The organism is Streptomyces sp. NPDC059002 (genome assembly GCF_042740435.1).
GTDB lineage: Bacteria > Actinomycetota > Actinomycetes > Streptomycetales > Streptomycetaceae > Streptomyces.
In genome coordinates, this window is record NZ_JBHYJI010000011.1 from 1 (window position 1) to 43,885 (window position 43,885).

A 43,885-nucleotide genomic window follows, 5' to 3' on the forward strand; every position below is an offset into this window, starting at 1 on the left:
CGCGCCCGCGAGGGCCACGGTCAGCGGGCCGAGGAACTCCAGCGTGACGGCGAGGCCGAGGCCGATCCGGTCGATCGCCGTGTACAGGGACAAGTTCATCGCGGCGAACACCAGCGCGAGGCCGAGCACCGGACGCCACTGCGCCGCGGTGAACCTCCGCACCCGCGGTCGACCGGCCGCCCCGAGCACGGCGGCGGCCACCCACTGACGCACCGCCACCACACCGACGGGCCCGAGCACGGGGAAGGCGAACGTCGCGACCGCGGCCCCGCTCTGGTTCGACAGACCACTGCCCAGCATCAGCGCCATCCCGCCCCAGCGACCCGAACGCCGACCGGGACCCCGCACCTCCGCGGCCCGCGAACTCATGGGCGTACGAAAGGAAGTGGTGGTTCCGGGTACGGGAGAGGACGCGGGCTGCATGCCTTCACGAGGCGCTGGCTTCATACGCTCACGATGAGACGCCGTTCGGCATGCGCAAAATGCATGCGCGACCCCGTCTATACGCTGAGCGCATGGATGACTTGGGGCACAAGACCGGCGCGCTGGAACTGAAACACCTGCGGTGCCTGGTCGCCATCATCGACACCGGGAGCTTCACCGACGCCGCCCATGAACTCGGCATCTCCCAGGCCGCCGTCTCGCGGACCCTCACCGCGCTCGAAGGCGTCCTCGGCGTACGACTGCTGCACCGCACCAGCCGCTCCGTCGCCCCCACCCCCGAGGGCGTACAGGTGCTGGCCCGCGCGCGCATCCTGCTGGCGGGTGCCGACGAACTCGTCAGGGAGGCCACCATCGGCCACACCCGCCTCCACATCGGCCACGCCTGGTCCGCCTTCGGCCGCCACACCACCGAGTTCCAGCGCCGCTGGCACGAACACCACCCCGAGACCGAGCTGCGCCTGATCCGCTACAACAGCCCCACCGGAGGCCTCGCGGAAGGACGGTGCGACCTCGCCGTCGTCCGGGCCCCACGCGACCTCACCGCCTGGTCCCACGCACTGATCGGCCACGAGACCCGGCACGTCGCGCTGGCCTCCGACGACCCCTGGGCCCGGCGCCGCAGCATCCGCCTGGACGAAGTCCTCGGCCGCACCCTGGCGATCGACCGCCGCACAGGGACCACCACCCTCGACCTGTGGCCCGCACACGAGCGGCCCGCCGTCGAGTACATCCACGACATCGACGACTGGCTCGCCGCCATTGCCACGGGCCGCTGCATCGGCCTCACACCCCAGGCGACCGCCGCCCAGTACCGGCGCGACGGCATCATCTACCGCCCACTGCGCGACGCCGCCCCGGTCCCCGTCCACCTCATCTGGCGCACCCACGAAACCCACCCGGCCACGCACACCGCGATCGCCCTCGCCACCGATCTCTACCGACGGGGGAGCCGGTCACTCCGGGCGGCGGTGCCATAGGAGTTCCCTATGGCACGTACTGGAATTACGTCTTTGCTCCTCGTTCTTCCCGAGATCTACCGTGAATTCTCGTCGAGCGGAACAATCACGCGATCGAGAGGGCGAATGACATGAACGCCATCGGGAACTATGCAGGAACGGGCGAATTCGCGGGGAAGCGCGCCCTGGTCACGGGCGGCACGCGCGGCATTGGAGCGGCGGTCGTACGTCAACTCCTCGCCGCGGGCGCCGAGGTGCTCACGACCGCCAGGTCGGCGACCGGCACGGCGCCGCAGGGGGCCTCCTTCGTGGCGGCCGACGTGCGGACACGAGCGGGCGCGGACGCGATCGCCGCGGCCGCGCAGGAGACGCTCGGCGGGGTGGACATCCTGGTCCACAACGCGGGCGGTGCGGGACCGCACGCGGGCATTGCGGCCATCTCCGACGAGGAGTGGCAGGACGCGCTGGACCTGAACTTCCTCGCGTCGGTGCGGCTCGACTCGCTGCTGGTGCCTGGCATGCGGGAGCGGCGTTCCGGGGCGATCGTGCACATCTCGTCGGCGGCGGTCCTCACTCCGGTGGCGCCGTTCCTGCACTACGTGGCGGCGAAGGCGGCGTTGGAGGCCTACAGCAAGGGACTGGCCCTGGAGCAGGCGCCGTTCGGCATCCGGGTCAACACCGTGTCTCCCGGCCGGGTCGCAACCCCCGGCGGCGAAGCGACGCGCGAGGAGTGGGCGCGCCTGAACCCGGCGCAGGGCCAGAACGACATCCCCGCCGTGCCGCTGGGGCGCGAAGGAAGGCCCGACGACATCGCCGACGCCGTGCTGTTCCTCGTCTCCGGCCGGGCGAGCTGGCTGACCGAGAGCAATCTCATCGTGGACGGCGGGGAATTCCCCAGGGGCTGACACCGCCAGCATTTCGAAGCGCCTTTTCCACGACTATTGAGCGACATCATGAAGGAATCTTGGTATGGGCAAGTACAGCGACAAGAATGCAGTGATCACCGGGGGCGGCAGCGGCATAGGGTTCGCGACGGCCGAGCTCCTTGCGGACGGCGGAGCGCGGGTGATGATCACCGGTCGTTCCGAGGCCACGCTCGACGCCGCGCGGGAGCGGCTCGGCAGGAACGCGCTGGCGGTCCGGGGCGATGTGTCCTCACTGTCCGACCTGGACGCGCTTGCCGAGCGGGTGAAGGGCGAACTCGGCACGGTCGACGCCCTGTTCGTCAACGCCGGCATCGCGACCCTCACGCCCTTCGGGTCGACGACCGAGGAGACGTACGACGAGCTGTTCGCGACCAACGTCAAGGGCGCCTACTTCACCGTGCAGAAGCTCGCCCCGCTGCTCGGCGAGGGCGCCGGTGTCGTCCTCACCACCTCGGTCGCGAACGTCATGGGCCTGCTGGACTCCAGCGTCTATGCGGCGGGCAAGGCGGCGCTGCGCTCGATGGCGCGCAGCTTCTCCCGTGAGCTGCTGCCGCGCGGCATCCGTGTCAACGCGGTCAGCCCGGGCCCCGTCGACACGGGAGCGCTGGACAGGACGATGACAGCAGAGGCCGCCGAGCGGTTCAAGGCGGAGCGGGTCGCGGACAATCCCATGCGGCGCTTCGGCACCCCCGAGGAGATCGCACGGGCGGCCGCGTTCCTCGCCTTCGACGCCACGTACACCACCGGCGCCGAGTTCGCCGTGGACGGTGGCGCCACGCAGCTCTGACCCCGCCGGGAAGGACGCGGCGGCGCACGCCTTCTTGGTCGTCAGGTCACCGGCGAGAAGGGCGCGGACGCGGACCAGGTCTCCTTGCCCAGGAGGTCGAGCAGGGCCGCACCCGCCGGGCCGGGGCCGGACCGGAGCACGGCGATGACGGGCTGGGACACGGCGGGGGACACCGGGCGTACGAGGTGCTCGTGACCGTCCGGCACCGCGGAGGCCGGGACGAGCGTCACGCCGAGCCCTTGGGCGGCCCAGCGCACGGCCGTCGCCGTCTGGGACACGCGGGCGGCCGTGACCGGGGCCAGATCGTTGCGCCGCAGCACGTCGAGCAGTACGGCGTCTAGCGCGCTGTCGCGGTCGAACCGCACCCACGGCTCGCCCGCGAGATCCCGCAGCTGGACCCGGTCCGCGGCGAGCAGCGGGTGCCCGGCGGCAAGGACCACGACGAACTCCTCGCCGCCGAGGAGGTGGGCGTCGGCGGGGCTCCGCTCGCACGCCGCCATCAGGGCGAGGTCGAGGACACCCCGGCGGCACAGCCGCTCCAGCTCGGCGGAGCTGGGCTCCTCGAAGACGCTGACCTCAAGGCGCGGGAAGCGGCGGCGCAACGCTCCGAGGGCGCCCGGCAGTTGCCGTGTGCCGAAGCCCATCTGGGCCGCCACCACCACCTCGCCCACCAGCTCGTCGGCACCGGCCCGCGCCGTCGCCCTCGCCCGCCGCGACGCGCTCACCGCGACCTCCGCCTCCCGCAGGAACGCGCGGCCGACCAGCGTGGGCACGAGTCCGGTCGGCGTACGGGCGAACAGCTCCACGCCGAGTTCCCGCTCCAGGCCGCGGATCTGCTGGGACACCGAAGGCTGAGCCACGTGCAGCAGCTCCGCCGCCGCCGTCACCGAGCCTTCCTCGGCAACGGCCAGGGCGTACTCGAACTGACGAAGGCTCATCGGCTCCCGTCCCTCCCTGCTTCCTGGGGCGGACATCGGTCCACCCCGCTGAACTCGTCGTGATCGTAAGCAACTCCGTTCCGCCGACAGGGATTCCCGCGATCCGGGGTGCGAGAGGCTGTTCTTCGACACCCGCACCGTCCGCACCGTCAGCACCGCCCCCACCGTCGGCCCGCCGAAGCCCTTCACCCCAGCCCACGCGAAAGAAGCCATGAGCCCCGAGACCCCCACGGCACCGCCGCGCCATGAACTGCACTGTCACCTCGACGGTTCCGTACGCCCCGGCACCATCCGCGACCTCGCGCAGGAACAGGGCATCGCCCTGGACCGCCCCGTCGAGGAGCTGGCCGTCGCCCCCGCCACCTGCGGCAGCCTGACGAAGTTCCTCGGCTATATCGATCTGCCGCTCCAGGTCCTGCAGACGCCGCACGCCCTCCGCCGCGCCGCCCGGGAACTCGTCGAGGACTGGCACCACGACGGAGTCGTCCACGGAGAGGTCCGTTTCGCCCCGCAGCTCCATGGTCGGCACGGCATGAGCCAGGACGAGGCCGTCCGGGCCGTCGCCGAGGGGCTCGCCGTCGGCCGCGCGGCGACCGGAGTACGCACCGGAATCCTGCTGTGCTGCCTGCGCCAGCAGAACCCCGACGAGAGTCTCGCGGTCGCCGAGACCGCGCTGCGCCACCCGGCCGACGTCGTCGGTCTCGACCTGGCGGGGGACGAGGCGCTCCACCCCGCCTGGCGCCACCGCGAGGCGTTCGAGCTCGCCCACGCCGCCGGTCTGCCCTGCACGGTGCACGCGGGTGAGGCCGCCGGTTCCGAGAGCATGTGGGAAGCCATCGACGTCCTCGGCGCGCGGCGCATCGGCCACGGCGTCCGCTGCACCGACGACCCCGCCCTGCTCGACCGGCTGCGGCGGGACCGCATCGCCCTGGAGATGTGCCCCACGAGCAACGTCCAGACCGGCGCCGTGCCCAGCCTCCTCGAACACCCCGCGACGGCCCTCCTGCGGCAGGACCTGCCGGTCACCATCAGCACCGACACCCGCACCACGTCCGCGACCACGCTGGAGCGCGAATTCGCGGCGCTCCAGGACATCGCACACTGGACCGCCGACGACCAGCTCCGCGCCCAGCACCACGCGGCCGCAGCGCGGTTCATCCCCTCCGGGGGCGGCGGGTCGCGCCGCTGACGCCGTACGCCGGGGTCACTCGCGGGCGCGTGCGAACAGAGGCGTGGTGTCCGCGTCGTACGGCAGGGTGGAGAGCACGTCGGCGTAACCCCGGTCGATGGCCTGCCGCTGGCGCGCGGTGTGCGGGCCCGCGGGGTGTGCGGCCAGCCGCGCCACCCGCTGCTCGTGCGCCTCGGTGACCTCGGCGGCGGTGGCCCGCCAGGCGGCGTCGTCCGGTACGCGGACCAGCTCCACGCAAGGCGGCTGCAGGCCCTCCGACAGCGCGGCCGCGGCCCGGTCGTGGCCGTCGAGGAGCACCCAGCCGTCCAGGAAGGACACCCACCACAACAGGACGGGGGCGAGGGTGCCCTCGCGGGCGTGCTTGCGGTACGCCTTGACGCGCGGGGCGTCCGGTTCCGGGAGCGGGCGCAGCGGCAGGACGCCGTGCCAGCCGCCCCCGCAGAGCAGTTCGAGGGTCGCGTCCGGCCAGTCCCTGATGAGGTCGCAGCTCCAGATGCCCGGGGCGAAGGCGGTGCGTTCGGTCAGGCGCCAGCGCCCGGGGTGCAGCGGGCCGTGCCCCGTTTCCGTCAGCCATCGCGCGTACTGGTGTGGCCAGTTCGGCCCGGACCGCAGTGTCGCGGCGGACAGGGGCGGCAGCGGGGAGCGGTGGCCGGGCAGGCGGTGCAGACGAAGGTCGCGGCAGCAGCCGTCACCCTCCGACCTGGCCTGGATCAGCGGCAGTTCGTCCTGCCGGAGGACCCACTCGCGGTCCGTCGACCGCTCGAAGCGCAGGGCGGGCACGGGCGGAACGCCCTCGGGCACGGCGAGGACGAGTCCGCCGCCCGGCAGTGGTTCCCGTATTGCCCTGATCATGGGATCAGTGTCGGCACGGGCGCCCTCTACGGCAAGCGCGTGTCTGCCCGGGGCCCTCCTCGGCAGGCGCCTGTCCCGTCCGGATGCTCAAGCGCGGCAGCGCAGCATCTCCATCGGGGGATTGGCGCGGAAGTCCGCCCAGTAGTCCGCGCCGAACTCGCGCAGACCGGCGTCGGACACGTCCACCGGGAGCCAGGTCAGCTCGCTGAAGCCGGCCGCCCGCAGACTCGACTCGTAGACCTCGCGGCGCGGGCGCGTGGTGACGAATCCGACCGGCGGGTCGAACAGCGCCGTGACGCGCACGCGCGGCCCGACCTCGGCCTCCTCGCCGGTCAGCTCGCAGGTGAAGCCGTACTTGCCCATGGACGGACCGTCGAAGCGGTAGTCGGGGGACTGGTTGAGGATGAAGAACTCGGCACCGGGCGCCAGGCTGCGGTGCACGGTGCGGCACATCCGCTCCATGGTCGCGGCGTCCTCCGCGTAGTTGAGCAGCTGGACGCCGATGGCGATGTCGAAGCGCCGCTTGGCGGAAGGCAGTTCGGCCACGTCACCCACCTCGTAGCGCACGCCGAGCGGGTCGCTCTCCTCCAACCGCCTTGCCACGGCCACCATTTCACCGGAGATCTCGACGCCGAGCACGTCCGTGGCGCCGCGGCGCTTGAACTCCCTGCTGTAGAAGCCCGTGCCGGAGGCCAGGTCGAGGACCGACTTGCCGCGCACGTCCCCGACCATGCCGAGGAAGCCCGGCACCACGGCGTACTGCTCCAGCGGCTGGGCCTTGAACCCCTCGTACGCCTCACCGATCTCGTCATACTGCTGAACGCCCACCGTGCTGTCCTCCCGTGCGTTTCGTCAGGTCAAGGGCCGCGGCCCCCGTCCGTAAGGGGAGCCGCGGCCTCTGGCGGGCAGTCTTCCCGCACCCCGGCCGACCGTCGTACTGGCAGAAGCCACAAAGATCCACGCACGGTCCCGGCGCCGGGTACAAGCGGGCGCCCCGGCCCTGACGCAACGGGGCGGAACAGGGGCGGAACAGGGACGCAACAGGGTGCCTAACGCGCAAAGGGCGGCGAGAATGATCGGGGGAGGGCGGTCTGCCGGGGTCGCCCCCGGCGCTCTCGCCCCGCACTCGGCCAACTGACCTGGAGCCGCACATGACCACCGCACAGGACCTCGCGATCGTCGCCCTGGGCGCGACACCCGACCGCTCCGTGGAGCAGGGCGAGCTGTCGCTCGCGCTCGCGGGAGCCGAGGTGCTCGACCTCATCGGGGCCAAGGCCCTGGCCGTCGAGGACGACCGCATCGTGCCCGGTGCCCAAGTCCCCACCGGCGACCGCCTGTTGGACGAGGCGGTCGCGGCGCTCGTACGGGAGGAGCCGTACGAGTCGGTCGAGGAGTGGCTGTGGCGTCGGGGCCGCGGGCTGTCCTCGGCGTACGTCGACGACCTGGAGCGGGTGGGAGTGACGGAACGGCCACGGGGGCGTCGGACCGGGCTGCGGGCCGGGCGGACGGAGCCGGTCGACGGGGCGGCCGGGCGCCGGGCGGAGGAACGCTGGGCGGCGGGCGAACCCGTGCTCGCCGCGCTGGCGGCCGCCGCCGGAATCGGTGCGGAGCAGCCGGACGAGGACGCTCCGGAACTCGCCGGTGACGCGGTCACGTCGGTGCTGGCCGCGGTCGGGGACGCCGTGCAGGAGCTGCAGGGCGTACGGCAGCGCAGGGTGGTCGAGGACGCGGCGTTCGACAACATCTGGCGCGGGTTCTGAGCGGTCCTACCGGGCGGGTCCGCCAAGAACCCGCCCGGAAGCGGTAGTTGACGTCGTCCCGACGCACGTCACGCGCCCCGCCGTCAGGAGAAGTCGAGCACCAACCGGCCCCGCAGACCACCGGCCTCCAGCATGCGGTGGGCCTTGGCCGCCTTCTCGGCGGGCAGCACCTCGGCGACGTGCAGCGTCAGGGTGCCGTCCTCGGCCTGGCGGCGCAGCGTGTCCAGGCGCTCGGTGTCGGTGATGCCGTCCGTGACCATCACCGGTTCCACGCGGATGCCGCGCTCGGCCGGGCCCGACCAGGCCCGCAGTTCGACCAGCGTCCCGCCGTCGGCGATGGCGGGCAGGGTCTCGGTGGTCTGCATCGAGCCGTCGACGAGGGCGGGAACACCGTCGGGGACCAGTGCGCGTATGCGGGCCGCGACAGCGGTACCGCGCTCGACGATGTGGTCGGCGCCGAATCCGCGCACCCGGTCGACGTCGTGCGGGGCGGCGTCCGCGACGACGGTGAGGCCGTCGGCCTTGGCCAGCTGGACCGCGTACCCGCCGACGGCACCGGCCGCACCGGTCACGGCGACGGTCCCGCCGGGCGGCACGGCCGCCGTGTCCAGGGCGATGCGTGCGGTCATGGCGTTCATGAGCAGGGTCGACGCGGCGGGGAAGTCCGCCCCTTCGGGCGCGGGTACCACCGAGGCGGCGGGCACCACGATCCGCTCGGCGTACGCTCCGCCGCGCGGTCCGGTGAACAGCACGATGGCGACCACCCGTTGGCCCACGGCGAGCCGGTCGTCGACCCCGGGGCCGAGCTGGTCGATCACACCGGCGGCGTCCATGCCGGGCACGAACGGGGGCCGGCGGTCGGGCATGCGGACGGCGTGACCGCCGGTTCGCAGCAGCACGTCGGTCGGATTCACCGCGGCCGCGTGCACGCGGATGCGGACCTCGCCGGGGCCCGCCTCCGGTTCGGGCAGCTCCACGGCCCGCAGCACGTCAGGACCGCCGAAATCAAGGACACCCATGGCTTTCATGCCGGATGCAACCTGCCGCACCCGCACCGCATTCCGGGCCCGGCCGACGATGGCCGGAGAGGCCACAGCAGTTCGTTCGGCGGTGCGGGTGCGGGTGCGGGTGCGGGTGCGGGTGCCGGTTCCGGTTCGGTTCCGGTTCCGGCGTCGGGGGAGTCGGCACCGCCTCGGCCCCGCTGCCCGTCCTGTCCGGCCCATCCGCACACAACAGCGCGTCCGGATCCAGCCAAAACCGCACACCATCCGCCTTATCTCCGCTACTGGCGCAAACGACACCTTTCGGGGCGTCAGGCATGACGTTTGAATGCGCTTGTCCCTGCGCCAACCCCGAGCGTCCGTCGGCGCCTTCGGCGGACCGAGAGGAAGACCAAAGCCATGAGCATGATCCAAACTGGCAGGCTGGAACTGTCCTCGCAGCAACCGGTCGAAACGAAGAGCGGCAACACCAGCACCTTCACGCAGGTCGACTACCCCACCCCGTTCCCGGCCGGCTCGACCGTCATCGTGCAGACCACGGTGCAGACCTTCAACGGCTCCGACACGCCGGGCATCCGGCTGGCCGACGTGAACGAGACCGGCTTCCTCATTCGCATCAACGAGCTCTACAGCACGGGCAACAACGGCGTCCAAAGCGATGGCACGCACACCACGGAGACCGTCGGCTGGACCGCCTACACGGTCTGAGACGCAGCGCGGGTGGCCCCGGGAGTCGCCTCCCGGGGCCACCCGCCGCGGTTCAGGCGGTGGCACCCCTGAGGCGGACGGGCAGGGCCTGGTGGCCGTTGCTGAGCAGGGAGCCGAGCGGCTGCAACTCCTCGGCGGGTACGGCGAGTTCGAGTCGCGGGAACCGGTCGAAGAGCAGTCGCAGGGCGGTGGCGACCTCGAGCCGGGCGAGCGGGGCGCCGAGGCAGAAGTGGACGCCGTGGCCGAACGCCAGGTGGTCCTTGACGGTGCGGGTGACGTCGAAGGTGTCGGCGCTCTCGCCGTGCCAGTCGGGGTGACGGTTGGCGGCCGCGTAGGAGGCGAGGATCGCCTCGCCCCGGGGGATGGTCCTGCCGTCGGGGAGTTCGATGTCGGTCACCGCGAACCGCATGGGCAGATGCCTGACCGCCGGTTCGAGGCGCAGGGTCTCCTCGACGGCGTCGGCCCAGTCGGCCCGGCCGTCCCGGAGCAGCGCGAGCTGGTCGGGGTGGCTGAGCAGCTGGGTGATCGCCTGGTCGATGACGTTGACGGTGGTCTCGTACCCGGCGCTGATCATCAGCAGCAGGGTGTCGCGCAGTTCGTCCTCCGACAGGCCGCCCTCCTCGTCCCCGTCGCGCGAGGTGATCAGGAGGGAGGTCATGTCGTCGCCGGGCTCGGTGCGCTTGGCGGCGATGAGCGCCTGGAGCGCCTCGTACAGCGCCTTGGTGTTGGCCTCGGACTGCTCGGCGGTCAGCGTGGTGTCGAAGACGCCGTCGACGACCTGGCGGAAGCCGTCCCGCTGTTCGGCGGGTACGCCCATGAGCCGGCTGACGACGGCGATCGGCAGCGGGTAGGCGAGGTGCTCGCGCAGGTCGACGGTCTCGCCGTGCGGCAGGGCATCGAGGCCGTCGAGGATGTCGGCGACCACGGTGTCGATGTCCTGCTGCAGCGCGGCGATGCGGCGGTGGCTGAAGGCGGGGGCGACCATGCGCCGAAGGCGCCGGTGGTCCGCCCCGTAGGCGGTGAACATGTTCTCCACCGCGACCCACAGGGCCAGCGGCCAGCGCTGGATCGCGTCGTCGTACTCCGGCCAGTGGGCGCGCGCGTCCTTGGAGACGCTCGGGCTGGTCAGCAGCTCCTTGAGGAGAGCGGGGTCGGAGACGGACCAGGCGGTCACGCCGAGGATGTCGACGCGGACGGCGCAGCCGTGGCCGCGCAACTGCCGGTGCTCGTCGTGTGCGTGGGCCCCGGTGGGGTCGAGGGTGATCGCCTGCGTGGTCTGGACCATGGGGGACGTCCCTTCAGAGGGATACGGCGGAGGGGAACTTGACGGGCAGTGCGGTCAGTGCCCGGTGGAACGGTCCGGGGCGCCAGACCAGCTCGTCGGGGGCCGCGGCGAGGTCCATCTCGGGCAGCGCGTCGAGCAGGTGGGTGATGGCCGTCTCGGCGATGAGGTAGGCGTGCGGTCGTGCGGGGCAGGCGTGCGGGCCCGTGCTCCACGACAGGTGGGCGCGGTTGCTCGCGGTGTGCTGGTCGCCGAGGGCGGGGTCGTTGTTGCAGGCGGTCATCGAGATGAGGACCGGCTGGTGCGCGGGCAGCAGGAATCCGTCGACGTCGACGGGGTGCGGCGGATAGCTGATGCAGTAGTTGGCCAGGGGCGGGTCGGTGTAGAGCACCGTGTCGAGCGCCTCACGGATCGAGGAGCCTCCCGCGTGCAGGTCTCCGGAGAACTGGTCGTCGGTGAGGACCCTGAGGACGGTGTTGGCGATGAGGTTGGTCAGCGGTTCGATGCCCGCGCCGTACAGGGTGACGAGCTGGTGGGCCATCTCGATGTCGTCGAGGGCCGCGTCGTGCGCGAGGAGCCGGGAGGTGATGTCGTCGCCGGGCTGGCGCCGGCGCAGGGCCACCAGGTCCGCGACGGCCTGGGAGAGGATCTGGTTGCCGCTCGCGGCGTCCACTCCCTCGAAGATCTTGGCCATGCCGTCGGCGATGCGGCGGCCCATCTCGTCGGGGCAGCCGAGCAGGGCGCTGAGCACGCGGAAGGCGATGGGCCAGGCGTACTGGGTCAGCAGATCGGCGCCGTCGGCGTCCCGGAACTCGGCGATGGTGGCGTCGGCGACCTGCTCGACGAGGGCGCGCAGCTCGTGCTGGTCGACGCCGTTGATCGCCGAGGTGTTCGCCGAGCGGTAGCGGGTGTGCGCGGGGCCGGTCGAACGCAGCGCGTTGGGGCGGCTCTCCATCATCGGCCGGACCGGGCAGCTCTCGGGGACGGACTGCTCCCACACCCGCGGGTCGGCGGGGAAGCGCAGGGGGTCGTTGAGTATGCGCCGGGCCTGGGCGTAACCGATGACGAGGGTCGCGGGCACCCCGGGGATGAGGTCCACTGGGACGAAGGGACCGAACTCGGCCCGCATCCGCGCGTAGGCGGCGTGCGGGTCGGACGCGAACTCGGCTTCGTGCAGGGCGATCCGGCGCTCCGGGGTCGCGTCGGTCGTGGTGGGGCTGGTCACGGTCGGGGCTCCAAAGCAGGTGCGTTCAGGTCGGACAGGTGCTCGCAGAGGGTGATCAGGGCCAGCACGCTGGAGGTGCGTTCCCGCGCGTCGCACGTCGTCAGCGGCGTGTGCGGGTCCAGGTCGAGGGCCTGGCGGATCTCGTCCAGGTGGTAGTGCGGGGCACCGTCGAACAGGTTGATCGCCACGGCGTACGGCGTGCCCTGCTCCTCGTGCAGCGCGAGGATCTCGAAGCAGGCCTCCAGATTGCGGGTGTCGACCAGGACGAGGGCTCCCAGGGCACCCTCGGTCAGGCCCGCCCACATGGGCCGGAAGCGGTCCTGGCCCGGGGTGCCGAACAGGTACAGGACGAGGGCGTCGCTGAGGTGCAGGCGCCCGAAGTCCATGCCGACGGTCGTGGTCGTCTTGCGCGGTGTCCGTGCCAGGTCGTCCACCCCGGCGCTGGCCTGGGTGATCCGCTCCTCCATGCGCAGCGGCGGCACCTGGGAGACGCTGCCCACGAACGTCGTCTTGCCGACGCCGAAACTCCCCGAGATCACGATCTTCGCGGACCGGGTCACGCCGGGGGGCACATAGATGAGGCCGTCAGACGAGGGCGCGGAGACCACGCAGTACCTCCTGGAGCAGATCGGTTTCGGGTTGGTCGTCGCTGGCCGCGACGGGGCGGGTCAGCATGCCTTCGTCGATGAGGGTGGAGACGAGGATGCGCACCGTGGAGGGCGGGAACTCCAGGGCGGCCGCGATGTCCGCGACCGCCAGGCCACCGCCCTCCGCGCGGGCGAACAGGCCCATCACCTGCCGGGCGTCCGCACCCAGGCCCTCGGTCGAGCCGCTCGCGGCGAGCACCACGGTCTCCAGGCGCACATCCGGGTTGGCGCGAACACGCCCGTCCGTACGGACGTAGGGTCTGACCAGGTCCGGGTCTCGCCGCGGCCCGCTCACGTCGTCGGCAGGCCTTCGCCGGAAGGCGCCCGCGGGGCGACCTTCATCTCGTGCCCCACGCGCTGGGCCAGCTCCAGCATGTGATGGGTGATCAGGCCGATGTCGGCGTCGGGGCCGCTCGTCTGCACCGACAGCATGGTGTTGCCCCCGGCCTGGGTGATCAGGCCCACGTGGTTGGTGAGTTCGATCAGGGCCTGCCGGGTGCCCCCGCCGCCGGTCTCCTCGTCGTACGCGAGCGCGGCGGCGCGGACGGCCGCGGTGATCGCTGCGAACTTCTCCGCGTCGTCCTGCCCGATGCCTGCCGTCCGGGAGTGCAGCAGACCGTCGGAGCTCATCAGGACCGCGTGCTGGACGCCGTCGAGGGATCCGAGCGATCGGTCCAGCAGCCAGCCAAGTTCGTTGCCGGTCGTCACGGTCAGGCTCCTTCGTGCGTGGTGGTCGGGTCTTCGGTGCGCGCGCTGCGCGTGCCCTTCGCCCAGGCGGCGGCGATGGCGGGCCGGCCCGGCGCCGCCTGGCCCTCCGACGTGGGCGTCGCGGGTCGTGCGGTCGCGGGAGCGGTCTTGCGCGACCGGACGGTCAGCCCGCTTGCGGTGGTGCGCTTGGGGGCGGCCTGCTCGGCCTGCGGCGCGGGCGCAGGCGGGGGAGCGGCGGCCGTGGTCAGCAGGCTCTTGGGGAGGAACATGTACACGCGGGTGCCGCCGAACGGGTTCGGGGCCTCCAGGTCGATCCGGAAGCCGTAGTCGGCGGCGAGGGCCGCGGCCGCCCGCAGGCCGGTCTGCGGATGCGCGCCGAGCTGGTTGATGTCGTCGCGCCGCGTGCCGGTCAGGATTTCCCTGGCCCAGGTGAGCTGTTCCTCGTTCATGCGCAGACCGGCGTCGTCGACGATGACCGAGACCCCGTGGTGGCCCTCCTGGAAGCCCACGTGCACGCGGGCGGAGGAGGGGGAGTAGCGGACCGCGTTGTCCAGGAGCACCGCGAGCGCGTGCACGACGGGCCCGACCGCCCGGCTGGTCACCGCGACCCCGAGTTCCTGGTGCTCGACCCGCTCGTACTCCTCGATGCTGCCCATGGCGGCCCGCACCACATCGGTCATCGGGGTGGCGGGCCAGCGCCGCGACAGCTTGCCGCCGGACAGGACCACGTAGTTCTGGGCGACGAGCAGCATCTGCTGGGTGGGGTGGTCGATGCCGACCAGCGTCTCGTACGCCTCGTCGCCCTCGTGCCGCCGCACACCGTGGCTGACCCGCTGGCTCAGCTTCGATGCCATGCCCACCATCGCGGAGGAGACGGCGCGCACCGCCGCCCGGCTGGAGTGCTCGGCGGACTCGCGGGCGCGGGCCACCTCGTCCTGCGCGTTCTTCTGCGCTTCGGCGATCTGCACGCTGGTGCTGGTCTGGGCGTCGTACTGCACCTTGCGCACGGTATGCGCGGCGGAGTTGGCCAGTTCCGTGAGGCGCTGCGCGAGCACCGTGCGCACCAGCGGCTCGGGCAGTTCGAAGTCGACGCCGTGGCCGGTGCCAAGACGCTCGGCCTCGGCCCCCACCCGGGGAATCACACCGTTGGCGAGCTGCACCAGCACGTCCTCGGTGGCGCGTTGGCGCCCGGCGATCTCCTCGACCTCGGCACGGAGGCGGCCGCTCGTCGCGCGCTCGCCTCGGTACTGGTCCCAGAATCGCCAGGCCGCGCCGCCGGCGGCCAGGGCCAGAACTGAGGGCACCACAGTGGTGGCCTGTATCAGGTCTGTCATCACGTCCTCTACGGGGGTTAAAGGGGGTGAGGCAGCCGAGTGCCGCGGAGCGGACGGGGGTGACTGCGGCGGGAGCGGGAGGGGCCCCGGCCGGTGGTCCGTCCGGTGTGCGGCGGTACTCGTTGCACGCGATCGGCCATGACGCGCATGGCCCGCCGACGGCCGGCCGGACACCCGGGTCGCCCTGCCCGGCGGAGGTTGCGGGTGCGGGCCGATCACGGGTGTCCTTGAGCTGTCGGGGCCCGGCACGGCCCGAGGGGGAACGGTCGCGCCGGGAGGATCGCCGGGGGTGGCGGGGTGCCAACTACGGAAGGAGCCGCACGGGTTGACGGGCGGCCGGGGGAGCAGGCGTGGCGGGGGAGCCGAGCCAGTGGGCGCATCGGGGCCGCCTTGTGGGCCCGACCTGTCTCACCGTACTCATCTGCACTTCCTGGCTTCCCTTCGGCTGCGGCAGGCTTCATGGCACGCTTTTCGGCCAACTGGTAGCTGAAAAGCACCAGTTGGTCGCCGCTCGTAAACGATATCTTGTCGTGTCCACCGTCCGCTGGGCCAGGTGCCCTGATGATCGGGCGTTCGGCGGCCGCGAAGTGGCGTGATCTGGCGTGATCCAGACCCCTCGGCCAGGCACGGCACGCCTAGTAGGGATCCCGTGGTCCACGCAATGCGGCGCACCGGCTGTGGCGGTCGTCTCATCCGGGGTTCGTTCCGGGGCACAGGAACGGTCGCGTAATCTCGTTCGCACGTACGACCGCGCAGGGTCGGACCGGTCCTAACCTGCGGAGATGATCAGGCACATGGCGACGCGCCCCGCCCGCAGTCTGAGCCGGGTGCTCGAGGACTTCGGCCCCGCCCTCCTCGACCTGCTGCACGGCGACCCCGAGGCCGCCGGAGAACTCGGCGGCGTCGGCATCCACGACCCGCACGACGAGCAGCACCATCCGGAGCGGGCCATCGTGCTCGGGGTCGGGGTGCACGGAGCCGAGCAGACCGCGCGGCTGTTGCGCGAACTCGCCGGTGCGGGCGCCGCGGCCCTGGTCGTACGCGGTCCCGTCGAGAACGGCGGCGCCCTGGAAGCGGTGGCCGCCGAGACGGGCGTCGCGGTGCTCGCGCTCACCCGAGGGGCCTCCTGGGCCCAGCTCGCGGCGATGCTGCGGACCCTGCTGTCCGAGGGGGACGTGGGGGAGAGCGGCGAGCAGACCCTGGGCGGCCTGCCGTCCGGTGACCTCTTCGCGCTGGCGAACGCGGTCGCGACCCTGCTGGACGCGCCGATCACCATCGAGGACCGCCGCTCGCGCATCCTGGCGTTCTCCGGGCGCCAGGACGAGGCGGACCCGCCGCGGGTGGCGAGCATCCTGGCCCGCCGGGTGCCCGAGCGCTATCTGCGTCTCCACGAGGAGCAGGGCGTCTTCCAGGAGCTGTACCGCAGCGAGCAGCCGGTGCACATCCCGCCGCCCACCCTGGGCGACGAGGTCGCGCTGCCGCGCGTAGCGATCGCCGTACGGGCCGGCGACGAGATCCTCGGCTCGGTGTGGGCGACGCTCCGCAAACCCCTCACCCCGGAGCGGGAGGCGGCCTTCAAGGAGGCCGCCAAGCTGGTCGCCCTGCACATGCTGCGCTTTCGCGCGGGCACCGACGCCGAGCACCGGCTGCGGGCCGACCTGGTGACGAGCGCGCTGGAGGGCGGTCCGGGAGCGGTCGAGGCGCTGGGCCGCCTCGGACTCGCCGACGCACCCCTCCTCGTCCTCGCCCTGGGCCTCGCACCCGCCGCGAGCACCGACCACGCCCAGGCCGCAGCCGAACGCCAGCGCCTGACCAGTGCGCTGGCCGTGCATCTGACGGCCGTGCAGCCGCGCTCGGCGGTGGCGCTCCTCGGCGATGTGGCCTACGTCCTCCTGCCCGTCCCGGACGACTCGGCGCCCGCGCGGGAACGGGCCGTGCAGGTGGCGGCGAACTTCCTGGAGCGCACCGGAGAACGCACGGGCGCCGTCATCGGGATCGGCTCGGTGGCCTCCGAGCCCGCGGCCCTCGCCCGGTCACGGGCGAACGCGGACCGGGCGCTGCGCGTGCTGTGCGGCGGCCACGGAGCGCGGCGGGTCGCCGCGATCGGCGACGTCTACATCGACGCGCTGCTGATCGAGATGAAGGACCTCGCGGCCACCCACCGCGATGAACTGTCCGGCCCCCTCGCCCGGTTGGTGGCCTACGACCGTCGGCACAACGCCCATCTCGTCGAGACGCTGCGGGCGTGGCTCGACGCGTTCGGCGACGTGATCGCGGCATCGGCCGGCGTCTTCGTCCACCACAACACTTTCCGCTACCGCATACGCCGGGTCGCCGAAGTGGGACAGATCGACCTGCGGGACCCCTCCGTACGCTTCGCCGCGATGCTGGAACTGCGCCTGATGGGCCTGTACGACGACGGAGGGGAGACCGCACCCGACGGCCGCACGACGACGGCCCGATGAGTGTGCGTTCGTCGCTCCGTACGAAAACGTCCCCGAGGTTGTGATCCACCTACCAACTCCGCCCTCCGGGGCCTGCATAGCGTGGCGTCATCCCACCCTCTGGAGGACCCACCCGTGCAGGTCAACGACGTATCCCAGCCCGCGCCGCCGCCCCTGGAGGCCATGCTCGCCGACCTCGAAGAGCTGGTGTCCCGCGAGTCGTACTCCGCCGACCACGCGGCCGTGGCCGCCAGCGCCGACGTCGTCGCCGAGCAGGGCCGCCGACTGCTCGGCGGCAGGGCGGAGACGATCACGATCGGCGGAGTGACCCATGTGCGGTGGAGCTTCGGCACCCCGCGCATCCTGCTCCTCGGCCACCACGACACCGTCTGGCCCCTCGGCACCCTCAAGACCCACCCGTTCTCGGTCGAGCAGGGCATCGCCCGCGGCCCCGGCGTCTTCGACATGAAGGCGGGCCTGGTCCAGATGTTCCACGCACTGGCCCTGCTGCCCTCGCTCGACGGACTCTGCGTCCTGGTCACCGGCGACGAGGAGGTCGGCTCGGACACCTCCCGCGCCCTGATCGAGGACACGGCACGCGCCTGCCGGGCCGCCCTCGTCCTCGAACCGTCCGCGACCGGCGGCGCCCTGAAGACCAGCCGCAAGGGCGTCTCCCACTACGACCTCACCGTCCACGGCCGCGCCGCCCACTCCGGTCTCGACCCCGAGAAGGGCATCAACGCCGCCACCGAAATCGCCCACCACCTCCTCGCCCTCCGGCCCATCACCGATGCCGTCACCGCCCGCACCGGGCCGGGAACCACCATCACGCCCACGGTGATGTCGGCGGGCACCACCACCAACACCGTCCCGGCCCGCGCCCGGCTGAGCATCGACGTCCGCGTCCCCAGCACGGCGGCCCAGCACGCGGCCGACGAACTCATCAACGCCCTCGCACCGCACCACCCCGGCGCCCGCCTGCACGTCGACGGCGGCCCCAACCGCCCGCCCCTGGACGCCGACGCCGCGCGGCAGCTGTTCACGCTGGCCCGCGACGTGGCCACCCGCCTCGGCCTCGGCCCCCTCCAGCAGGCGGCGGTCGGCGGCGCGTCCGACGGCAACTACACGGCGGGCGTCGGCTGCCCCACCCTCGACGGCCTCGGCGCCGTCGGCGACGGCGCCCACGCCGACCACGAGCACGTCGTCACCGCCACCATGCCGCCCCGCGCCCAGCTCCTCGCCCACCTCGTCGGAGCGATGCTGTGAACCACCTCGACATCCGCGCACTGCACACCATGGAGGAGTTCGACTCCGTCTGCCGTCTCTTCGCCGACATCTGGGGCACGCAGCCGGGCGGCGCCCCGGTCTCCGCCGAGGTCATGTGCGCCCTTGCCCACGCGGGCAACTACGTGGCCGGGGCGTACGCGGACGGCCGACTGACCGGCGCGTCCGTCGCGTTCTACGGCGAACCCGCGGGCACGACCCTGCACTCCCACATCACCGGCGCCACCCCGGGCCACGGCGCCGGTCTCGCCCTCAAACAGCACCAGCGTCAATGGGCCCTTGACCGCGGCCTGAAGCGCATCACCTGGACCTACGACCCCCTCATCCGCCGCAACGCCCACTTCAACCTGACGAAGCTCGGCGCCCGCCCTGAGGAGTATCTGCGGTCCTTCTACGGCGCGATGGACGACGCCATCAACGGCGGCGACGAATCCGACCGGCTCCTCGCCGCGTGGGACCTGTGCGCCCCGCAGCCCGCGCCCGGCCACGCAGGCATCACGCTGCCCGCAGGGACGGCCCACGCGGTCGTCGACCGTGGGGGCCACCCCGAACTCCGTTCCACCGACGCCGAGTTCGTCCTCGTCGACCTGCCGGACGACATCGAGGCACTGCGCCGTACCGACCCCGCGGCCGCCCACGCCTGGCGGCTCGCCGTACGGCACACCCTGGGCGAGCTGCTCGACGGCGGAGCCCGCGTGCTCGGCTGCCACGACCGGCGCGGCTACCTCGTCCACCGCGCCCCCACCCCCTCCGCACCCCAGCCCTTCGGGAGCAACCAGTGACCAAGATCAGGATCTCCGGCATCGAACTGCGCCGGATCGCGATGCCGCTCGTCGCGCCGTTCCGCACGTCGTTCGGCGTCGAGACCAGCCGCGACGTCCTCCTCGTCCGCGTCGTCACCTCCGAGGGGGAGGGCTGGGCCGAGTGCGCCGCCATGTCCGAGCCCCGCTACTGCGGCGAATACGTCGACGGCGCCCAGGACGTCCTGCGCCGGTTCCTCGTCCCCGCCCTGCCCAAGGGCGGTGTCGACGCCGCCGCCGTGGGCCGCGCCCTGGAACACTTCACCGGCCACCACATGGCCAAGTCGGCACTCGAAACGGCCGTCCTGGATGCCCAACTCCGCGTCGGCGGCGAATCGTTCGGCGCCTATCTCGGTGCCGCCCGCGACCGCGTCCCGTGCGGAGTCTCCGTCGGCATCATGGACTCGATACCTCAACTCCTCGACGCTGTGGAGCAGTACGTCGCCGAAGGCTACGTACGCATCAAGCTGAAGATCGAACCCGGCTGGGACGTCGAACCCGTCCGCGCCGTCCGCGAACGCTTCGGGGACGACCTGCTGTTGCAGGTCGACGCCAACGCCGCGTACACCCTCGTCGACGCCCAACACCTCGCCGCGCTCGACGCGTTCGGCCTGCTCCTGATCGAACAGCCCCTCGCCAACGACGACATGGTCCAGCACGCCCGGCTCGCCGAGCTCCTGCGCACCCCGATCTGCCTGGACGAGTCCATCGAGTCCGCCGCCCACGCGGCCGCGGCGATCTCCCTGGGCGCCTGCTCCGTCATCAACGTCAAACCGGCCCGGGTCGGCGGCTATCTGGAGGCCCGCCGCATCCACGACATCGCCCGCGCCCACGGCATACCGGTCTGGTGCGGCGGCATGCTGGAGACCGGCATCGGACGCGCCGCCAATGTGGCGCTGGCGGCCCTGCCCGGCTTCACGCTGCCCGGCGACACCTCGGGTTCGCACCGCTACTTCGCCACCGACATCACCGCGCCGTTCGTCCTGGACGACGGCCACCTCGACGTCCCCACCGGCCCGGGACTCGGCACGGAGCCCCTCCCCGACCTCCTCGACGAGGTGACCACGTCCAGTGAGTGGATAGCGTTCTGACGGCGACTCAGGCAGCGTCTTTCCGCGGTCAGCGGCGCTGGGTGCCCGGGTCGGGTTCCGCCCCGCCCCGCGCCGCGATCAGCGGTCCGAGCAGCCGTGTGCCCGGCCCCACCCGCCCGCCGGGGCCGGGCAGTTGCGTCGTATCGGTCACCGTGAGCGGCTCCCGGCAGCTGTCGCAGGACACGACGGGCGTGGCGACGTGTCCGCAGGCGTCGTGCCGGACCAGGGCGGGCGGGCCCGCGGGTTCCGCGTACCACTTGTCGCCCCAGGCCATCAGGGCCAGCAGGACGGGGTAGAGCTCGCGGCCCTTCTCCGTGGCCACGTACTCCTCACGCGGCGGACTGACCTGGTAGCGCTCGCGCGTCAGGACGCCCTCCTCGACAAGGCGGGCAAGGCGTGCGGCGAGGACCTTGCGGGACAGGCCGAGGTCCTCCGCCAGCTCGTCGAAGCGGCGGATGCCGACGAGGACGTCGCGCATGATCAGGGTCGTCCAGGCGTCGCCGAACAGGTCGGTCGCGCGGGCGATCGAGCACGCGACGCCGGAGAGAGGGGTGCGGGTCACGGTCGGATCGTAACGCCGCCGGGTTCCCTGAGGGAACTCGACGGTGCTAGGTTTCCTCAGGGAACCCGACCCTGCGCGTCGAGGGAGCCTGCCATGACCACAGCCCCGCACATCGCACTCGACTCGGCCGGACCCGCGGCCGTCGACGGCCGCCACATCCGGGCCCTGACCTTCCAGTCCGTACGGATGGAGTACCTGCGGCACGTGCTCGGGGAGGCGCGCCTCACGGCGACCGGCAGCCGGGCGCTGGTCGTCGGCAGCGGCCGCGGCCTGCCCGCGCGCGGCCTCGCCAGGGTCGGCTTCGAGGTGGTCGCCGCCGACCCGTCACCCGCCGCGACGGCCCTCGCCCAGGACGCGGACGACGGCCTCGGCATCACTTACCTGACCGCTCCCGCGGAGCAACTCGGCCTGCCGGACGGCTCCTTCGACCTCGTCTACTGCGCCGACACCCTGGAGATCACCGAACGGCCCGACGCGGTCCTCGTGGAACTGGCGCGCGTCCTGCGCCCCGGCGGGGTCCTCGTCTACGACACGGTGAACCGCACCCCCGTGTCCCGCCTCATCTACCTCGGCGCCTTCCAGGGCTTCCCCGGCACGCGGATCATGCCCCGCGGCCGCTACGCCGCCCACCGCCTGCGCCGCCCTGCGGACCTCGCCCGGTCCCTCGGCCGGGCAGGGCTGGCCGCGAAGGACGTCTCGGCGTTCAAGCCGAGGGGCGTACGCAGCCTGGTCCGCGCGGTACGCGGGCGCAGGCGCGGCACGCTCACCGACGCCCAACTGCCGGAGCTGGTCGACATGGTGCTCGAACCGGAGGGCAGCCCGGTGGTGACGTATCTGGGGTACGCGGTCCGCTCCCGCGCTCAGTCGGCGGACGCCCGGGACGTGCCGGGCGGGGCGGGGGAGCGGCGCTGATCCACGATCCCCTCGACGATCCTCAGGAGTCGCTCCCCGGCCCGGTCGATGCTGCCGTTCTGCGTGCTGACCTGTGCGCCTTCGAGGACGAAGGTGATCTCGGCCGCGGTCTGTTCGGGGTCGGGCAGCCCGGCCCCCGCGCACATGCCGACGAGCCTGCGGGTCTGGAGGGCCTTGTGCTCCTCGATCACCTGCCGTGCGGGATGGGAGCGGTCGGGCAGTTCGGCGAGGGAGTTGATGAACGGGCAGCCCCTGTGTGAGATCGCGGGCAGGCCCTCGGCGATGAAGCGGGCCAGGCCCAGGATCTGGTCCCGTGGCCGGTCGGGGTGTTCGGCCTCGACCCGGTCGAAGGCCGCCTGGTAGTCGGCGGCGACGATCCGCAGCCACTCCGCGACCAGCGCGTCCTTGGTCTCGAAGTGCCGGTAGATCGCCATCTTGGTGGTCTCGGCCCGCTCGGCGATCGCCTGGACGCCCACCCGCCGGATCCCCTCGCTCTGGAAGAGCTCTTCCGCCGCGTCGAGGATCCGCTCACGAGGCGGCAGTTTCGCCACCCTGCTCGGCCTTCTGACGGTCGATGCCATGACTGCTCCGTGACGTTCGGTCGATGGGCGGGGCGTCCCTTCACCCTCTGCTACGGTACCAGTCCGTCCCATGCGATACCGATCGGTATCGCCAGGGACTCGACGGTATCGATCGTCCTCTGGGAGTGACAGTGAGAGTTGCCGAGTACGTGCGGTTCGACGCGGTCGGGCTCGCGGAGCTGGTGGCCGCGGGCGAGGTGGCCCCCGCCGAGCTGGAAGCAGCCGCACGCGACGCCGCGCGGACGGTCGACCCGCGGATCAACGCCATCGTGGAGACATGGCCGACCGACGAAGAGCCCCACGCGGGCAGCGGCCCCCTGGCCGGTGTCCCTTTCCTGATCAAGGACATCGGAGTCACCGCGGCCGGCCGGCGCACGGAGCTGGGCAGTCGTCTCGCGGCGGGCAACGTCGCCGCCGCCGACTCCTCCCTGATGCGGCGCTTCCGCCGCGCGGGCCTCGTGACGTTCGGGCGCACCGCGACACCGGAGTTGGCGTACAGCATCACGACGGAACCGGCGCTGTACGGCGCGACCCGCAACCCGTGGGACCCGGAGCGGAGCGCGGGCGGATCCAGCGGGGGCGCGGCCGCGGCGGTCGCCGCCGGGGTGGTCCCGATCGCCCACGCCACCGACGCCGCGGGCTCGCTGCGCATACCCGCCGCCTACAACGGCCTCTTCGGACTGAAGCCCACCCGCGGCCGGGTCTCCATGGGCCCCGACGCCGACGAAGTCTTCAGCGGCCTCGCCGTGCACGGCAGCGTCAGCCGCACGGTGCGCGACAGCGCGGCGCTGCTCGACCGGATCCGCGGCCCGGAACCGGGCGACCCCTACGTCGCTCCCGAGCCGTACCGGCCGTACGCGGAGGAAGTCACCCGCCCGCCGGGCGCGTTGCGGATCGGGGTCCTCGCCCAGGCGTGGGGCGGGCGCCGCACCACGCCGCCGGTGGCCGACGCCCTCGCGCGCACCGTGCGGCTGCTCGCATCCCTCGGCCACCGGGTGACGGAGGCGGAGGTGCGACTCGGGGTCGGCTGGGAGGAGTTCGTGCTGGCCAACGCCCGGCTGATGGCGGTGAATCTGACGGCCCTGACCGACGAACTGGCCGCCGCCTCCGGACGGCCCGTCGACGCCTCGACCCTTGAGCCGGTCACCCTGGCCGGATACGCCTACGGGCAGCGGGTCAGCGGCGCCCAGTTCGTCGCCGCTCTCGCCGTCAGGAACCGGGTGGCCCGCAGCCTGGCACGGTACTTCGACGCGTACGACGTCCTTCTCACCCCGACCCTGCCGGAACTCCCCATGCTCCTGGGCGCCTACGGCGAGGGCGCGGAGACACTGGACGGCCTCGGCTGGATCGCCCGCCTCAACGACCGCTCGCCGTTCACCATGGCGTTCAATGTCGCGGGCATCCCCGCCATGTCCGTACCCGTGACGGCCGACGCCGGGACGGGGCTGCCGGTCGGCATGCAGTTCGCCGCCGGTCACGGACACGAGGGCCGCCTCTTCCGCCTCGCGGGCCAACTCGAACAGGCCTGCCCGTGGTCGGGCCGGACCCCCGCGGTGTGGGCGGGAGACCGGCCGAGCCGTTGAAGCGCGCCGTCGCCCCGGTCACAGGTCCAGGCGCAACTCCGGTGTGAGGGACCGCGACACGCACGCGTACATGCGACCGGCGGGGGCGCCGATGTCGTCGCGGTGTTCCGGCCGACCTGCCAGCACGGTCACCTCGCAACTCCCGCAGACGCCTTCCCGGCAGCCCGTGGCCACCGGGTGTCCGGCGTGGTGCAACGCGTCCAGGAGCGACTGGTCGGCGGCGACCGGGACGGTCCGCCCCGAGCGTGCGCACACCGCGTCGAACGGCGTGTTCGCGGCGAAGGTCCTGACGGCCGGGCGGAACCGCTCGGTGTGCAGGTACGCCGCGGGGAAGACGGCCTGCGCCGCGGCGATCATCGGGGCGGGACCGCAGCAGTACACCAGGGTGTCGGGCGCCAGCTCGGCGGCCAGGGCCGCGAGGTCGGGGCGGCCGTCCCTGCGGGTGGCCACGAGCCGCACCCGCTCGCCGTACCGCGAGCGCAGCTCCCCGGCGAAGGGCATGGCCGACGTCGAACGCCCCACGTAGACAAGGCTGGCGGGGGCGCCCGCGTCGACGGCCGCGGCCAGCATGGGCAGCAGAGGGGTGATGCCGATCCCGCCGGCGAGGAAGAGGTACCGCGGCGCGGGCAGCAGCGGGAAGTGGTTGCGGGGGAGCGACACTTGAAGGGCGCGACCCGGGCGGACGTAGTGGTGGATGTACTCCGAGCCGCCACGGCTGAGCGGGTCGTGGCGCACCGCGACGCGATAGCGCTCCCGGTCGGTGGGATCCCCGCACAGCGAGTACGAGCGGGTGAGCCAGTTCGGCAGCGTCAGATCGATGTGCGCGCCCGGGTCCCACGGCGCCAGGGAGCCGGTTCCGTCGCCGCGCAGGACGAGCGAGACGACGTCATCGGCGACCTGGTCGACGCGGTCGACGACGGTGTGCTGGACCTGCATCGCTGTTTCACCTCGGGGCGGTTCGGCGGAGCGGACGGGGCGAGGGAGCATGTGAGGGGGGATCAGTAGAGCGTGCGGTAGGCCTCTTCGAGGCCTTCGTCGATGGTCTTGGGGTCGACGCCGGGGCCCATCTGCGGGGCGACGAGTTCGCCGACCGAGGGCATCTCGTCGGCCAGCGACTGGCTCGCGGGATCCCACAGGCGGGAGCGGACCAGTGCGCGGCCGCAGTGGAAGTAGGCCTGGTCCACCTCGATGACCAGCGCCAGTACGGCCTCCCGGCCCTCGGTGTGCATACGGGCGAGGACATCGGGCTCGTCGGTGACGTACGCGCTGCCGTTGACCCGCAGCATCTCGCGCACCCCGGGGATGAGGAAGCACAGCCCGACCCCGTCGTTCTCCGCCAGGTTGCGGAAGGAGTCGGCGATCTTGTTGCCCGGCCGGTCGGGCATCGCCAGCGTGTGCTCGTCGAGCACCTTCACGAAACCCGGGTAGTCCCCGCGAGGCGAGCAGTCGGCACGGCCCGCCGCGTCCGCCGTCGCAAGCGAGAGGAAGGGGGAGTGCGCGATGAAACGGCGGAAGTGCTCGTCGATACGGTCGCGGATCTTCGCCTCGATCATGCCCTCGGGCATGCCGAGCCGCGCGCGGACTTCGGCGGGTGACAGCCGCCGGGGGCGGACACCGGTCTGCGTCACAAAGGCTCCCTGGGTCTGGAGGGGCGCGGCTCCGACCGCACGCCGATATCGGCCGCGCTCGGCTTACCCGCAGGTCATGGCACTATTGTGAGCAATTACTCGCATCGTGCGCCACTCGCATTCGCGGCGCGGCAAGGAGGGCTGCATGGCAGCGGACCGGCACCCGATCCGGGCACGTAAACAGCCGCGTCAGGCGCGGGCCGAGCTCACCCGGCAGCGCATCCTCGCCGCGGCTGCTCACGTTTTCGCCGAGTACGGGTACGCGGCGGGGACCACGAACCGGATCGCGGAACGGGCGCGGATCTCGATCGGTTCGCTGTATCAGTACTACCCGAACAAGGACGCCATCCTGCTGGAGCTGGTGACCCGTCACCTCGACGCGACGGTGGTCTCGAGCAAGGAGCACCAGGACGCCGAGGAGCCCGCGTCGATCGAGGAGATCATGCGCGGATACGTACGTTCCCTGGTCGACAACCACCTCGACGACCCGAAGCTGTTGCAGGTCATGATGGAGCGGACGCCGCGCGACCCCGAGCTGTTGGAGCGGATGGCCCGGCACGAGCGGGAACAGGTCGCCCACACCCGGGAGTTGCTCGCACGCCACCCCGAGGTCCGCGTCACCGACACCGACGTCGCCGCCCAGCTCGTGGTGTCCACGGCCGGGACCGTCGTCCATCAACTCGTCGCCGCGCCGCGTTCCGTCGACGCCCGCCGCCTCGAGGCCGAACTCGTCGACATGCTCACGCGGTATCTGACGGCCGGGCCCGGGTCACCGCCCACAGGATGAGGGCGGTCGCGCTGATCGCGGCGCCCAGGAGGCAGACGGCCCCCCAGCCCGCGGCCGCGTAGACGGTGGTCGACGCGAGCGCTCCCGTCGCGCTGCCGATCGAGTAGAAGACCATGTAGCCGCCGATCAGCCGCCCGCCCGCGTCGGGGCGAAGGCCGTACAGCAGGCTCTGGTTGGTGACATGGACGGCCTGGACGGCGAGGTCGAGGACGATCGCGCCGACGGCCAGCGCCCACAGCGAGTGCCGGGTGAAGGCGAGGGGCAGCCAGGACACGACGAGCAGGGCCAGTGCCGTGCCGGTGGTGCGCTGGGCGAAGCCGCGGTCGTGCAGCCGGCCGGCCGGGGCGGCGGCGAGCGCGCCCGCCGCGCCCACGAGCCCGAAGGCCCCGATCGCGGTGTGCGTCAGCGACTGGGGAGGTTCGCTCAACGGCAGGGCGACACAGCTCCACAGGGTGCTGAAGGCGGCGAAGACGAGCAGGGCGAGCAGGGCGCGGTGCCTGAACACGCGTTCCTCGGTGAACAGGGTGAGCGTCGAGCGGAGCAGCCGGCCGTAGCCAAGTGCCGGGCGGGGCGCGGTCGTTCGCGGCAGCTCGTGGTGGAGCGCCAGGGTGAGTACGAGCGTGAGCACCGCCGACGTGAGGTAGACCGCCCGCCAGCTCGCGAGGTCGGCGAGCAGCCCGGAGGCCGTGCGGGCGAGCAGGATGCCGATGACCACGCCGCTGGTCACCAGGCCGACGACGCGGCCGCGCTGGGCCGGTCCTGCGAGCGACGCGGCGAAGACCACCAGGGACTGGGTCACCACCGCGAGGAATCCCATCAGGGTCATGGCGATCAGCAGCACCGGCGCGGTTCCCGCGAGGCCCACGGCGGTCAACGCCAGTGCGAGGAGCAGGAGTTGGACGGTGATGAGCCGCTTTCGGTCGATCAGGTCGCCCAGCGGCACGATGAAGAACAGCCCGAGGCCGTAGCCGACCTGGGTCAGGGTGACGACGGCCCCGACGGTGCCCGCGCCGATGCCGAAGTCCTGGCTCAGGGTGGCCAGGAGCGGTTGGGCGAAGTAGACGTTGGCGACCGCCACCGCTCCGGCGAGGGCGAAGAGCAGTGTGGTGCGGCGGGGGAGTGCGCGCGGCGGTGCTTGTCCGGGCGCCTCGGCGGCGCGGGTCGTTTCGTCGCAGGTGGTCACGGCGTGCCTTTCCGATCGGTGGTTGCATCTTGCTACCAGGTGGGAACGTAGCCGTACCTGGTAGCATGTTGCAACCATTGGCGTGGGATGGAGGCAGGCATGGTCAGGCGGACCCGCTTGGACGAGAGCGACTGCCCGGTCGCCCGGTCGGTCGACGCGATCGGCGACTGGTGGTCACTCCTGATCGTGCGCGACGCCTTCGACGGCAGCCGCCGCTTCGGGGAGTTCCAGCGCAGTCTGGGCGTGGCGAAGAACATCCTGTCCACGCGCCTGCGCAGCCTCGTCGCGGGCGGCATCCTCGACGTCGTACCGGCATCCGACGGCAGCGCCTACCACGAATACGTACTGACGCCCAAGGGGATGGACCTCTTCCCCGTCATCGTGGCGCTGCGGCAGTGGGGCGAGAGTCACTTCTTCGAGCCCGGTGAACCGCATTCGGAGCTGGTCGACCGGCGCAGCGGCCGTCCGCTCCGTGCCCTCGAAGCCCGCTCCGCCGACGGTCGGCGCGTCGGTCCCGACGACACCGTGGTGCACAAGACCGACCGGGACGCGGCACCGAACGCGCCGCGGTAGACCGCCGGAAAGGCGGCCTGCCCCGCCGGAGCGCGTATCGGTGAGATGACCGATGTGCGCGGGGCGCGGGCCTCGGCATAGTCCTCGGAAGATCGTTCGCGGGTCGCCGTGGCGCACCCGTCGTGTGAAAGGACCTTCCATGGACACGTATGCGGACCTGGTGTTCTTCGGCGGCCCGGTGGTCACCGTCGACGCGGAGTTCTCCGTCGCCTCGGCCCTGGCGGTGACCGGCGGGATCATCAGCGCGGTCGGCGGGCGGGACGACGTCGCACCGTACATCGGACCGGCCACCCGCGTCGTCGACCTGCACGGCGCGACGCTGCTGCCCGGCATCAACGACTCCCATCTGCACGGTTGCGCCTTCGGCATGTCGACGCCGCCGCTCTCCCTCGACCTCGGCCACCCCGCCGTGTCCTCCCTCGCCGACGTCGCCGAAGCGGTACGGGAGGCCGTCGAGCGGGCCCCTGCCGGACAGTGGACGACGGGGCACGGCTGGGACACCGGCTACCTCGACGAGTGCGTCGCCGATCCGTCGCGACTGCCCTCGCGGCACGACCTCGACGCCGTCAGCCCGGACCACCCCGTCGTCCTGTACTCCTTCTCCGGGCACGCCACCTGGGTCAACTCCAAGGCGCTCGCGCTCATCGGGATCGACCGTGACACCGTCGCACCGCCCGGCGGCGCCATCGTCACGGACGAGACGGGGGAGCCGACCGGGCTGCTGCACGAAGGGGCCCAGGCCCTCGTCCAGAACGCGCTGCCGCCGCTCAGCCGGCAGGAGCGGACCGACGCGATCAAGTCGGCCCTCGCCGCGCTCGCCCGGCTCGGCGTGACCAGCTACACCGAGCCCGGGCTCGGCCCCGGCGGCGACGGCATCATGCGGGGCGCGCTCGGCGCGGAAACCCTCGACGTCTACCGCGGCCTGCTGGCCGACGGCGAACTGACCGCCCGGCTCGGCGTCCTGCTCCTGCCCACCGGAATGACCAGCACCGCCGAGGAGTTCGCCCGCGCCCTCACGGTCCTCACCGCGCTCGGCGCGCCCGACGACGCCGACCCGCGCCGCCTCGCGATCCACGGCGTCAAGGTCTTCGCCGACGGCATCGTCCCCAACAAGACGGCCTGGATGCACGAGCCGTACGTCGGCGGCGGCTGCGGCTCCCTGTGCGTCGGCGGCGAGACCGACGCCGAGCGGATCGCCGAGATCGACGCCATGATCCGTCACGCCCATGCCGCAGGGCACCAGTTGGGCGTCCACGCCACCGGCGAACGGGCCTGCGACACCGTCGCGGACGCCTTCGCCGCGGCCATGGCCGAGCACCCGCGGCCCGACGCCCGCCACTACGTCATCCACGGCGACTTCCTCACCGCGCACAGCATGAAGGCGCTGGCCGCACACGGCTTCGGCGTCAACATGAACCCCACCATCAAGTGGACCGTCGCCGATATGGAGGAGGAATTCGTCGGCGCGGCCGGGGCCGCCTACGCCTGGCCCTACCGCGATGCCATCGACGCCGGGGTGCGGGTCGCGAGCGGGTCCGACGCTCCCGTCACCCACCCGGACTGGCGCCAGGGCGTCGCCACCATGGTGCTGCGCGAGTCGAAGGCCGCGGGACGGGTCAGCGGCCCCGAGCAGCGCATCGGCCTGGCCGAGGCGATCCGTACGTACACGATCGACGCGGCCTGGCAGGACTTCGCCGACGACTGGAAGGGCTCCCTGGAACCGGGCAAGGTCGCCGACCTCTGCGTACTCGACGGAGACCTGCTCGGCGCCGACCCCCACGACATCCCGCGGATGCCCGTCGTCCTCACCGTCGTGGACGGGCAGGTCGTGCACGACAATCTGCGCGATTGACGTACCCCGGGTACCTGATCATTCTTGGGGCATGGCGGCGGAGCGGAGCACGGCGGACATCCTGGACGCGGCCGTCCAGGTCCGCGCGGCGGCCAGAAGTGCCACCAGCGGTGCGACCGGCGTCGACACGGTGCTTGCCGCGCTGTCGGAGGTGATGGAGTACGACCACGCCTCCCTGACCCGGTGGGATGCGCGGCGCCGCCGCCACACCACCCTGGCCGGGAGCTACCCGGACGACGCCACCGCCTACATCGAGTCCCGGCTGCACCTCGACCCGATGTTCGACGTGCTGCACAGCCCGGTGCGCGGCGGTCTCTGGCTCACGGACGTCCCCCGCACGCTCCTGGCCGCATCCCCGGGATTCCAGGAGGTGCTGTCCCCCCTCGGCATCGAGGGCGGGGTGGCCCAGTGCCTGTTCGCCGCCGACGGCCGCTACGTCGGCATGCTCAACATCAGTACCCGCCGACCACGGCGCACGCCCGACGCGGCGCGCGCCGTGGTCACCCTGCTCACCGAGGCCCTCACGGCCACCGTCGACCCCGGCGCGGATGCGCCGCCGGAAGCGGAGTCCGAGGCCGAGGTCCCCGCCGCCGCACGCCGGCCCGGCGGGCTCTCGCCGCGTGAACTCCAGGTACTGGCCGAACTCACCGCGGGCCGCACCAACCGGGAGATCGCCGAGCGGCTGTACATCACGCCGCGCACCGTGGGCACCCACATCGAGCACATCCTCGCCAAGCTCGACCTGCCCAACCGCGCGGCCGCCGCCGCCCGGGCCGCCGCGTGGGGCATCGAACCGGCCCGGTGACGCGAGCCCGCGGGGCCGTGCGCGAAGCTGCTGGAGCAGACGCTCATGGTTCCGGCCTCGGTCTGCGCCCTGGCCACTCGCCCTGCTGCCGACCCGTCGGACAAGCCCTAGCCGTGGAACGTCGTGGTCGCCGCCAGGTCCGCGCGGCCGGTGCTGACCCGGTTCACCGGCGCGGTGTCGTCGGCGTACCCGAACGAGACCCCGACGAGCAACGTCCCCTCGCTGATGCCGAGTTCGCCGCGCACGATGTCGGCGTAGAAGCTGAGCAGCCCCTGCGGACAGCTGGCTACGCCGTACGCGGCCATCGCCAGGAGCAAGGTCTGCATATAGGCGCCGACGTCCGCGGCCGGGCGTGCGTCGGTGCTGCCGGAGGAGACGAAGAGGAACGCGACGTGCGGCGCGCCGTAGAACCGCAGGCTCTCGGCGTCGTAGGCCGCACGCGCCGCGGAGTCGTCGCGGCCGATGCCCAGCGCGCCGTAGAGCTCGGCGCCGAAGGCGGTCCGCCGGTCCTGCTGCACCGGTGCGTACATGTCGTCTCGGTAAGGGAAGTCGGCGGAGACGCGGCGCGCGGCGTGGGCCGCCTGCAGCGCGTCCGCAAGGCGGTCGCGCGGTGCGCCGCTGACGACCTCCGTGCGCCACGGCTGCGTATTGGAGTTGGACGGCGCGGCACCGGCCAGCGAGAAGATCGCGCGCATCGTCTCCGGGGCCACGGCGTCGGGCCGGAACGCGCGCACGGCGCGACGGCCGCGGATCAGCCGCTCCGCGTGACCACTCAGCTCGGTGTGACAGGACCGACTCATGACGTACTCCTCACTCACGCACAAGGTAAACGGCATCGTTTACTGGAACGGCCGCGACTCTACCCACTCACCACTCCGTAAGTAAACGTCGCCGTATACTTGGCGCATGAGTGCGGCATCGGGGAAGAAGGCGGAAGCGACCGCGGGGACGGCGGGACGGCCGGGGCGGGGCGCGCGGGAGCGCATCCTGACCGCCGCCAACCGGCTGTTCACGGACCAGGGCATCACCGCGACCGGCATGGAACAGATCGCGGAGGCGGCGCCGGTGTCCAAGCGCACCCTCTACGCCCACTTCCGGACCAAGAGCGACCTCGTGATCGCTCACCTGCGGGCACTCGCGGCGTCGGGGCACACCCTCGAAAGCGTGCTGACCCGCGAGGACCTCGACCCCCGCGAGCGGATCCTCCGGCTCTTCGACCCGCCCGCCGCGGACGTCTCCCCGGTGCGCGGCTGCCCGTTCATCGACGCGGCGGTGGAGTTCCCCGACCCCCGGGACCCGATCCACGCCTACGCCCGCGAACAGAAACTGCTCATGACCCGGTTGGTCACCGCGCTCGTCACGGACCTGGGCTGCGCCCGACCCGCCGCGCTCGCCGAGCAGTTGGTGACCCTCGCGGACGGCGCCGCGAGCCGCGCCATGGTCCTTGACGAGGCGGACTACGGCCGCCACGCACGAGCGGCCGCAGAAATCCTCCTCGCCCACGCGCTGCCCCCGGGCCGCCGTTCCGGCTAACCGGCCCCGATGGCGCGCCGTGCGGTGTCGAGGAAGGCGATCCGGGCCTGCGAGAGGTTCTCCTTCGCGTCCCTGACGAGGTCGTTCTGCGTGTGGATGCGCCGTGCGAAGGTCGCTTCGATGGTGCTGTTGATCAACTGGGTCTGCGCGGTCGCGAGAGTGAGGTGGTTGGTGAGTACGGGGTCGTTCACGAGGCTCCGCAGCCCTGAGGCCCACGCGGCGCTCACGAGGAGCGGGTTGGTCTCACCGCTCTCGGCCGTCGTGGCCACCAGGTCGTCGCCCATGTCCATGTACTGCTGGATCTGCTGAAGACTCGATGCGGGCCCGCTGAGCAGATCACCGGTTCCGGCCAGCAGCTGCCTGAGCTCGGCCACGCCGCTGTCGTCCGCCGCCTCTCCCTCGGTGTCATCGGGGGCCGAGACCTGCGCCAGGAGTTCCTGGATCATGCCGGTCACCCCGAGCAGCCCAGGGAGCGCTGTCTGGGCGGACGACAGCAACACCAGAGGGTCCTCGGTCTGCCCGTCCTGGTAGGCCTGCACCGCCGTCTGCAGCTGGAGGAGCGGGGCGAGCTGGAGGAGGGGCTCCGCCATGACCTTGAGTTCGGGATCGTCCGCGACCGCGGCCCGCAGATCGGCTATCGCCTCCGGGGCGATCGACGGGTCCTCGAAGGCCGTCATGATGCGCAGTACGGCCGAGATCACCGATGTCCCGTGCAGGGCGTCGGCCACGTCGGTGGCGAACTCGGGGAGCCCGAACGGGGCGGCGAGCCGGGCGTAGGCGGTGTCGAGGTCCTCCACGGCCGCCGCGGCCCGCTGCTGCGCGGCCTGGTCCTGTCGGCTCTGGTGCGCCATGAGCGAGCGCTGGACGCAGGCCGCGTCGAGGCGCAGGAGTTCCCCGACACCGGCGAGCGCGGTGTCGTAGAGGTGCTGCCCGGCAGTGGTGACGTCGTCCGGGCCGTGGAGCGCGACCGCGGGCAGGGCGTTGTGCAGTGCGCTCAGCTTCTGCCGCAACGGTTCGTACAGGGCCGGGTCGAGCCGCTTGCGCGCTTCGACGTCCCTGCGGCGCGTGTGGGCGTAGTCGGGCCGAACGACCGCTTCCCACACGGTGTTCGACTCCTCGATGAAGGCGGTGGCCGCGTCCGCCAGGACCTGTGAGGCGCCGCGGCGCTCCGCGCGCAGCCATTGCTCGTGCTGGTCGGCGGCCTGACGGCGGGCGACTCCTCGTCCCACCGGGTAGGCGATCGCTGCGGTGATGACGGTCGCGGGCACGCCGATGACAGCGGCCAAGACTTCGGACTCCATGACTGGAGATCATCGCGTACGAGGGTTCCCCTGTCAGGAACACGGGGGAGGGGGAGCGGCCGCCGTGCCGAACACCGCGCCGGACAAGGGAAGGTGATCGGCCGTCAAAGTCGATTGTCAGTGCCTCCCCATAGAGTGAAGACATCACTCGGGGAGCTTCTGAGGGGGAGTAAAAACGTGTCCGCAAACAGGATCCAGCACAAGGTGAATCACGTCGCGCTGGTAGTGGACTGTTCCGGTTCCATGCGTCCGCACCAGAGCCAACTCATCCGCGTCGTGGATGAGTTCGTGGCGGGATTGAAGGCCGAATCGGACAGCCTCGGCCATGAGACGCGGATCAGTCTGTACTCCTTCGACCACAGGGTGGAGAACCTGGTCTGGGACATGGACGTGAAGCATCTCCCGTCGATGCGCGGCCTGTACCGGGTCAACAATGGCGCCACGGCCCTCATCGAGGCTTCTCTGAAGTCTCTGGACGACCTCGGCCATATCTGGGAGGAATACGGCGAGCACAGCTTCCTCCAGATCGTGGTGACGGACGGCGAGGAGAACGCCTCGGGCGGCGACCGGCGGCACGACGGCGACCCTGCCGTACTCGGCCCCTGGCTCGACAGGATCACCGCGACGATGGGCGGCCTTCCGGGGCACTGGACTTCCGCGATCCTCGTGCCGAACTCCCTGGCCAAGCGCACCGCCCAGAACTACGGCTTCCCGGCGGGGAACATCGCGATCTGGGACGCGGACTCCCAGAAGGGCGTCGAGGAGGCGATCGGTACCGTGCGAGCCGCGGCCACCAGCTTCCTGCGGGGCCGCGAGCAGGGTGTGCGCGGCACAAAGAATCTGTTCGCCGTCGGCCAGGACATATCGGTCGACGAGGTGCGGGCGAACCTCGAACCGATTCCGGCGGACAAGTACCGGCTCCTCAAGGTCGACAAGGAGATCGAGATCCGCCCCTTCGTCGATTCGCATCCGGGCGTGACGTACGAACGCGGGGCGTGTTACTACCAGTTGGGCGCCAGGGCCCAGGTCCAGCAGAACAAGGAAGTCATCGTGGTCGAGAAGAACACCGACCGCGCCTATACGGGCGACGCGGCGCGCAGCCTCCTGTTCGGCACGGGGATTCAGGGAACCGTCTCCGTAAAGGCGGGAAACAACCCCGAGTTGGAGGTGTACGTGCAGAGTCGTTCCGTGAACAGGAAGCTCAAGCCGAAGACGCGTCTGCTCATCATGCTCTGAAATCGAAGAGCGGCTTTTCCTGGAACAACTGCCTTTCCCACTCAGCCGGTGTGGAGAACCCGGAAGCGATGGGAGGCCGCCGGATCCCGGTCGACGACCTGGACCGGCGGCCAGGCCCATTGCCACACGCTGATGCCGGGCGTGCGGGAGAACCGGATCGGCCCACGGGTGCCCTCGACCGCGACGCGCGGCCAGGCTCCGGCGATCCGCGCCCGGTCCGTGCCGTGCGAGCGCAGCACGTCGGCGAGGACGGCGATCGTGTCGTAGCCCTCGAAGGCGACGAAGGAGGGCGCCCCGGCCAGCCGTTCGCGCAGGGCCGTCCCGACGCGCGCGCCGAGTGGGGTGAGGTGCTCGGGCAGGTAGCGCAGAAACGGGATCGCGGCACCGTCGTCGCCCAGAAGGCCCGCCCATTCGGGGAACTCCGGTTGCCCTGCCGGAGCACCGATGAGGATCTCGGCCAGGCGCGGGTCGTGGCGGACGGACGTGACGATCGACACCGCCGGATCCGGGAGGCCGGCCAACAGGAGGAGGGCTGTCGCGCCATGGCCGACGAGTGCGTCGCACACCGCGGCCGGGTCGAGTTCGCGGGTGTCGAGTTCGATGACGCTGCCGCCGCGGGGAGCGAGATGGTCCCGCAGGATGCGGGTCCCGGAAGCCCAGTAGACACTCGGCTGGGTCGCCACGGCGATGCGCCTGTGGCCCGCGCCGAGGAGGAAGTCCGCGTAGATCCGCCAGCCGTGGGACTGCGCAGGGGCGAGGCGCGCGACCCATTCCGTCGGCTGGTCGGTGAGCGCGTCGATGACCGTCGACGAGCAGAGGTACGGCAGGCCGAGTTCATCGGCCCTGGTGGCAACGGCACGGGCGACGACGCTGTGATACTCCCCGACCAGGGCGACCACGCCCAGGCGGGCCAGCTCGTCCACGGCAGCCGCGGCCCTCCCCGGATCGGCCGCGGTGTCGCGAACCACCAGCTCGAGTGGCCTTCCACCGACCCCACCGGCGTCGTTCACCTCGCGGACGGCCAACTCGATTCCGGCGAGCAGGTGTTGGCCCGCCTCGACCCAGCCGGGCCGGGACAGCGGTACGAGAGCGCCGATCTGCGTGAACGTCATGGGCGCCGAGAGTAGTTGAGCCGAGAACGGCCGACGTCGGCGCCCCCGGCGGTCACTGATACGGGACGACGATGCCCGCCGCGCGCAGATTCGCCTCGACCAGCGCGTTCAACCGGGCGATGGACGGCGACTGCTCTTCCCGGTGGTGGTTGACCAGGCCGTACCGGGAGGCGGCGTCGGACTGGTCCTGGAACCCGGTCGGCATCGCGAGCAGCGCGCGGTCGGCCAGCAATCTGTCGGACACCGCGGAGGCCAGCTCCGCGATCCGCGGGTCGTCCGGATCCCAGGACGTCACCTCCCAGCTGAGCTTGGTCAGCTCGACGAACTCGGGGTCCTCCAGCCAGTGTTCGAGCCAGGCCAGAAAGCTGTCGAAGACCTCGGGGACCAGCGCACGGGCCAGCACCAGGGCCTCCCGTTGCGTGGCCACGTAGTCGGGGCTGAAGCCGTGTTCGGTGAGTCGTGCCAAGGCCGCGCAGGCCCGGTCGGGCAGCAGGGCCCGGTCCCCATGGGCGAGCCGGTGCAGTGTGTCGCGGCGCGCGACGAGGTCCGCGATCTGCTCGGTGAGCCGACGGTGGACGTCGTCCAGAGCGGTGGCGAACCGCTCGGGATCGGCGTCGAGCAGATCACCGGCCTCGGCCAGCGGCACCCCGGCCCCGGCGAGCGTCCGGACCTGGACAAGGCGGAGCAGGTCGGCCGACCCGTAACGCCGGTATCCGGAACTGTCGCGCTCCGGCTCCTGGACCAGGCCGAGCCGGTGATAGTGCCGCACGGTCTTGATCGTGACGCCTACGAACGCCGCCGCCTGACCAATCGTCAGCCCACCTGCCATCGGCTCAGCGCACCTCCAGATAGCGGGCGATCACAGGGGCCGAGAGTAGCGCGCACGTGTCCGGGCGCATCACCCCTCCACGGAGGCCGACACGGGAAGGACTTGAGGTTGACCTTGGGTCAGGGTGCACGCTCGACGCATGCCCACCTCGACAGAGGCAACGGCAGCCCCCAGGGCCACCGTTGCGCCTTCGAGCTGCGCGAAACAGCCACGGCCACGAGACGAGGAACGACCATGAACGAGTCCCTCCACACCACCGACGACGCCGCCACTGTCGGACCGGAACGCCCGGAACTGCAGCAGGCCCTCCAGGAGATCGTCGACTCCGGATTCGCCGGACTGCAGGTGCGCGTGCACGACGAGCGGGGCCAGTGGACCGGCAGCGCCGGGGTACGCAAGCTGGGCGAGACCGCCAAGCCGCCGACCGACGGGCACTTCAGGATCGGCAGCATCACCAAGACCTTCACCGCGGCGCTGGTGCTGCGACTGGTGGCCGAGGGCAAGTTCGGCCTCGACGACGCGGCGGCCGAGCACCTGCCCGAGTACGGCCTCGACCCGCGGATCACCGTGCGGATGCTGCTCCAGCACACCAGCGGCTTGTTCAACTTCACCGGCGAGGTCTACGAGGACGGGACCATCGTGTCCGGTGTGGTTCCCGGGGTGGGCAAGGAGTGGATGGACAACCAGTTCCGCACCTACCGCCCCGAGGATCTGGTACGGCAGGCGTTGGCCAGGCCCGCGCGGTTCGAGCCGGGCGCTGACTGGAGCTACTCCAACACCAACTACGTATTGGCCAGGCTGCTCATCGAGAACGTCACCGGCCGCTCCTACGACGAGGAGATGCGGCGGCTGATCCTGGATCCGCTCGGACTGACCGGCACCGTGACGCCGGGCACCTCGCCGGAGATCCCCGAGCCGCACGCCCACGGCTACTACGGGTACGACGACGCCGGGGAGTGGAAAGTGGCCGACACCACGCTGTTCAACCCCTCCTGGGCGTCCACCGGCGGAGACATGATCTCGACCAGCAAGGACCTCCACACGTTCTTCTCCGCGCTGATGAGCGGCAAGCTCCTGCCGGCCCCACTGCTGGCCGAGATGCGCACACCGCACCCCAAGGTGGGCTACGGCCTGGGGGTGTTCGTGGAGAAGACGGCGGGCGGCGGCACCATCTACCAGCACAACGGCGGCTTCTGGGGCTGGGCGGCGCTGATGTACAGCACGCCCGACGGCAGCAAGACCCTGACCGGCTCACTGACCTGCGGGGACGCCGAACTCGACTGGACCGCCATGGGCGAGGCGTTCGAGAAGGTGAAGCAGCGGCTCGTCACGCAGGTGTTCGGCGACGGGCCGGACGAGCAGGCCGGGCCGCCGACGGCCTGAGGGCATGACGGCCTGAGGGCATGACGGACTGAGCGCATAGGGTGTCGGGATGTCGCTGAGTCACATAGCCCTCTCATCCGGCCGTTCGATCGAGCTCACCGAGCTGCGGATGTCTTCGACGTACGGCGGGATGCTGGAGGGCTACCCGTGCAAGCCCATCAACGACATGAAGGTCACCGGTCTCCGGCGGAAGGCGGAGCAGGAGTTCCCCTCCCTGCCGGTCCATCTCGTTCCGCCCTCCCGCGAATACCCGGACCAGACCCCCGGCGCCTTCGGCCCTGTCGAGGTGCTGCCTCCCGTGGCCTGCACCGGCCTCTTCCGCTCGACCGCGGTCGCCCCTGAACTCGACCCGGTGCTGCACCGTTCCGCCCTCGTCGTGGTCTGGTTCCAGCCCGTCGCGGATGTCCCGTCGGGCGAGGACGCCGACCCTGCGCTGCGCAGCATTCGCTGGGACGAGCTGTCCCAGGACGACGAGCTCTAGCCCCGTACTTCGCGGGTCGTTGATGCGTTTGGTGTGACCGGTTCGGTGGCGTCCTGGGCCGGTGGTCCGGCGGTTGTAGCGTGGCTTGGTGAGAAGCGACGTATATCGGGATGTGGGCGAGGCCGCGTGGTCGTGGGTGCTGGACCACGTGCGCGAGGACGCGGGCCCGTGGCTGGTGCAGGCCGTGGTGGAGAGCGGTCCTGAGGCCACGTCACCTGCCAAGGACCGCGACTCGCTGTACGCGGGGATCGCCGGCCTGGCCCCGGTGCTGGCCGAGATCGCGCAGTACCGGGAGCTGGGCGTGCGGGAAACGGCGCTGGCGACCGGCATCGTGACCAGACTGTCGGCACAGGCCGGGCAGCGAACGGAACCCTCGCTGTACGACGGCCTCGCGGGCGACGCGACGGCGCTCGGACTGCTCGCCCCGGGCGAGGAAGTGGTGGCGCTGCGGCGGCTGGCCGCCCTGGCGACCGGCGACGGATGGAAGACCACGCTCGACTTCGTCCCGGGCTCCGACGCGCCCCTCACCGACGTCGTCATGGGCACCGCGGGCGTGGTGATGACGGCGGTCTGGGCGAAGAGCGAGTTCACCGACGCGATCGCGACGACGGGAGGCGAGGCCCTGCTGCGGGCGGCGGACCGCACGGAGGCGGGCCTCGACTGGGGTATGACACCGGGGGCGGCGTCGAGGGCGCCGAACTACTCGCACGGAACCGCTGGGATCGCGGCCGCTTTGGCGGTCGCGGGCGCCGCCCTGGACCGCGAGGACTTCGTCGAGGCGGCGGTCGCGGGCGCCCGGCACGTCCTCTCGGTGGGGTCGTTGAAGGATGCGGGCTTCGTCGTCCCGCACACGATCCCGCCGTCGCGCCGGGAGGTGGAACCGGTGACGTACACGTGGTGCCACGGCCCGGCGGGCACCTCGCACCTGTTCACCGCGCTGGCGCACGCAGGGGTCACCGAGGTGGCTGGCCACGACGTCGACGAACTGCGGCACCGCTGCATGACCTCGATCCTCACCTCGGGTGTGCCGGAACGCCTCCGTCCCGGCTTCTGGGACAACGACGGCCGCTGCTGCGGAACGGCGGGCGTCGGAGACGTCCTGCTGGACGCGGCCCAGGACTGCCGGGTGCCGGAGAGGAGACAGACCCTGCTGCGGGCCGCGCACAGGATGGGTGACGCGTTGGTCGACCGGGTCATCAGGGATGACGCGGGCGCCCGTTGGCGCTTTCTGGAACACCGCGAGGACCCGCCGCTGCTGCCGCCCGGCACGGCGTGGATGCAGGGCGCGGCAGGCATCGCGGCCTACCTTCTGCGCCTCGCCCGATACGGCGAGACCGGCCCCGACGCCCCGGTCGTCGACCGCCCGGACCAGTGGTGGGCCGTGCCGGCACACCTGCGCACTACACGCACGGGTGCATGAGCGACCAAGTCGCGCTCACCGGCCATGGCCCGCAGGTCCTTCATCGCGCCGACGGCCTGGCTGACCTCGGCCGCACCACCGCCGAAGACCCGGGCGTGGAGCGGGATGCTGCCGTCGGCCGACACCGCGAGCCCGGCCTGGACCTGCTTGAGGTCAAAGCGCCGGTCCTTGGGATGCCCGTGGCCGATGACGGGGAAGTCCTCGTCCTGGCCCTCAGCCGGGAAGGCCCCGTGCGCGGACACGCTGGTCATGTCCCAGTGCATCCGGGCCACGTCGATCCCGAACTCACCGCTCGCCCGCGCCTCCTCCACCGCCCAGCACCTGGCCCAGTCCTCCACCCGCACCAGCGGCGCCGGCGAGGTCAGCCGGTTGGCCACCAACGCCACACCCCCCGCCCAGGACACCACCGAACCGGTCACACCAAACGAATCGACGACCCGCGAAGTACGGGTCTGGCGGCGGTCCCCTAGGCCGGGTTGAGATCGGCGCGGTGCAGGTCGTGGTCCGAGTAGGGCGTGAGATGTACGTCGTGCTCGCGTGGGGTGATGCCGCGCAGGAAGATGTAGTCGAACTTGCTGAACCAATCGGTGGTCGGCTTGCAGGTTCCGCCGGTCAGGGGGCGGCATCCGGGGTCCGCGTCCGTGGCGAGGGCCCAGATCCTGCTGAGTTCGGGGGCTTCCGGCACGGCGTTGAAGTCGCCGAGAACGATGGCGCGGTCGTGCCGGGCGACTGCCGCGGCCAGTACGCGGGTCTGCTTCGATCGGACGGCTTCCTGGCTCCGTTGGGCGAGATGCGTGTTGAAGACCCGGACGGGCTGGCCGCCCACGGTGGTGGTGACGGCCATGTATCCGCGGTCCTCGGATCCGCCGTCGGGGTATTCGACGTTCACGCGATGCGTCATCGGAGCCGCTGACAGAATCGCCTGGCCGAAGGCCCCCGGGCTCCACGGCCAGCCCCCGCAGCGGCTCCGGTTGCGAAGAACCGAGCCGTACTCGACGTGGTAGACGAGCCCGTACAAGTGCTCCAGATGATCCCGGATCATTTCGACGTCACGCACGCAGGCTTCTTGCAGGCCGATGATCTGGGGCGCGTATGTGGCGATCTCCGCCGCCCGGCCGACGTTCTGCCCGCTCTTGTTGCAGGGGTTGCAGATGTTCCACGTCATGACCCGGTTCGGTACGACGGCTTCGGGGGCGTCGGCGGGCAGTGGCCTTGCGATGAGGTCGGCGTTCGGCGCGCTGGGGCCGACGAGCGCCACGCAGGCCATGATCAGGGCGGCCGCGAGCATCCGCGCACCTGTTCCGGTCACCGTCGCCTCCTCGAAGTAGAGGCACATCGCATCACATGTCGTCACCACGCACCCAGGGGGACTGTCCACGGGGTAGCCGGTTCCGGCGAGCCGAGCCCCGCTTGATCAGAGATTACGTAATGACGTAATCTCTGATCGCGGCTGGTGAGTTGGCTCTCCAGAAGCGGACCCCTGCGCCCGACCAGCAGGCGTCCCGACCGGCAGTCCGGGCTGAACGGGCCCCAGGACGACGGATTCTGAGCGCTCGACGGACAACCGGCCCCAACGAGAAGCGACCAACGGGGGAGTAACCCATGGACCGGAGAACGTTCCTTGCTGTGGCGACGGCGGCTGCGGGTGCCGGTGTGGCACTGGTGCCCGGCAACGCCGCCGCGGCCGACGGATTGCCCGCGCTGGTGCAGCGGTACCTGGACCGGGCCCTTGCCGCAGGCAGCCCGAGCGTGATCTGCGGCGTGATCCGCGGTCGGCACACCTACGTCAAGGGCGCGGCCGCGGCTTCCCCGGTGCCCGACGGCCGGACGGTGTTTCAACTCGGCTCCATCACCAAGACCTTGACCGCCACGGCTCTCGCCCGCGCCGTGCGCGAGGGCAGGACCCGGCTGGACGCGCCACTCGTGCTGCCCGCCCGGTTTCGCGTGCCGCGCAAGGGGCCTCGGCGGATCACCCTCGCCGACCTGGCGACCCACACCTCCGGCCTGCCCTCCCTGCCGCCGAACCTGCTCGCCGGAGCGGATCCGTACGACCCGTACGCCCACTACACGTTGGACGACCTGGCCGCCGGGCTGCGCAAGACGACGCTGAGCACCGAGCCGGGCAAGGTGCACGCGTACTCGAACCTCGGGTTCGGCCTGCTCGGCCAGGCGCTGGCCTTCGACGACGTCGACGCGATGCTGCGGCGCCAAGTGGCCGCACCGCTCGGCCTGGTGGACACGACGACGACCCTGCGGCCCGACATGGCGTCCCGCAAGGCCGTCGGGCATCTTGAAGGCGAGCCCGTGCCCGACTGGCGCGACCACGTTCTCAGCGCGGCGGGCACCTCGATGTACAGCACCGCCGATGACATGGTGCGCTTCCTGAACGCCCAGCTGCGGCCCGGGCGTTCGCCGCTGCGGGACGCGATCGAACTGACTCAGCGGCCACGGTTCACCGTGGACCGCACGCTGCGGCTCGGGCTCGGCTGGCACCTGAGCTCGCTGCCCGGTGGCCGGACCATGACCTGGCACAACGGCGGCACCGGCGGATTCAGTACCTGCGCGGCGTTCATCCGGGAGAGCGCCACCGCCGTGGTGATGATGGTGAACACCTTCAGCGAGGAGACCGGGACCGCCGCGCGCCCGGTAGACGCCCTCACCATGAGCCTGCTCGGCGAGCTCGACAAGTCCTGAACCGTCCCGGCCGCGCGAACTCCCCTTGCTCGTCGCCCCTATGGGCCCGGCGGCCACACCAAGTCGACGAACTCCCGCACGGACGCGTCGACACCTTCCCGGTCGCCGGTGGCGAGCAGGTCGAGCAGGGCCCCGCGGATGAACGCGAGCGCCATCCGCGCCCGGGCCGGGGGCAGTCCGGCGAAGAGGGACTCGTCCGCGAGCCACGACGACACGATGCCGTCCAGCACCGGCGCCACCGACTCCTGTCCGGCGAGCCCGGCCCCGTACAGCTCGAAGAACAGCCGCTCGTACGGGGCCAGGGCCGGGTCGGACAGCAGCCGCCAGAACTCGATCGCCATGTCGCGGGGCGTACGCGACCGCAGTGCGGCCAGCGCCGCACGCTGACGCTCCTCCACCGCGCGTACGACGGCGACGAGCAGCGCGTCCCGCGTGCCGAAGTGGTAGATCAGCATGCGGTGACTCGTCCCCGCGCCGGCCGCGATCTGCCGCAGGCTGCGATCGCCCACCCCGGCCTCGGCGAGATAGGTGATGACGCGGTCGAGAAGGTCTGTCCTTGGCATGTACCAGATGGTACGTTCGGCCGCATGAGGCATGCCGTGACCATGGCGATCGACGCGCCGGCCGACCAGGTGTGGCGCACGGTCCGGGACGTCGAGCGCTGGCCGGACTGGACGCCGACCGTGACCGGGGTCCGCCTCCACGGCGGCGGTGACATCGAGCAGGGCAGCGTAGTGACGGTCCATCAGCCGAAGCAGCCGGTCCGCGAGTGGACCGTCACCGAGCTGGTCGACGGCACGTCGTTCACCTGGGTCAGCAGGAGCCCGGGACTGCGCCTCGCCGCGGGGCACGTGGTGAGAAGCGCGGGCGGTCCGACCACGGTGGAGCTGACGTTCAGCGTCGCGGGGCCGCTCGCCCCCGTGGCAAAACTGCTGGCGGGCAAGGCGATCCGGCTGGCGGTCGACACCGAGGCGGCGTCGCTCAAGAAGTGGTGTGAAAACACGTCGAGTTGATCGCGGGCGGGGTCACCCGGCGCCACGCGCACCCGGGAATC

General features: G+C 71.8%; 46 protein-coding genes. 23 read left to right on the forward strand and 23 right to left on the reverse strand.

Annotation, left to right across the window (positions count from 1 at the left end):
• Nucleotides 1-369, reverse strand: a 369-nt coding sequence (locus tag ACFWZ2_RS12600; RefSeq protein ID WP_384545056.1) for a DMT family transporter, incomplete at its 3' end; no start/stop codon positions are given.
• A gap of 146 nt (nt 370-515) precedes the next feature.
• Between ACFWZ2_RS12600 and ACFWZ2_RS12605 the strand changes: the two genes are divergently transcribed.
• The 3 genes from ACFWZ2_RS12605 to ACFWZ2_RS12615 all read left to right on the forward strand — a co-directional run bounded on the left by ACFWZ2_RS12605 (nt 516) and on the right by ACFWZ2_RS12615 (nt 3,113).
• Nucleotides 516-1,421: a LysR family transcriptional regulator gene (locus ACFWZ2_RS12605; protein WP_384545057.1), complete on the forward strand. Its 906-nt coding sequence runs from the start codon at nt 516-518 to the stop codon at nt 1,419-1,421.
• A 110-nt stretch (nt 1,422-1,531) separates the two neighbouring features.
• Nucleotides 1,532-2,305 carry an SDR family oxidoreductase gene (locus tag ACFWZ2_RS12610; protein WP_384545058.1) on the forward strand — a complete coding sequence of 258 codons (774 nt, stop codon included), beginning with the start codon at nt 1,532-1,534 and terminating at the stop codon, nt 2,303-2,305.
• Nucleotides 2,306-2,369: 64 nt separating this feature from the next.
• Complete coding sequence (locus ACFWZ2_RS12615) at nt 2,370-3,113, forward strand: SDR family oxidoreductase (RefSeq protein ID WP_384545059.1); 744 nt, start codon at nt 2,370-2,372, stop codon at nt 3,111-3,113.
• Between the two features lie 41 nt (nt 3,114-3,154).
• Here ACFWZ2_RS12615 and ACFWZ2_RS12620 read toward each other — a convergent pair whose 3' ends face one another.
• Nucleotides 3,155-4,051, reverse strand: a complete 897-nt coding sequence (locus tag ACFWZ2_RS12620) for a LysR family transcriptional regulator (protein WP_384545060.1) — start codon at nt 4,049-4,051, stop codon at nt 3,155-3,157.
• A gap of 211 nt (nt 4,052-4,262) precedes the next feature.
• On the opposite strand from ACFWZ2_RS12620, the gene add reads away from it, so the two are divergent.
• The gene (gene add, locus ACFWZ2_RS12625) at nt 4,263-5,240 is read left to right on the forward strand and encodes an adenosine deaminase (protein WP_384545061.1); all 978 of its coding nucleotides are present in this window, start codon (nt 4,263-4,265) and stop codon (nt 5,238-5,240) included.
• A gap of 15 nt (nt 5,241-5,255) precedes the next feature.
• On the opposite strand, the gene ACFWZ2_RS12630 is transcribed toward add, so the two are convergent.
• Together ACFWZ2_RS12630 and ACFWZ2_RS12635 are read right to left on the reverse strand one after the other, a co-directional pair.
• Nucleotides 5,256-6,092 (reverse strand): hypothetical protein, encoded by an 837-nt coding sequence (locus ACFWZ2_RS12630; protein ID WP_384545062.1) that lies wholly within the window; start codon nt 6,090-6,092, stop codon nt 5,256-5,258.
• An 87-nt stretch (nt 6,093-6,179) separates the two neighbouring features.
• Nucleotides 6,180-6,920, reverse strand: a complete 741-nt coding sequence (locus tag ACFWZ2_RS12635) for a class I SAM-dependent methyltransferase (protein WP_384545063.1) — start codon at nt 6,918-6,920, stop codon at nt 6,180-6,182.
• Between the two features lie 323 nt (nt 6,921-7,243).
• Between ACFWZ2_RS12635 and ACFWZ2_RS12640 the strand changes: the two genes are divergently transcribed.
• Complete coding sequence (locus tag ACFWZ2_RS12640; RefSeq protein ID WP_384545064.1) at nt 7,244-7,852, forward strand: GPP34 family phosphoprotein; 609 nt, start codon at nt 7,244-7,246, stop codon at nt 7,850-7,852.
• An 83-nt stretch (nt 7,853-7,935) separates the two neighbouring features.
• Here ACFWZ2_RS12640 and ACFWZ2_RS12645 read toward each other — a convergent pair whose 3' ends face one another.
• The gene (locus ACFWZ2_RS12645; protein WP_384545065.1) at nt 7,936-8,880 is read right to left on the reverse strand and encodes an NADP-dependent oxidoreductase; all 945 of its coding nucleotides are present in this window, start codon (nt 8,878-8,880) and stop codon (nt 7,936-7,938) included.
• A 372-nt stretch (nt 8,881-9,252) separates the two neighbouring features.
• Here ACFWZ2_RS12645 and ACFWZ2_RS12650 point away from each other — a divergent pair, with 372 nt between their 5' ends.
• Nucleotides 9,253-9,561, forward strand: coding sequence for a hypothetical protein (locus tag ACFWZ2_RS12650; RefSeq protein WP_384545066.1), 309 nt, complete (start codon nt 9,253-9,255; stop codon nt 9,559-9,561).
• Nucleotides 9,562-9,613: 52 nt separating this feature from the next.
• Here the strand turns inward: ACFWZ2_RS12650 and ACFWZ2_RS12655 are convergent, their stop codons facing one another.
• The 6 genes from ACFWZ2_RS12655 to ACFWZ2_RS12680 are packed head-to-tail and all read right to left on the reverse strand — an operon-like array spanning nt 9,614 to nt 14,757.
• Nucleotides 9,614-10,846: a cytochrome P450 gene (locus ACFWZ2_RS12655; protein WP_384545067.1), complete on the reverse strand. Its 1,233-nt coding sequence runs from the start codon at nt 10,844-10,846 to the stop codon at nt 9,614-9,616.
• A gap of 13 nt (nt 10,847-10,859) precedes the next feature.
• The gene (locus tag ACFWZ2_RS12660; RefSeq protein WP_384545068.1) at nt 10,860-12,068 is read right to left on the reverse strand and encodes a cytochrome P450; all 1,209 of its coding nucleotides are present in this window, start codon (nt 12,066-12,068) and stop codon (nt 10,860-10,862) included.
• Nucleotides 12,065-12,676, reverse strand: coding sequence for an ATP/GTP-binding protein (locus tag ACFWZ2_RS12665; protein ID WP_384545069.1), 612 nt, complete (start codon nt 12,674-12,676; stop codon nt 12,065-12,067). Before ACFWZ2_RS12665 ends, ACFWZ2_RS12660 begins: the two co-directional genes overlap by 4 nt.
• The gene (locus tag ACFWZ2_RS12670) at nt 12,654-13,010 is read right to left on the reverse strand and encodes a DUF742 domain-containing protein (protein ID WP_384545070.1); all 357 of its coding nucleotides are present in this window, start codon (nt 13,008-13,010) and stop codon (nt 12,654-12,656) included. The genes ACFWZ2_RS12665 and ACFWZ2_RS12670 overlap by 23 nt, the downstream gene beginning before the upstream one ends.
• On the reverse strand, nt 13,007-13,423 hold the full coding sequence (locus tag ACFWZ2_RS12675) for a roadblock/LC7 domain-containing protein (protein WP_384545071.1): 417 nt from the start codon (nt 13,421-13,423) through the stop codon (nt 13,007-13,009). The genes ACFWZ2_RS12670 and ACFWZ2_RS12675 overlap by 4 nt, the downstream gene beginning before the upstream one ends.
• Before the next feature lie 2 nt (nt 13,424-13,425).
• Nucleotides 13,426-14,757, reverse strand: coding sequence for an ATP-binding protein (locus ACFWZ2_RS12680; protein ID WP_384545072.1), 1,332 nt, complete (start codon nt 14,755-14,757; stop codon nt 13,426-13,428).
• Nucleotides 14,758-15,539: 782 nt separating this feature from the next.
• Here ACFWZ2_RS12680 and ACFWZ2_RS12685 point away from each other — a divergent pair.
• The 4 genes from ACFWZ2_RS12685 to menC all read left to right on the forward strand — a co-directional run bounded on the left by ACFWZ2_RS12685 (nt 15,540) and on the right by menC (nt 20,376).
• The gene (locus ACFWZ2_RS12685; RefSeq protein WP_384545073.1) at nt 15,540-17,222 is read left to right on the forward strand and encodes a PucR family transcriptional regulator; all 1,683 of its coding nucleotides are present in this window, start codon (nt 15,540-15,542) and stop codon (nt 17,220-17,222) included.
• Nucleotides 17,223-17,384: 162 nt separating this feature from the next.
• A complete protein-coding gene (locus tag ACFWZ2_RS12690; protein WP_384545242.1) occupies nt 17,385-18,467 on the forward strand; it encodes a M20 family metallopeptidase in 1,083 nt (360 codons plus the stop codon).
• Nucleotides 18,464-19,267: a GNAT family N-acetyltransferase gene (locus tag ACFWZ2_RS12695; RefSeq protein ID WP_384545074.1), complete on the forward strand. Its 804-nt coding sequence runs from the start codon at nt 18,464-18,466 to the stop codon at nt 19,265-19,267. Before ACFWZ2_RS12690 ends, ACFWZ2_RS12695 begins: the two co-directional genes overlap by 4 nt.
• A gap of 5 nt (nt 19,268-19,272) precedes the next feature.
• Nucleotides 19,273-20,376 (forward strand): o-succinylbenzoate synthase, encoded by a 1,104-nt coding sequence (gene menC, locus ACFWZ2_RS12700; protein ID WP_384545243.1) that lies wholly within the window; start codon nt 19,273-19,275, stop codon nt 20,374-20,376.
• 28 nt (nt 20,377-20,404) lie between these two features.
• On the opposite strand, the gene ACFWZ2_RS12705 is transcribed toward menC, so the two are convergent.
• Nucleotides 20,405-20,938, reverse strand: coding sequence for a winged helix-turn-helix transcriptional regulator (locus ACFWZ2_RS12705; protein WP_384545075.1), 534 nt, complete (start codon nt 20,936-20,938; stop codon nt 20,405-20,407).
• Between the two features lie 93 nt (nt 20,939-21,031).
• Here ACFWZ2_RS12705 and ACFWZ2_RS12710 point away from each other — a divergent pair, with 93 nt between their 5' ends.
• A complete protein-coding gene (locus ACFWZ2_RS12710; RefSeq protein ID WP_384545076.1) occupies nt 21,032-21,850 on the forward strand; it encodes a class I SAM-dependent methyltransferase in 819 nt (272 codons plus the stop codon).
• Here the strand turns inward: ACFWZ2_RS12710 and ACFWZ2_RS12715 are convergent.
• On the reverse strand, nt 21,799-22,431 hold the full coding sequence (locus ACFWZ2_RS12715) for a TetR/AcrR family transcriptional regulator (protein WP_384545077.1): 633 nt from the start codon (nt 22,429-22,431) through the stop codon (nt 21,799-21,801). The genes ACFWZ2_RS12710 and ACFWZ2_RS12715 overlap by 52 nt on opposite strands.
• 131 nt (nt 22,432-22,562) lie before the next feature.
• Between ACFWZ2_RS12715 and ACFWZ2_RS12720 the strand changes: the two genes are divergently transcribed.
• Entirely contained in the window at nt 22,563-24,014 is a 1,452-nt protein-coding gene (locus ACFWZ2_RS12720) for an amidase (RefSeq protein WP_384545244.1), read from the forward strand.
• 18 nt (nt 24,015-24,032) lie between these two features.
• Here the strand turns inward: ACFWZ2_RS12720 and ACFWZ2_RS12725 are convergent, their stop codons facing one another.
• Together ACFWZ2_RS12725 and ACFWZ2_RS12730 are read right to left on the reverse strand one after the other, a co-directional pair.
• Complete coding sequence (locus ACFWZ2_RS12725) at nt 24,033-24,950, reverse strand: PDR/VanB family oxidoreductase (protein WP_384545078.1); 918 nt, start codon at nt 24,948-24,950, stop codon at nt 24,033-24,035.
• Between the two features lie 62 nt (nt 24,951-25,012).
• Nucleotides 25,013-25,642, reverse strand: a complete 630-nt coding sequence (locus tag ACFWZ2_RS12730) for an MSMEG_1061 family FMN-dependent PPOX-type flavoprotein (RefSeq protein WP_384545079.1) — start codon at nt 25,640-25,642, stop codon at nt 25,013-25,015.
• A gap of 145 nt (nt 25,643-25,787) precedes the next feature.
• On the opposite strand from ACFWZ2_RS12730, the gene ACFWZ2_RS12735 reads away from it, so the two are divergent.
• Nucleotides 25,788-26,429, forward strand: coding sequence for a TetR/AcrR family transcriptional regulator (locus ACFWZ2_RS12735; protein ID WP_384545080.1), 642 nt, complete (start codon nt 25,788-25,790; stop codon nt 26,427-26,429).
• Here ACFWZ2_RS12735 and ACFWZ2_RS12740 read toward each other — a convergent pair.
• Nucleotides 26,383-27,612, reverse strand: a complete 1,230-nt coding sequence (locus ACFWZ2_RS12740; protein ID WP_384545081.1) for an MFS transporter — start codon at nt 27,610-27,612, stop codon at nt 26,383-26,385. The two genes, ACFWZ2_RS12735 and ACFWZ2_RS12740, sit on opposite strands and share 47 nt — an antisense overlap.
• Before the next feature lie 99 nt (nt 27,613-27,711).
• Here ACFWZ2_RS12740 and ACFWZ2_RS12745 point away from each other — a divergent pair, with 99 nt between their 5' ends.
• From ACFWZ2_RS12745 to ACFWZ2_RS12755, 3 genes are all read left to right on the forward strand, one after another.
• Nucleotides 27,712-28,185 (forward strand): winged helix-turn-helix transcriptional regulator, encoded by a 474-nt coding sequence (locus ACFWZ2_RS12745; protein WP_384545082.1) that lies wholly within the window; start codon nt 27,712-27,714, stop codon nt 28,183-28,185.
• Between the two features lie 139 nt (nt 28,186-28,324).
• Entirely contained in the window at nt 28,325-30,037 is a 1,713-nt protein-coding gene (locus ACFWZ2_RS12750; protein WP_384545083.1) for an amidohydrolase, read from the forward strand.
• Nucleotides 30,038-30,068: 31 nt separating this feature from the next.
• Nucleotides 30,069-30,842: a response regulator transcription factor gene (locus tag ACFWZ2_RS12755; RefSeq protein ID WP_384545084.1), complete on the forward strand. Its 774-nt coding sequence runs from the start codon at nt 30,069-30,071 to the stop codon at nt 30,840-30,842.
• A 107-nt stretch (nt 30,843-30,949) separates the two neighbouring features.
• On the opposite strand, the gene ACFWZ2_RS12760 is transcribed toward ACFWZ2_RS12755, so the two are convergent.
• Nucleotides 30,950-31,642 (reverse strand): nitroreductase, encoded by a 693-nt coding sequence (locus tag ACFWZ2_RS12760; protein ID WP_384545085.1) that lies wholly within the window; start codon nt 31,640-31,642, stop codon nt 30,950-30,952.
• A gap of 106 nt (nt 31,643-31,748) precedes the next feature.
• Here ACFWZ2_RS12760 and ACFWZ2_RS12765 point away from each other — a divergent pair, with 106 nt between their 5' ends.
• Nucleotides 31,749-32,375: a TetR/AcrR family transcriptional regulator gene (locus ACFWZ2_RS12765; protein ID WP_384545086.1), complete on the forward strand. Its 627-nt coding sequence runs from the start codon at nt 31,749-31,751 to the stop codon at nt 32,373-32,375.
• Here ACFWZ2_RS12765 and ACFWZ2_RS12770 read toward each other — a convergent pair.
• Nucleotides 32,372-33,676: a hypothetical protein gene (locus tag ACFWZ2_RS12770; protein ID WP_384545087.1), complete on the reverse strand. Its 1,305-nt coding sequence runs from the start codon at nt 33,674-33,676 to the stop codon at nt 32,372-32,374. The genes ACFWZ2_RS12765 and ACFWZ2_RS12770 overlap by 4 nt on opposite strands.
• A 177-nt stretch (nt 33,677-33,853) precedes the next feature.
• On the opposite strand from ACFWZ2_RS12770, the gene ACFWZ2_RS12775 reads away from it, so the two are divergent.
• A complete protein-coding gene (locus ACFWZ2_RS12775) occupies nt 33,854-34,912 on the forward strand; it encodes a VWA domain-containing protein (protein WP_384545088.1) in 1,059 nt (352 codons plus the stop codon).
• Between the two features lie 41 nt (nt 34,913-34,953).
• On the opposite strand, the gene ACFWZ2_RS12780 is transcribed toward ACFWZ2_RS12775, so the two are convergent.
• Together ACFWZ2_RS12780 and ACFWZ2_RS12785 are read right to left on the reverse strand one after the other, a co-directional pair.
• Complete coding sequence (locus ACFWZ2_RS12780) at nt 34,954-36,024, reverse strand: ABC transporter substrate-binding protein (protein WP_384545089.1); 1,071 nt, start codon at nt 36,022-36,024, stop codon at nt 34,954-34,956.
• 52 nt (nt 36,025-36,076) lie between these two features.
• A complete protein-coding gene (locus ACFWZ2_RS12785; protein WP_384545090.1) occupies nt 36,077-36,853 on the reverse strand; it encodes a MerR family transcriptional regulator in 777 nt (258 codons plus the stop codon).
• A 234-nt stretch (nt 36,854-37,087) separates the two neighbouring features.
• Here ACFWZ2_RS12785 and ACFWZ2_RS12790 point away from each other — a divergent pair, with 234 nt between their 5' ends.
• From ACFWZ2_RS12790 to ACFWZ2_RS12800, 3 genes are all read left to right on the forward strand, one after another.
• Nucleotides 37,088-38,236 carry a serine hydrolase domain-containing protein gene (locus ACFWZ2_RS12790; RefSeq protein ID WP_384545091.1) on the forward strand — a complete coding sequence of 383 codons (1,149 nt, stop codon included), beginning with the start codon at nt 37,088-37,090 and terminating at the stop codon, nt 38,234-38,236.
• A gap of 49 nt (nt 38,237-38,285) precedes the next feature.
• A complete protein-coding gene (locus ACFWZ2_RS12795) occupies nt 38,286-38,717 on the forward strand; it encodes a hypothetical protein (protein WP_384545092.1) in 432 nt (143 codons plus the stop codon).
• Nucleotides 38,718-38,805: 88 nt separating this feature from the next.
• Nucleotides 38,806-40,137: a lanthionine synthetase LanC family protein gene (locus tag ACFWZ2_RS12800; protein ID WP_384545093.1), complete on the forward strand. Its 1,332-nt coding sequence runs from the start codon at nt 38,806-38,808 to the stop codon at nt 40,135-40,137.
• On the opposite strand, the gene ACFWZ2_RS12805 is transcribed toward ACFWZ2_RS12800, so the two are convergent.
• Both ACFWZ2_RS12805 and ACFWZ2_RS12810 read right to left on the reverse strand, forming a co-directional pair.
• Complete coding sequence (locus ACFWZ2_RS12805) at nt 40,020-40,556, reverse strand: hypothetical protein (protein ID WP_384545094.1); 537 nt, start codon at nt 40,554-40,556, stop codon at nt 40,020-40,022. The genes ACFWZ2_RS12800 and ACFWZ2_RS12805 overlap by 118 nt on opposite strands.
• Before the next feature lie 47 nt (nt 40,557-40,603).
• On the reverse strand, nt 40,604-41,473 hold the full coding sequence (locus ACFWZ2_RS12810; protein WP_384545245.1) for an endonuclease/exonuclease/phosphatase family protein: 870 nt from the start codon (nt 41,471-41,473) through the stop codon (nt 40,604-40,606).
• Nucleotides 41,474-41,739: 266 nt separating this feature from the next.
• On the opposite strand from ACFWZ2_RS12810, the gene ACFWZ2_RS12815 reads away from it, so the two are divergent.
• On the forward strand, nt 41,740-42,831 hold the full coding sequence (locus ACFWZ2_RS12815) for a serine hydrolase domain-containing protein (RefSeq protein WP_384545095.1): 1,092 nt from the start codon (nt 41,740-41,742) through the stop codon (nt 42,829-42,831).
• Nucleotides 42,832-42,869: 38 nt separating this feature from the next.
• Here the strand turns inward: ACFWZ2_RS12815 and ACFWZ2_RS12820 are convergent, their stop codons facing one another.
• The gene (locus ACFWZ2_RS12820; protein WP_384545096.1) at nt 42,870-43,394 is read right to left on the reverse strand and encodes a TetR family transcriptional regulator; all 525 of its coding nucleotides are present in this window, start codon (nt 43,392-43,394) and stop codon (nt 42,870-42,872) included.
• Nucleotides 43,395-43,418: 24 nt separating this feature from the next.
• Here ACFWZ2_RS12820 and ACFWZ2_RS12825 point away from each other — a divergent pair, with 24 nt between their 5' ends.
• Nucleotides 43,419-43,844: an SRPBCC family protein gene (locus ACFWZ2_RS12825; RefSeq protein WP_384545097.1), complete on the forward strand. Its 426-nt coding sequence runs from the start codon at nt 43,419-43,421 to the stop codon at nt 43,842-43,844.
• Nucleotides 43,845-43,885: the final 41 nt, after the last annotated feature.

Bases quoted from the DNA above. Each gene is read 5' to 3' on its own strand.
- ACFWZ2_RS12650 (WP_384545066.1), top strand. From the start codon at position 9,253: ATGAGCATGATCCAAACTGGCAGGCTGGAACTGTCCTCGCAGCAACCG.
- add (WP_384545061.1), top strand. From the start codon at position 4,263: ATGAGCCCCGAGACCCCCACGGCACCGCCGCGCCATGAACTGCACTGT.
- ACFWZ2_RS12770 (WP_384545087.1), bottom strand. From the start codon at position 33,676: ATGGAGTCCGAAGTCTTGGCCGCTGTCATCGGCGTGCCCGCGACCGTC.
- ACFWZ2_RS12755 (WP_384545084.1), top strand. From the start codon at position 30,069: ATGGCGGCGGAGCGGAGCACGGCGGACATCCTGGACGCGGCCGTCCAG.
- ACFWZ2_RS12810 (WP_384545245.1), bottom strand. From the start codon at position 41,473: ATGTGCCTCTACTTCGAGGAGGCGACGGTGACCGGAACAGGTGCGCGG.
- ACFWZ2_RS12640 (WP_384545064.1), top strand. From the start codon at position 7,244: ATGACCACCGCACAGGACCTCGCGATCGTCGCCCTGGGCGCGACACCC.
- ACFWZ2_RS12745 (WP_384545082.1), top strand. From the start codon at position 27,712: ATGGTCAGGCGGACCCGCTTGGACGAGAGCGACTGCCCGGTCGCCCGG.
- ACFWZ2_RS12680 (WP_384545072.1), bottom strand. From the start codon at position 14,757: ATGACAGACCTGATACAGGCCACCACTGTGGTGCCCTCAGTTCTGGCC.
- ACFWZ2_RS12785 (WP_384545090.1), bottom strand. From the start codon at position 36,853: ATGGCAGGTGGGCTGACGATTGGTCAGGCGGCGGCGTTCGTAGGCGTC.
- ACFWZ2_RS12780 (WP_384545089.1), bottom strand. From the start codon at position 36,024: ATGACGTTCACGCAGATCGGCGCTCTCGTACCGCTGTCCCGGCCCGGC.
- ACFWZ2_RS12735 (WP_384545080.1), top strand. From the start codon at position 25,788: ATGGCAGCGGACCGGCACCCGATCCGGGCACGTAAACAGCCGCGTCAG.
- ACFWZ2_RS12820 (WP_384545096.1), bottom strand. From the start codon at position 43,394: ATGCCAAGGACAGACCTTCTCGACCGCGTCATCACCTATCTCGCCGAG.
- ACFWZ2_RS12715 (WP_384545077.1), bottom strand. From the start codon at position 22,431: ATGGCATCGACCGTCAGAAGGCCGAGCAGGGTGGCGAAACTGCCGCCT.
- ACFWZ2_RS12790 (WP_384545091.1), top strand. From the start codon at position 37,088: ATGAACGAGTCCCTCCACACCACCGACGACGCCGCCACTGTCGGACCG.
- ACFWZ2_RS12655 (WP_384545067.1), bottom strand. From the start codon at position 10,846: ATGGTCCAGACCACGCAGGCGATCACCCTCGACCCCACCGGGGCCCAC.
- ACFWZ2_RS12815 (WP_384545095.1), top strand. From the start codon at position 41,740: ATGGACCGGAGAACGTTCCTTGCTGTGGCGACGGCGGCTGCGGGTGCC.
- ACFWZ2_RS12760 (WP_384545085.1), bottom strand. From the start codon at position 31,642: ATGAGTCGGTCCTGTCACACCGAGCTGAGTGGTCACGCGGAGCGGCTG.
- ACFWZ2_RS12765 (WP_384545086.1), top strand. From the start codon at position 31,749: ATGAGTGCGGCATCGGGGAAGAAGGCGGAAGCGACCGCGGGGACGGCG.
- ACFWZ2_RS12645 (WP_384545065.1), bottom strand. From the start codon at position 8,880: ATGAAAGCCATGGGTGTCCTTGATTTCGGCGGTCCTGACGTGCTGCGG.
- ACFWZ2_RS12725 (WP_384545078.1), bottom strand. From the start codon at position 24,950: ATGCAGGTCCAGCACACCGTCGTCGACCGCGTCGACCAGGTCGCCGAT.
- ACFWZ2_RS12610 (WP_384545058.1), top strand. From the start codon at position 1,532: ATGAACGCCATCGGGAACTATGCAGGAACGGGCGAATTCGCGGGGAAG.
- ACFWZ2_RS12795 (WP_384545092.1), top strand. From the start codon at position 38,286: ATGTCGCTGAGTCACATAGCCCTCTCATCCGGCCGTTCGATCGAGCTC.
- ACFWZ2_RS12630 (WP_384545062.1), bottom strand. From the start codon at position 6,092: ATGATCAGGGCAATACGGGAACCACTGCCGGGCGGCGGACTCGTCCTC.
- ACFWZ2_RS12615 (WP_384545059.1), top strand. From the start codon at position 2,370: ATGGGCAAGTACAGCGACAAGAATGCAGTGATCACCGGGGGCGGCAGC.
- ACFWZ2_RS12750 (WP_384545083.1), top strand. From the start codon at position 28,325: ATGGACACGTATGCGGACCTGGTGTTCTTCGGCGGCCCGGTGGTCACC.
- ACFWZ2_RS12825 (WP_384545097.1), top strand. From the start codon at position 43,419: ATGAGGCATGCCGTGACCATGGCGATCGACGCGCCGGCCGACCAGGTG.
- ACFWZ2_RS12690 (WP_384545242.1), top strand. From the start codon at position 17,385: ATGCTCGCCGACCTCGAAGAGCTGGTGTCCCGCGAGTCGTACTCCGCC.
- ACFWZ2_RS12685 (WP_384545073.1), top strand. From the start codon at position 15,540: ATGATCAGGCACATGGCGACGCGCCCCGCCCGCAGTCTGAGCCGGGTG.
- ACFWZ2_RS12710 (WP_384545076.1), top strand. From the start codon at position 21,032: ATGACCACAGCCCCGCACATCGCACTCGACTCGGCCGGACCCGCGGCC.
- ACFWZ2_RS12605 (WP_384545057.1), top strand. From the start codon at position 516: ATGGATGACTTGGGGCACAAGACCGGCGCGCTGGAACTGAAACACCTG.
- ACFWZ2_RS12620 (WP_384545060.1), bottom strand. From the start codon at position 4,051: ATGAGCCTTCGTCAGTTCGAGTACGCCCTGGCCGTTGCCGAGGAAGGC.